We start from the raw sequence: 49,702 nt of genomic DNA on the forward strand, positions 1-49,702 counted from the left end.
AAAACCCCCATCCCTCAACGCCCCGTGGGCTCGCATATTTTAAAAACACACCGGCCGGCCCCGGGATGGCCCGACAGCGCGTGCCCCTGAAACTTCGATTCAACGAGGGAATTTTTCGCCTAAGCGAAAAACCGGATGTCCGGGGCAAGACCTTTGCCTTCTTTGGGTGGGGCGGCCATCCGTAGTTTGCCAAAGAAGGTCGCCCGAGGGGGCGAAACGAGAAGTGCAGACGTACGCCGAAGCGGCGCTGGAACCCCTGGCCAACGTAGCTGACCTGCCACACCAGAGCGAAAGAGAACGCCGGCCCTTTCGGCGGATCGCGGGCATGCCCCTCCTACAGGGAGCTCTTGCGCCGACCACAGCCCCCGAAAACCTGACATTTCAATCAATTTTCCCTCACCGCCCCGGTCGCGCAGCACTAGCTGCTATGCTTTGCAGCTCGAAGAAATGGTGGACCCGCGATGACGGCGATGACTTCCCAGACGAACGAACGCCCGGGCATCTCGCCCGCGCTGGCGGCGTTGCGCGCTGCGACCCATGCGCTGCACGCCGATCTCGACAGCCGCTCCCCCCTCACCGGCCCGCTGACCCACGCCGCCTACCTCGAGCATGCCGCCCGCGTGCTGGGCTGGATGCGTCCGCTGGAGCAGGCCCTCTGGCCGCTCTGGCCCGATGCCGGGGATGCCGCCCTGCGCTGCGGCAAGAGCCTGTGGCTCCAAGCCGACCTGCAGGCCGGCGCGCACGCCATCCAGCGCTTGGCCGACTGCCCTGTCGCGCCGCACCCCCAATGCCTCGCCGAAGCCTTCGGCATCGCCTACGTCGCCGAAGGCGCAACCCTGGGCGGACGCGTGCTCTACAAGCGCCTCAAGGCCACTCTCGCCCCGCTGCCGCTGCGCTGGCTGCAGGGGTACGGCGAGCACACCGGCGAACGCTGGGGCACCTTCCAGCGCCTGCTGGCCGAACACGTCACTACGGCCGAGGACATCGCCCTTGCCCAGGGCGCCGCAGTACGCGCCTTCACCTCGTTCCGCGACTGGGTGCTGGTCGCCGCGCCGAGCCACGCGGACCACGCATGAGCGAGCAGCCGGTCACCCTCGCCAACTGCGAGGACGAACCCATCCATGTGCCGGGCGCGATCCAGCCGCACGGCGCGTTGATCGCCCTCGACGATCAGGGTTGCGTGCTCGGCTGCAGCGATAACCTGGGCACCCTGCTCGGCATCCGCGCCACGCTGGGCGAGCCCCTGGACGAAGCGGACGTCGGCCCCGGCGTGCTGTCGATGCTTGCCGAAGGCCTGCGCGAGGAAGGCCCCTGGGTGAACAGCGTGGAAGCACGGATCAACCGGCGCTTCTTCGATGTGATCGGCCACAGCCACGCCGGTGTGCGCTACCTGGAGTTCGAACGGCGCGCAGCCGGCACCGCCTCCTTCACCAGCTTCGCCCTCAATGCCCAGCGCCTGGTCAGCCAGCTGCAGCTGCGCAATGACGTGGAAAGCCTGCTGGTGAGCGTTACCGAGGAAGTGCGGCGGATGACCGGTTACGACCGCGTCATGGCCTACCGCTTCAAGGAAGACGACTCCGGCGAGGTGGTTGCCGAGTCCCGCCGCGAGGACCTGGAAAGCTACCTGGGCCAGCGCTATCCGGCTTCGGACATTCCCGCCCAGGCGCGCCGTCTCTACCTGCAGAACCCGGTGCGGCTGATCGGCGACGTGGCCTACCAGCCGGTGGCAGTGCGTCCGACACTCAACCCGCAGAGCCGCCAGCCGTTCGACCTGAGCTTCAGCACGCTGCGCAGTGTTTCGCCGATCCACTGCGAGTACCTCTCCAACATGGGCGTGCATGCGTCGATGAGCATCTCCATCGTGGTCGGGGGACGCCTGTGGGGGCTGTTCTCCTGTCACCACATGAGCCCGAAGCTGGTGCCCTACCCGATCCGCATGTCCTTCCAGGTGTTTTCCCAGGTGTGCAGCGCCCTGGTCGAACGCCTGGAACAGAGCCGCATGAGCGAACTGCTGCGCCAGGCCTCGGAGCGCCAGCAGGCGCTGCTGCGCCGCGCCCGCGATGCCGACGACCTGCTCAGCGCCCTGACCCGCCCTGGCGCCAGCGTCGCCGACCTGCTGCCCTGCGATGGCGCGGTGGTGATGCTGGGCGGGCGCGCCAGCAGCATCGGCGGCGACTTCGAGGACCTTGCCGTATCGATCATTGCGCAGCTGCAGCGCGACGAGGAGCTCGACCTGTTCCACAGCGACCGCCGCCTGGAGCTGAGCGACGACCGCAACGACCCGCGCTACTGCGGCGTCATGGCCATCCGCTTTCACCGCCAGGAGTCAGGCTGGATCGTCTGGCTGCGCATGGAACAGGTGCACCGCATCCGCTGGGGCGGCAAGCCGGAGAAGATCCTCAGCACCGGCCCTTCCGGCCCGCGCCTGACGCCGCGCGGCTCGTTCGAGGCCTGGGAGGAAGTGGTGCGCGGGCGCTCCATGCCATGGACCGGCATCGACCTCAGCATCGCGGAGAAGCTGCGCACCGAGCTGGTGGAGCTGTGCCTGAACCGCGCCGGCGAGATCGACCGCATGCGCCAGCGCCTGATCGCCGTGCTCGGCCACGATCTGCGCAACCCGCTGCAGTCGATCTCCATGGCCGCGGCCATGCTCTCCTCCAGCGACGTGCGCAACGCCGAGCTGCGCCAGCACATCACCTATTCCAGCAGCCGGATGGAACGGCTGATCAGCCAGATCCTGGAGATGAGCCGCTTGCAGAGCGGCGCGGGAATGACGGTGAAACCGGTGGACGCCGACCTCTCGCGGCTGGTCCACGATATCGTCCAGGAAACCGACGTGGCCTATCCGGGCCTGGCCATCGAAACCGCCATCGAGAACGGCGTGCAGGCGCACGTCGATCCGGACCGCTACCTGCAGGTGGTCGCCAACCTGCTGAGCAACGCGCGGCACCATGGCCGCCCCGGCCGCCCGGTGCTGGTGGAGCTGTGCCGCCAGGGCGAAATGGCGCGGCTGAGCATCCTCAACGAGGCGGAGACGCTGGACGAGGCGCGCCTGGCCAACCTGTTCGTCCCGTTCAAGCAGGAATCCGGCAGCCACGGCCGCAACAAGAGCGGGCTGGGCATCGGCCTCTACGTCTCGCAGGCCATCGTCCATGCCCATGGCGGTCGGATCGCGGTCGAACAGGCCGACGGCATCATCACCTTCAGCGTGCTGGTGCCGCTCAACCCCTGACTGCGGCTTTCCTTTCGTAGGAGCGAGCTTGCTAGCGAACCCCACCCGACACCGCGGCGAGGGTGGTTCGCGAGCAAGCTCGCTCCTACAAGGCATGATGCAAAACGGCGCCCCCGGGCGCCGTCTTCACCTCGGCAACAGCATCAGCGCAGCTGACTGTCCTTGCTGCCGCGACGGTTGTAGCCGGCGTAGTTCGCCTGCTCCTTGTCATGTTCGGTCTGGCACTTCACGCACAGGCGCACCCCGGGGATGGCCTTGCGCCGTGCCTCGGGGATCGGCGCATCGCACTCCTCGCAATGGGTCAGGCTCTCGCCCTTGGGCAACTGGTTGCGCGCCCGCGCGATGGCGTCCTCGATGGTGCTGTCGATCTGCTCCTGTACCGCTCCGTCGTTTGCCCAGCCACTGGCCATGGCGACCTCCCGTGCAAGCTTGGTGTGTCTTCACATATGCAGGGCCATGGCGGCGATTGCAAGGGCGATGGCGCGGGAAGCGACGAGTGCGTCGCCGGCAAAACCAGATGCGTCTTATGGCCTGGGCCGAAAGCCTTGCGAAGAATCGCCGGATTGCCGTCTGCCAGGAAACTTCCATGCGTTATGCCACCGCCCTGATCGCCAGCCTGTTGTTCGCCGGGCTGCTGCCGCGCGCCGCCAATGCCGACACCATCGATGCCAGCCTGCGAGATATGGAGCGCTACCTGCTGCTCTACAGCGCCACCGGCGACGAACGCTTCCTCTCGCGGCTCGATACCCTGGGCCAGGGCTTCGAGGAGCAGTTGACGCAGCAGAAGAACGCCGGCGCGCTGCAGGATCTCTGGCGGCTCTATCGCCAGACGCTGCAACAGGTACGGGACGCTTACAGCCTCAAAGGCGTGGACCTGCGCCAGGCCGTGGCGCGGACACAGGAAGTGGCGGGGCTGTTCGACAGCTTCATTCTCGCGCGCGAACCGGCGCCGCAAGGGCTGGCGGATGAACTGCGCGAACTGGCACTGCTGGAGGCCCGGCAAGCCAATCGCCGGCTGCTGGGACGGGACCTGGAGGACGCGGCGGAGCGGATCGGAGCACTGCAGGTGAAGATCGGCGAACGCCTGGCGGCGCTACCCGCCGGTGCCAGCCGGGACTCCCTGCTCTCGCGCTGGAGCTACCTGCGCAAGGCGGAGAAACCCGAAGGCACTCTGCTCCATCCCTTCAACGCCCAGGTCGAATACCTGCTGGCGCATCTGCCGACCGGTTGAGCGGCCCCAGACAGAACAAAACAGTACAGAACGAAACAGGACAGGCGGTCCTACTCCTTGACTTCCATGTATTCGCGCGCCCAGATCTGGTACTCCTCGGGCAGCGTGTATTTCTTCGCCAGCTCGGATGCGGTCAGGTCGGAGGCGTGCACGCCGCGCTGCTCGCGCAGGCAGTCGTAGGTGGCCTTGATCGCGGCGAAGTAGGCGGCATGGCCGTCGACCACGATGCGCACACCCAGCTCGGCCAGGCGCGCGTCATCGCGCAGCTCGGGGTTGCCGTAGGAAACCAGCATCAGCGGCACGGACAGGTGGCGGGAGATGGCTTCCAGGTGATCGAAGTCGCGGATGCCGACCATGCAGATGCCGTCGGCGCCGGCAGCCTGGTACGCCAGGGTGCGGCGGATCACGTCGTCCACTTCCAGCACTTCGGCATTGGTGCGGGCGATGATCGCCATTTCCGAGTCGATGCGCGCTTCCAGCGCCGCGCGGATCTTGCCGACGCCCTCCTCGACCGGGATCAGGTCGGTGGACTTGCGGCCGAACTGCGCCGGCAGCAGGGTGTCCTCGATGGTCAGCGCGGCCACACCGGCGCGTTCCAGCTCGACGATGGTGCGCATGGTGTTCAGCGCGTTGCCGTAGCCGTGGTCGGCATCGGCGATCACCGGCAGGCGGGCGACACGACCGATACGGGTGGCCTGTTCGGTGAATTCGCTCAGGGTGATCAGCGCGAAGTCAGGCGCCGCCAGAACTTGTAGTGAAGCTACAGAACCGCCCAGGATGCCCACCTCGAAACCCAGGTCGCCGGCGATGCGCGCCGACATGGGGTCGAACACCGAAGCGGTGTGATAGCAGGCTGAAGAATTCAGTAAGGCGCGGAATTCCTTGCGCAATTCGTGGAAGGAGGCTCTGTGCATGGTGGGATCCAACTGCGGGTACGGGGTGGGAGAACGGAAATCAGATAGTGGAGAACTCTTGTAGGAAAACTACAGGAACACAATGTAGCAAAACTACAAGCTACTCCCCAAGCCCTCTTTGCCACCATAGTCTTCCGACGGATACCCTGATTTTCCAAAAGCGCTCGCGTACACTGCGCGGCCGTTTTTTCTCCGGACACCCGCATCATGTTTCCGACCACTGCGGCCCGCGCCCTGGGCATCGACTTCGGCACCTCCAACTCCACCGTCGGCTGGTGGCGTCCGGACAGCGAACCGCTGATCGCCCTGGAAGACGACAAGATCACCCTGCCCTCGGTGATCTTCTTCAACGTCGAGGAACGCCGTCCGGTGTACGGCCGCCTGGCCCTGCACGAATACCTGGAAGGCTACGAAGGCCGCCTGATGCGTTCGCTGAAGAGCCTGCTGGGTTCCTCGCTGCTGAAAAGCGAGACCACCGTGCTGGGCAGCGCCATGCCGTTCAAGGACCTGCTCGGGCTGTTCATCGGCGAGCTGAAGAAGCGCGCCGAAGCCGTCGCCGGGCGTGACTTCGAATCCGTGGTGCTGGGCCGTCCGGTGTTCTTCGTCGACGACGACCCCAAGGCCGACCAGGAAGCCCAGGACACCCTCGTCACAGTCGCACAGAAGCTCGGCTTCAAGGACGTCTCCTTCCAGTACGAACCCCTCGCCGCGGCCTTCGACTACGAGCGCAGCATCGAACGCGAAGAGCTGGTGCTGATCGTCGACATCGGCGGCGGCACCTCCGACTTCTCGCTGGTGCGCCTGTCGCCGGAACGCCGCGAAGTGGCCGACCGCCAGAGCGACATCCTCGCCACCGGCGGCGTGCACATCGGCGGCACCGACTTCGACAAGCAGCTGAGCATCCAGGGCGTGATGCCGCTGTTCGGCTACGGCAGCAGGATGAAGAGCGACGCCTTCATGCCGACCAGCTACCACCTCAACCTCGCCACCTGGCACACCATCAACGCGGTATACGCGCAGAAGTCCCAGCTGGCGCTGCAGAACATGCGCTACGACATAGTCGACGCTACCGGCATCGACCGCCTGTTCAAGCTGATCGAGCAGCGCGCCGGGCACTGGCTGGCGATGCAGGTGGAAGCCAGCAAGATCGAGCTGTCCGACACCCAGCGCCGCGACATCGACCTTGCGCGCATCGAGCCGGGCCTGGTCGCCGAGCTGAGCCGCGAGCTGTTCGAAAGCGCCATCGGCCCGCTGCTGGAGCGCGTGCGCGGCAGTATCACCGAGCTGCTCAATTCCGCCGACGTGGACCCGGCGCGGGTCGACACCGTGTTCTTCACCGGCGGCTCCTCCGGCGTCCCGGCGCTGCGCCAGAGCGTGGCGGCGATGCTGCCCAACGCCCGTCACGTCGACGGCGACCGTTTCGGCGGGATCGGCAACGGCCTGGCCATCGAGGCGATGAAGCGCTACGGCTGAGCGGCCGCTCACTGACGGAAGTGCCGCCATGCGCTAGTGTGGCGGTATTGCCCCTCGCGCCCGGAGTCCGCCATGCGCCCCGTCCAACTGACCAGCCTGCTGCTCCTGTCTGCCGCGCTCAGCGCCTGCGGCCTGGGCGAGACCGCCGCCACCGCGGCCACCACCGCCAACCTGCAGGCCCAGCAGGCGCAACAGGCCCAGCAGCAGATGCAACAGCTCAAGCAGCAGATCGATGCGGCCAACGTGCAGAACCAGCAGCGCCTGGACGACGCCCTCAAGGACGCGCAATGACATCCGCCAAACAATTTCTTGAACGCAGCGCGAAGGTCCAGGTTCCAAGATGAGCGAGTGAGTTGCTCAACCAAGGAGAACACCATGTACAAGCGATCACTGCTGGCGCTGTTGGTACTGGCCTCGGTGGCGGGCTGCGCTTCCACCAAGGTGCAGAACCCGGTCAACTACATCACCTATCGCGACGAGCCGCTGGTGCGGAACGTCGAGAAGGGGATGAGCCAGGAAGAAGTCCTGAAGATCGGCGGCACGCCGTCTTCGACCCAGAAGCGGCTGATGAAGCCGGGCAGTTGCAACAGCTACATCCTCAGCAAGGACGGGCAGCAACAGCCCTTCTACGTGAGTTTCGATGGCAGCGGCCGGGTGGATGGCTCGGGCTTCCTGACCTGCTCCGAGCTGGACCGCCACGAGCGCGACTACCAGCCGTGACAGCCTCCGGCCGGTGATACCAGGCCCTCGCCCGTCGGCGGGGGCTTTTTCATGGACCGCGGCCCTTCCCGCCACACCGGAATATTCCCGCCGCGCAGTGGCCGGCTATCATCCGAGCAGCCACCTCAGGAGCCGACCATGAAATACCGCATCATCGAACTGCCCGCTTTCCAGGTCGTGGGCATGGACTATCGCGGCAGTGCACCGGGCGACAGCATCGGCCAGCTGTGGCAGCGCTTCCTCCCGCGCGAGCAGGAAATCGTCGCCAGCGCGACGGACAGGACCGCCTATGGCGTCTGTACCCAGCTGCCGGGCGGCGAGTTCCACTACATCGCCGGCCTGCCGGTCGACCCCGGTGCCGCGGTGCCCGAGGGCATGACGAGCTTCGAGGTGCCTGCGCAGAAGTACGCGGTGTTCACCCACATTGGGCCGGTCAACACCATCGCCGACAGCTTCCAGGCCATCTATTCCAGCCTGCTGGCCCGCCACGGCCTGGAGCCGAAGAAAGGCGTGGACCTGGAGCGCTACACCGAGCGCTTCCTCGGCCCGCAGGACCCGGACTCCGAGACCGACCTCTACGTGCCGATCTATTAGGCCGACGCGCCCGACGATCGCGTTCGCAGTCCGTTCCTGCGCGAAGCACGGCATTACCGGAAGGCGTAGGAGCGGACCTTGTCCGCGAAATGCTTCGCGGCGGATTCCCTGTGTTTCGGAGAGCATTCGGGTCAGGCGCCCGCTTCGAGAAGCTTCATCCCTGAACGCGTTGGTGTGGCGCCAAGACTTCGCGGACAAGGTCCGCTCCTACGGGGATGCTCCCGGCGTTGCACAGGTCCGTAGGGCGCATAACGCGCCAGCGTTATCCGCCGCGAGGCAATCGGCGGATAACCCGTTCCGGGTTATTCGCCCTACGGGCTGAACCGCCGGTAGGGCTTTTTTGTAGGAGCGAGCTTGCTCGCGAACCGATTTCCCGGCAGTCACAGTGCCGAGATGTTCGCGAGCAAGGGCTAGGCGCCCCCCTCTGCCCTACAGGCTTCACTTGCGCTTCGCCGGAGCCGGCGCTTTTGCAGGCTGCTTCATCTGCTCCAGCAAGGCGGCGCACTGGTTGTCGTCCTGCTTGCTCGGCGCGATCAGCGCCAGCAGCGCGGCGGCCGGCGCAACCGCCACGCCGAGGGCGACCATCCCCGCACCGCGCGCCGCCAGCGGCACCACGTGCACCCCGGCTTTCGGATTCTTGAAGGTGCCCTGCACATAGAGCGGCGAGCGCAGCGAGAAGATGCGCACGCCCTTGCTCTGCGGAGTGATGTCCAGGTCGAGCTGCTCGTTGGCGAAATTCGCCGTGCCATCCACCGTGATGATCGCGTTCTCGGTGTCGAAGGCGAACACCCGCGGCTTGGCCAGACCATTGGTGATGCCCACGTCGGCCGCGGCGCAATTGATCTTCACCTCGTCATCGCCGAACAGCTTGTTCACCACGTAGTTGCCGACGTTCAGCCCGGCGATCTCCATCAGGCTGCGGCTGATGCGGCCATCGTTGATCAGCAGCTTCATCTCGCCGTTGGCGCCCGCGAGGATGGTTGCCACCGAATTGCCGGTGCCGGTGAGGACCGCATCGCCGTTCAGCTCGCCGAAGCTGGACTGCATCGGCGCGAAGCTGGGGAACAGCTCCTTGAGCTTGAAGCTGCGCGCCTGCAGCTGGACCTTGCTCTGCAGCGGCGTCTTGCCGCCGTCCAGGCGGATGTGCGAATCCAGCGTGCCGCCGGCCACGCCGAAGCGCAGCGGCTCCAGGGTCAGCAGGCCGTCGTTGAGCACCAGGTGGGTAAAGAGGTCGCTGATCGGCAGCTTGTCGCTGTGCACGATGCGCTTGCCGGTGAACTCCACGTCGGCATCCATGGCGCGCCAGCGCTCGGTGCGGAACTCCTCCACCGGCAGCACCTTGTCCGCCGGCTGGCGGGTGCTCTGGCCGCGCGCCTGTTTTTCCTTGTTGGAATCGGCGCCGATCAGCGGGCCGAGGTCGGCCATGCGCAGCTGCTCGGAGCGCAGCTTGCCGGAGAGCTTGGGCCGCGGCTGGCGATTGACGAACAGCAGGTCGCCATGCAGGTCGCTGTCGCCGACCTTGCCGTTGAAGTTCTCGTAGTGGAACTGCGCCCCGGCCGGGTCATGCAGCTCGGCCTTCAGGCGGCCATCGGTCTCGTAGGCCGGCGTATCGGGCAGGGTCACGCCGGTGAGCGGGAAGAGATTGGCCATGCTGGTGCCGGCCAGCTTCAGGCGCAGGTCCAGGGCGCCGAGGTTCAGCGGGTCGATCAGCGTGCCGACGATGCTCGCACGGGTGCTGCCGGCAGACACGTCCGCCTGTACCGGGAAAGGCTTGGCCGCATCCTGCAGGGCAAGCATGCCGCCGACCTTGCCCGAGCCATTGAGCGGCAGGCCCTTGTACTGGCCCTTGAGCTTCCAGCCAAACACGTAGTCCTGGGTCCCGGCCTTGTCACCGCCAGCGAGCGCCTTGCCCGCCAGCTGGCCGAAGGGCACCGGCTTGCCCAGCGGGTCAACCAGCAGCTCGAGGCGGGTCTTCAGGCTCTGGTCATCGAGGGTGACGCTGCCCTTGTCGAAGCCGATCTCGCCGATGTCCAGCGTCCACGAGGACTTCTCGGGCATGGCGTTCGGGTCCTCCTCCTTCTTCGGCAACTCGAAGGTCCAGGTCGCACGCCCATCCGCGAGCCGCAGAAGATCGGCGCTGGGGCGGGTGAGGACGATCTGCGGAATGCGCACGGTCTGCCAAAGCAGCGGCAGAGGGGCAAGTCGGAATTCAACTTTCTCCAGGCTGGCGAACCGATTCTGGCTCGAGCGCGTCTTGCCCGCCGCCCAGTCGGGATTGCTCAGGGTGATATCGGCGGCGCTGAAGTGCGGCCACGGCACATAGGCGCGCCAGCCGCCCTCCGCAGGTTCCGTGCGCCAGAACACCTGCAGGTCGCCGTTGATGGCGAAGGGGCGACCCAGCTCGGTGGACACTTTCTCATTGATGGTCGGCTTCAGCCGGTTCCAGTCGAAGGTGGCGATGAACACCACCAGCGCAGCGATCACCGCGACGAAACCGAGGAAGACCCAAAGGCAGATTCTTTTCCCGCGCGTCATATCCGAAAACTCCCTGCTTGCCGCGTCGGTGGCAGCAGCGGTACCCCCGCACCGCTGCCGATAATCGTCGGCCGCCTGAGCATGCCGGGCCGGCATTCTCCCTTGGCCTGTCGTCTTGGACCAGCATAGCCAGCCGATGGCTCCCGTTAACTGCGCGGCAATCGCGCGCCGGCAGCCGGCCTGGCAGAAAAATCAAACTTTCCGGCGGCATCCGGACTCACACCCTTGTGACCCGAATCGTGCCGCGCGCCAACGCAGCGCCGGCCCGTCACAAGCCCCGCCGTAAGGAGACAACTGATGAACCAGGCACAACTGAGCGACGTCCAGACACTGCGCGAACGCGCGCGCCGCAACATCGAAGAAGGCGCCGTGACCGAGGGCTATCATGCCGACCGGGAGACCGTGCTGCGGCTGCTCAACGAGGCGCTGGCCACCGAACTGGTGTGCTACCTGCGCTACAAGCGCCATTACTTCATGGCCACCGGCCTGAAGGCCAGCGTGGCCGCCGCCGAGTTTCTCGAGCACGCGGGCCAGGAGCTGCAGCACGCCGACCAGCTGGCCGAGCGCATCATGCAGCTGGGCGGTGAGCCGGACTTCAACCCCAACGGGCTGACCCAGCGCTCCCATGCCGAATACGTGGCCGGCGCCAACCTGCGCGAAATGGTGACCGAGAACCTGGTCGCCGAGCGCATCGCCATCGACAGCTACCGCGAGATCATCGTCTACCTGGGCGACGCCGATCCGACCACGCGCCGCTTGTTCGAGGAGATCCTCGCCCAGGAGGAAGAGCACGCCGACGACATGGCGGACATCCTGCAAGATCTCCAGTAACCCTCTCCATTGCCCCTCATCGAAGCCCGGCTCCGGCCGGGCTTCGTGCTGTCTGCGCCGACGCCAGGAGCAACTGTCTTAACTGGCCCTTCCCTCTCCCTGACCCTGACGGCGCGCCCCGCTCCAAAGGGAAAGGGGACTGGATCGGTGCCGGTTGAAACTGCAGCGTCAGGCGGCTCGGATGGCTCCCTCTCCCTTCAGGGAGAGGGCGGGGGAGAGGGAATCCCCCTGCGCGATACTCAGCCAGGAGCGGATTTTATCCACGCTTTCCACCGGAGCGGATGTATCGCGGACGGAGTCCGCTCCTACGATCCCTGGGGCGCCGGCGCATGCCCATCAGGTTCAAGGCCCCTAGCGGCTGCCACCCCTCATCCCAGAGCCTTTCCTCGCGCTCCGGCTCGATAAACATCTATTAATACGATATTACCAATCACGCCGATAGCGCCCATCGAAGGCGTTGATACAAGTCATCTTTAAAAAATAACTACATGATTTTAAAGTATATTTACAACAATCATCGGCATCGATAGCGACTATCTTCCGGCATCGTTTTCCAATCGATAATCCAGAACAGATACTGAGTCCGTGTCCAACGAACTCCCCACTCTTTCTGGAGCCGCATCATGAAACGCACCCTCGTACTTGGCTTTGCCCTTTCCGTACTTGCTGCCAATGCCGCTTTCGCCGGCTCCCAGCAGGAATCCCCTGTGATCAACGCCAGCCAGGTCCAGGTGCTGGCCCAGGACGGCGCCGAACGCACCCTGGATCAACAGCACAAGCAACTGGACGCCGCCAAGGCCCGTGTCGCTGAAAACGGTTCCAGCCAGTCGGTGGATCGCCTGATTCAGAAAATGAATGTCGCCGAGAATGGCTCCAGCCAGACCGTCGACCGCCTGCACCAACAACTGGGCGTCGCCGAAAACGGCTCGAGCAAATCCGTCGACCGCCTGCACAGCGAGATGAGCGTTGCCGAAAACGGTTCAAGCCAGTCGGTCGACCGCCTGCACAAGGCCATGAACGTCGCCGAAAATGGCTCCAGCCAGACCGTCGACCGCCTGCACCAGCAACTGGGTGTGGCTGAAAACGGTTCGAGCAAATCCATTGACCGCCTGCACAGCGAGATGAGCGTTGCGGAAAACGGTTCGAGCCAGTCGGTCGACCGCCTGCACCAGGCAATGAACGTCGCCGAGAATGGCTCCAGCCAGACCGTCGACCGCCTGCACAGCGAAATGAGCGTGGCTGAAAACGGCTCCGCGCACACCGTCGACCAACTGCACAGCAACATGGTCGCCGAATCGGGTGGCGATACCGTCTTCGATGCCCACCTGAAGGCGTAACGCTCCCGGCAGTACACCGCAAGGTGAGAGAAAAGCCCGGCCCCGCCGGGCTTTCTTATCGCTGGAAACCCGCGAAACCCCGCCGTCGATAACAGGCCAGCCGTGATTTGTAACGGCGTCTTGCCTGAAACCTCCTGAAAAACGCCGAAAAACACCGCCCTAGAGCGGTTTTTGTCGTTCCATCATTGACGGCGATAGTAGAAATTAGCCGGCTAAATAATCGACATCACTGATGCTCTGTATTACCCGGCATCGTTTTTAAATCGATTTATCCGAAGGGAAAATAGCCCCGTAGCCAGAACTTATCGCCCCCCTTTCGGAGCCACTGAACATGAAAACCAAGATCGCCCTCAGCCTTGCATTCACTTCCCTGATGACCGCCAGCGCCGTCTTCGCCGCGCCGGCCATCCTCAACAACGGCCCGCGCAGCACCGAGCAGCTTCAGCAACAGAGCGCCGAAGCCCGCGTTGCCGCCAACGGCGCCGAGCGCACCATCGATCGCCTGCACAAGCAGATGGGTGAAGGCCGCGTGGCCGACAACGGCTCGGAACGCACCATCGACCGCCTGCACAAGCAGATGGACGAAGCCCGCGTCGCCGACAATGGCTCCGAGCGCACCATCGACCGTCTGCACAAGCAGATGGATGGCGCCCGTGTGGCCGACAACGGTTCCGAGCGCACCATCGACCGCCTGCACAAACAGATGGATGACGTCCGTGTAGCCGAGAACGGTTCCGAGCACACCATCGACAAGCTGCACGGCAACATGGTCGCCGAATCCGGTGGCGACAGCGTGTTCGATGCCCACCTCAAGCGTGTTTCCTGATCCAGCGAAATACGCCGAACAGGCGAAAGAAAAGCCCGGCATCTGCCGGGCTTTCTCATTTGCGCCATCGCAAAGTTCGATCAGCTCTTCGCTTCACCGGCATCCGGCTCGCCATCGGAGCGCCCAATGCTCGGCGGCGCATCCACCACCAGATCTTCCGGCACTTCCTCGACGCGCGGGTCCAGCGCCGCCGCCATCGGGCTGACGGTGTCGGGCATGGCCACGTGGTGCAGCGGCGCCTCGTCGACGCGGTGCGCGCCGGTCACCCGCTTGGGCTGTACCCAGAAGATCAGGATCAGCGCATAGGCCGACACCAGCATGTAGAACATGCCCGGCCCGAAGTGGCGCATCATCGCGCCGGCGAACAGCGGGCCGATGCAGGCGCCGACACCATAGGTGGTCAGCAGCATGGCCGACAGCGCCACGCGGCGGGACTGTTCGACATGGTCGTTGCCCAGGGCCACGGCCAGCGGATAGAGGGTGAAGAGCAGCATGCCGGTGACGAACCCGTTCACCAGCAGCAAGGTGTACGGCAACTCGATCAGCCCCCACATCGGCACCGCCGCCAGGCACAGCAGCAAGGCGTTGGCACGGATCAGCCAGCTGCGGTTGACGCGGTCGGACAGCCAGCCCAGCGGCCATTGCGCGCAGAAGCCGGCCACGATGCACATGCCGACGAAGAAGCTCGACTGCGCGGTGTCCAGGCCGTTGCGCGCCGCGTACACCGGCGCAAGGCCGTAGAAGGCGCCGACCATCAGGCCGGCGACGAAGATGGTGCCCAGCGACTGCGGCACGCGCTTCCAGAAGAAGCCGATCTCCAGCGGCGCCGCCACCAGCTTGGCCGGGTGCACGCGGCGGGTCAGCGCCAGCGGGATCAGGCAGGACGAGAAGCAGATCGCAACCAGCAGCAGCGGCTTGTAATCCAGCGCCGGGCTCAGCGCCAGCAGGCCCTGGCCAACCACCAGGCCGGCGTCCACCGCCACCATGTAGCCGGCGAACACCTTGCCGCGCTGGTGCCCTTCGGCCTGCTCGTTGAGCCAGCTCTCGATCACCATGTACTGGTTCATCATCACCGCGCCCATCACGAAGCGCAGGACGATCCACACCTCCAGCTGGGAGACCAGCGCATGGATCAGCACGATCACCGTGGCCATGCCGGCGCAGGCGACGTAGGAGCGTATGTGGCCGAAACCGGCGATCAGCTTGTGGCCGAACTTGCCGCCACAGACCAGGCCGAAATAGTAGGCCGCCATCAGGCCGCCGACCCAGAGGTCGCTGACGCCTTCCTGGGTCAGGCGCAGGCCCATGTAGGTGGTGAACAGGCCGGAACCGGCGAGCATCAGCAGCGTGGCGGTGTAGAGCGCGGGAAACGTGACGAGCGGGCTGAACATGGCGAGTCCGGCAGGCAGAAGGGAATGGGAGTTTGGCGGCGCAAATCGGCCGTCCGGACATCGGACAGCGACGGTGAGGCAAAGATCACATGCCTTCACCGCTTCGCATTATGGTCGGCGGCCGGCGCGGCGGCTATCGGCCGCGCGCCCGCCGGGACCGGCCGGTCGGCAAGCCGGATGCCGGCATCGGGGAAGCGGATTGCGATCGTTGCGACATCATGACCGTCCATCCGAAAGCAACTTGTTGAAATTTATTGGAAATACTCAGGTCGTAGGGTGCACGCAGTTTTCAGGAGAACCCCACGTGAACCACGCAACCCGCAGCCTGCGAAAGACCCTCGACGCCGTCGCCGCCAACAACGAAGCCACGGCCCTGGAGGTCATGCGGGCAGTCGAACAGGTCCAGGACGACCTGCTCCGGCAGAAGCTGCTCAAGGCCATCCACCATCTCAACCAGGACGCCGCCGAGTTGCGCGCCCTGCGTGAAGAGATCGCCTCGCCGTTGACCCGCCGCGCCTGATCCGCGTCAGGCGATTGCCGGCTGTGTCGGTCGGCGATGGACCCAGATGCGCTTGAGCACGGTGGCGAACTGCGCCGACAGGCGGCCGCTGTTGTAGGTCTGGCCGTAGCGCGCAGCAATCGCCTGCACCTCCTTCGACAGCTGCGCATAGCGGCGCGCCGGCAGGTCCGGATAGAGGTGGTGCTCGATCTGGTGGCTGAGGTTGCCGGTGAGGATGTGGAACAGCGGCCCGCCTTCGAGGTTGCTCGATCCGCGCAGCTGGCGCAGGTACCAGTGGCCGCGCGTCTCACCCTGCAGCACCTCGGGCGGGAACACCGCCGCCTTCTCGGTGAAGTGGCCGCAGAAGATCACGGTGAAGGTCCACAGGTTGCGCATCAGGTTGGCGATGACGTTGCCCACCAGCACCGCGCCGAAGGCCCCGGTGAACAGGCCGAGCAGCGGGAACACCGCGTAATCCTTCACCCACTGGCGACCGACCTTGGCGTTGAACTGGCGCAGCAGCGGGCGCAATTCCTCCTTGCTCATCCGCCCCTTCACGTACTTGTCCAGGCGCAGGTGCTGTACCGCCACGGCGTACTGGAACAGCAGCGCCTGGAGGGTCACCCAGACCGGCTGCCAGCGGTAGAACGGCTTCCACCTCTGTTCGGGGAACAGCCGCACCACGCCATAGCCGACGTCGTCGTCCATGCCCAGCACGTTGGTGTAGGTGTGGTGCACGTGGTTATGCGTGTGCCGCCAGAAGTCCGCTGGGCCGACGATGTCCCACTCGTATTGCTGCCCCGAGAATTCCGGGTCGTTCATCCAGTCGTACTGGCCGTGCATGACGTTGTGGCCCAGCTCCATGTTCTCCAGGATCTTGCCCAGCCCGAGGAGGAAGGTGCCCAGCAGCCAGGTGGGCGGGAACCAGCCGGCCATCAGCAGCACGCGGCCGCTCCAGCAGCAGAAGCGCACCGCGGCGCGGATGCGGCGGATGTAACGGGCGTCCTGCTCGCCCAGGTCACGCAGGGTGCGCTGGCGCAGGGCGTCCAGTTCGGCACCGAAGGCCGCCAGTTCGGCGGCGCTGAGCTCGCGATCTTCGCGCATGGAGCCTCCTGGATCAGAGATCGAGCGTCAGGTCGCCCTGGGGCGCGCTGACGCAGATGCGGATGGGCTGGCCCGGCTCACTGAACAGCTCGCCGCTGCGCAGGTCGCGCACACACCCGCTGACCAGCGTGCAGGTACAGCTGGTGCAAACGCCCTGGCGGCAACCGTGGACCGGGCGCAGGCCATGGGATTCGGCCTGCTCCAGCAGACTGCGACGGCTGTCACCGCTTACCTGCAGCGCACTGCGGGCGAAGCGCAGGTTCACGGCTCTTGCCGGTTCGCGGTCGTCCCAGGCTGGCGGGCTGAAGCTTTCCACCTGCAGGCTGCGGCTGCTCGCGCCCAGCGTCTGGCGCACGCTCTCGACGAAGCCGCCGGGACCGCAGGCCAGCACGTGGCGGCCATCCAGGCCGGCCACGTGATCGCGCTGGAAGCGTCCGGCCAGCTCGCCATCCAGCGCCGCATCGCCGCTCAGCGCCCAGCGCAGTTCGAGGTTCGGGTACTGCCGCGCCAGCGCTTCCAGTCCGGCGACGAAGGCTTTCTGGCCACGCTGGCGGACGTAATGCAGCAGCGTGACAGGGCCGCTGTAGCCGCGCGCCAGCGCCTCGCGGAGCAGCCCGAGCAAGGGCGTCAGGCCGCTGCCGGCGGCCAGCAGCAGCACGCCGTGGTCATCGGTCGGCCAGCCCAGGTCGCCGTCGGGCTGACCCAGTTCCAGCACTTGGCCGACGCACAATTGTTGCAGCAGGAATGTGGAGATCCGCCCGCCCGGTTGCAGCTTTACCGCGAACTCCAGGCAGCCGTCCTCGGCGACGCGGGTCAGGCTGTAGCTGCGGCTATGGCGCACGCCGTCGCGCTCGACGAACAATTGCAGGTGCTGGCCGGGGCGCGCGCCGCGCCAGTGCGCGCTGGGGCGCAGGCGCAGTTCGAGCATGTCGTCCGCCACCCACTGCCGCGCCTCGACCCGCGCGAACACCCGCTGCAACGACCAGCCAGGGTTGCACGCGCGCAGCACGGCATCGACATCCGACTCGCGCAGCCACTGCCCACGCACCAGCGCGCGAACCGGCGACAACAGCGGAGCAATGAAACGCAGACCCTCGAACGGAAGCAGGGGCATGGACGACCACCAAACAGTAAACATGTGTTCACTTAAAATCTCACGAGCGGGACTTTTCAGTCAACAGGTGTTCACTGGAAGGTGCAGGAACTTCCCCGGCGCCGACCGGCTTTTGCTAGAGTGCCTGCGCCTTCGCCCTGGATAGCACCGCCGTATGTCCACTCCCCGCGCCGAACAGAAACAACAGACCCGCCTGGCCCTGATGGACGCCGCGCGCAGCCTGATGGACAGCGGCCGCGGTTTCGGCACCCTGAGCCTGCGCGAAGTGGCGAAGACGGCCGGCATAGTCCCGGCGGGTTTCTACCGGCACTTCGTCGACATGGACCAGCTCGGCCTCGCGCTGGTCGCCGACGTCGACGAGACCTTCCGCGAAACCCTGCGCGTGGTGCGCCACAACGAGTTCGAACTGGGCGGGGTGATCGAGGCCTCGGTGCGCATCTTCCTCGATGCCGTCACCGCCAACCGCGCCCAGTTCCTCTTCCTCGCCCGCGAGCAATACGGCGGCTCGCACCCGATCCGCCAGGCCGTGGGCGAGCTGCGCCAGCGCATCACCGATGATCTGGCCGCTGACTTGGCGCTGCTCAACAAGCTGCCGCACCTCAGTACGCAGGACATCGACGTAATCGCCGACCTGGTGGTGAAGACCGTGTTCGCCACCCTGCCCGAACTGATCGACCCGCCCGCCGACAGCCTGCCGACGCACCTCTCGCCGCAGGCCAAGATCACCCAGCAGCTGCGCTTCATCATGATCGGCGCCAAGCACTGGACCGGGATCGGCTCGAGGCCCTGACGAACTCTCCTACGCACTGATCCGAGCACCGGGTATCCCTGTAGGAGCGAGCTTGCTCGCGAACCAGTCCCGCAGCGGCCTCTGTTCGCGAGCAATAACGATGGCGTCCCCCTCGCTCCTACAAAAAAAGCAAGTCTGCCCCGCCTTGGTGCGCACCGTTTTCGTGCGCACCATCCTTGCGCGCCCACGCCAATCCTGATCGCTCGGACAAGCGCTGCAACCCGCACCCGCACTGGCGCACGTGCCGGCTGGCAAGCCCCTTGCTGTAGCACCGCCATTGCTACTGCCGGACGCTGCCATGCTGGTCATCCACCAACGAATCGAACCCCGCGAACAGTGGGACGCCGAGCTGCGCCTGAACTACGAGGCGCGCAGCAAGAGCCGCCTGCGCTGCTTCACCAGCAGCGGCGAAGAGGTCGGCCTGTTCCTCGAACGCGGCCAGTCGCCGCTGGCCGATGGCGAGTGCCTGCTGGCCAAGGATGGCCGCGTGGTGCGCGTCTGCGCTGCGCCGGAAAAGCTGCTGCACGTCACCTGCGCCAACGCCCGCGAGCTGAACCGCGCGGCGTACCACCTGGGCAACCGCCACGTCGCCCTGCAGGTCGGCGAAGGCTGGCTGCGCCTGCTCGATGACTACGTGCTCAAGGCCATGCTCGATCAGCTAGGCGCCACGGTGGAGGCCATCGAAGCCCCCTTCCAGCCCGAGCATGGCGCCTACGGCGGCGGCCATCACCATTCGCATCACGGCGAGGAGCAGTTCAATTACGCGCCGAAACTGCACCAGTTCGGGGTGCGTTTGTGAGTATCGGGCGCTGGATCAACACCCTCTCCCCACCCCTCTCCCGGAGGGAGAGGGGTGGGATCGGCGTACCAGCACAGGCCGTCGCCCATGGCTGAGTCTTCGAGCGTCTGGGCCCTGCTGCGCCTGGCCAGTCCACAGTTGCCCATCGGCGGCTACAGCTATTCCCAGGGCCTGGAAAGCGCCATCGACCAGGGCCTGGTGAAGGACGCCGACGACGCCCGCACCTGGCTTGCCGACCAGTTGCACCTGAACCTCGCCCGCTTCGAAGGCCCGCTGCTGGCGGAGCTGCTGCGCGCTGCGCAGAACGCTGACTGGGGCGCCATGCGCGACGCTGCCGAGCGCCATCGCGCCAGCCGCGAGACCCGCGAGCTGGGCCTGGAGAACCGGCAGATGGGCTTCTCCCTCGGCCAGTTGCTCGAAGCGCTGCCCGAGCTGGACCAACCCGCGCGCCAGTGGCTTTGCGAGCAAGCCGAACCCTCCTTCGCCGCCGCCTGGGCATTGGCCGCGCGGGCCTGGGCGCTCTCTCCCGAGCAGGCCCTTGGCGCCTGGCTGTGGAGCTGGCTGGAAAACCAGCTGGCGGTTCTGATGAAGACCCTGCCGCTGGGCCAGCTGGCCGCGCAGAAGCTCACCTCGCAACTGCTTCCCGACCTCGACACCGCCTGCCGCGTCGCGCTGGAAAACGATCCCCACGGCGGCGCGCCCTTCGGTCTCGCGCTGGCCTGCATGAACCACGAAACCCAATACAGCCGTCTGTTCCGCTCCTAGGAGAACTGCCATGAACTCTCAACCTCTTCGCGTCGGCATCGGCGGCCCGGTGGGCTCCGGCAAGACCGCCCTGACCCTGGCGCTGTGCCGCGCCCTGCGCCAGCGCTACAACATCGCCGTGGTCACCAACGACATCTACACCCAGGAAGACGCGCAGTTCCTGGTACGCAACGAGGCGCTGGAGCCGGAGCGGATCATCGGCGTGGAAACCGGCGGCTGCCCGCACACGGCGATCCGCGAGGACGCCTCGATCAACCTGGAGGCCGTGGACCAGCTCAACCGCCGCTTCCCCGGCCTCGACCTGATCCTGGTGGAGTCCGGCGGCGACAACCTCTCGGCCACTTTCAGCCCCGAGCTGTCGGACCTGACCCTCTACGTGATCGACGTGTCCGCCGGCGACAAGATCCCGCGCAAGGGCGGGCCGGGCATCTGCAAATCCGACCTGCTGGTGATCAACAAGATCGACCTGGCCCCGCTGGTGGGCGCCTCGCTGGAAGTGATGGACCAGGACGCCACGCGCATGCGCGGTGAAAAACCCTTCGTGTTCAGCAACCAGAAGACCGGCCAGGGCCTGGCCGAGATCATCACCTTCATCGAACGCCAGGGCCTGCTCACCGCCGCCTGATGCCTTCTACGCGGCCACGGATGCCGGCCGCCCCACGACGCTTCATCACCAGAACCAGGGAGTCTTCCATGCAACTGCGCAAAGCCCTCTACAGCCTGGCGCTGTTCCTCACCCCGGCCGTGGCCTTCGCCCATCCGGGCCACGGCGACCACGGCCTGATCGCCGGCATCGCCCATCCCGTCACCGGCCTCGACCACCTGCTGGCGATGCTCGCCGTCGGCCTCTGGGCCGCACAACAGCAAGGCGCGGCGCGACTGGCGCTGCCGTGCACCTTCGTCGTCACCATGCTGATCGGCGGTTTGCTGGGCTTCGAGGGGATGCAGATGCCGTTCATGGAAACCGGCATCGCCGCTTCCGTGCTGGCGCTGGGCCTGTGCGTCGCCCTGGCGGTGCGTCCGCCGCTGTTCCTGGCCATGGGCGCGACCGCACTGTTCGCCCTTGCCCACGGCGTGGCCCACGGGCTGGAACTGCCGGAGCTGAGCAGCCCCTGGCTGTATGCCGCCGGCTTCGTTGGCGCGACCGCCGCGCTGCATGCGGCGGGTTACGGCATCGTGCGCCTGCTGCCCCAGGCCGCCGCGCCGCTGGTGCGTTTCGCCGGGCTGGCTTCGGCAGGTGCGGGAGCCTGGTTGCTCGCGGGCTGAACGTAGGAGCGGCGGACTTCGTCAGTTCCACATCGCACAAAATCCGAACCCTGTAGGAGCGAGCTTGCTCGCGAACAACCTCGCAGCGGGACGGATTCGCGAGCAAGCTCGCTCCTACAACACCAAGACCTCCTGCTTGGGGATCAGCCCTTGCGATGCACTGCAAACCCCGCCCAGGACTGGCTTACCGGCATGATCTCCAGGGTATTGATGTTGATGTGCGGCGGCTGGTTCATGATCCAGTGGATGGTCTCGGCGATGTCCGCGGACTGGATAGGCTCGGCGCCGGCGTAGGTCTTGTCGTACTTCGCCTGGTCGCCGCCGAAGCGCACCAGGGAGAATTCGCTCTCGCACATGCCCGGTTCCAGGTTGGTGACGCGCACGCCGGTGCCTTGCAGGTCGCAGCGCAGGTTAAGCGAGAACTGCTCGACGAAGGCCTTGGTCGCGCCGTACACGTGGCCGCCCGGATAGGGCCAGTGGCCGGCCACCGAACCCAGGTTGAGGATGCTCGCGCCCGGGCCATGGGCGATCAGCCGCGGCAGCAGCAGGCGGGTGGCGTACATCAGGCCCTTGATGTTGGTGTCCACCATGGTGTCCCAGTCATCCAGCTCGCAGTTCTGCGCGGGGTCGGCGCCCAGGGCCAGGCCGGCGTTGTTTATCAGGCCGCGTAGCCTGGCGAACTTCTCCGGCAGGCTGTCCACGGCGGCGGTCATCGCCGCGCGGTCGCGCACGTCGAGCACCAGCGGCAGCACGTCGGTCTCCTCGGAAAGCTCCTGGGCCAGCGCATTCAGGCGCTCCTCGCGGCGGCCGGTGATCACCAGCGACCAGCCATCACGGGCGAAACGCCGCGCACAGGCTTCGCCGAAGCCTGAGGTGGCGCCGGTAATGAACAGAGTGGGAGTGGTCATCGCAGAGGTCCTCTAACGGGGCGCCGCCGTCGCCGGTGCGTGCCGGGGAATCGTGCCGCGCGTGTTCTTGTCGGTCGGTCGAGCATAACAGCCCGAACCGGCCGCGTTGCGTTACAGCCGTGCTGGATAAAACCCGCACAGCCGCTTGAAAGCCCCGTGGCTGCAAGCCCTGCGCGAATTGCACCCACCTTTTCCACAGGCTGCTCCACGGATTCTGTGGGCAAGCGGCACAAGGGTTTGCCGCTGGACGATTTTCGAGCGCCCCGCCGCAGGCCCCGTCGCCGCTGCGCTGGAGAAGTTCTTCCCAAGGTTATCCACAAGTCTTTCAACGGCGGGCGGGGACAACTATCGGCACTGCGGAACTTTTCCGTGTAGCCGTACCTGTCCATCCATACAGGGGTTGCAGGCTGATCGAACAGAAATCGACCGCCCTGGGCGGAGCCTGGGGCCATGGGGCCCGACGCGGTTCTCCCAGAGGTTATCCACAGGCCCGCCCACAGATTTCCTGGATTAATTCAGGGCAAGCAGCAGGCGCGCTGCGATCAGGTCTTCCAGTGCATAACCCACGGACTTGAACAGGGTGATCTCGCTGTCGTCCTGGCGTGCGCCGCGACCGCCCAGGAGGTCGGCCAACTGCCAGTCGATGGCGCCCTCATCGATCATGCCTTCGCTGATGGGGATCAGCAGGTCGCCCGCCTCTTCCAATGCACCTTCGCGGGTATCGACCACGATGCGCGCACGACGCACGGCTTCGCTGTCGGTCTCACGCATGCTGGGCAGGAAGGCGCCGACCAGATCAAGGTGGCAGCCCGAGCGCAGCCAGGCGCCCTGGACGATGGGCTCGCGCGAGGTGGTGACGCAGCTGATGCAGTCCGCCGCTGCCACGCCACCGCGCAGATCGGTGCAGGCGTGGACGGGAAAGCCTTCGTCCTGCAGTTGCTTCACCAGCGCATTGACCTTGTCTTCCTGGCGGCCCCAGAGAGCGATGTCCTCGTATTCGCGCACCGAGCAGTGGGCGCGAACCATGTGCGGCGCCAGGGTGCCGCTACCGACCACCAGCAGCCGGCGCGCATCGCGGCGCACCAGGTAATCGGCGGCCAGCGCGGAGGTGCAGGCGGTGCGTCGGGCAGTCATTTCCGAGGCTTCGAGCATGGCCAGCGGGCGCCCGGTTTCGCCATCGAACAGGCAGAACAGCGCGCCCACGGCCGGCAGGTTCTTCGCGCCGTTGTCGGGGAACACGGTGACCAGTTTCACGCCGATATCCTGCCCCGGCCGCCACACCGGCATGGTCAGCAGCGAGGCGTTGCCGGGCAGTTCATGGCAGCTGCGCACCGGGGCTTCGCAGGCTCCGGCGAGGCCGATGCGCAGGGCTTCGATCAGTTGGGGATAACCCAGGCGTTGGGCGACGTCGGCGTTGGTGAGGAATTTAAGGTCGTGCATGGAGACCTCGTACGCAGATTGAAAGCCCCTCTCCCCCGCCCTCTCCCTGAAGGGAGAGGGAGCCGTCCGGCGTTTTCGGCTAGCACGGAAGCTCGCCTGACACTGGACAGTCCCCTCTCCCTTCAGGGAGAGGGTTAGGGAGAGGGCGGGAGGCGAACAGAACAAGCCCCGCTGCGGAGATGTTCGCGAGCAAGGACTAGGCGTCCCCCTAGGTCCTACGAAGAGCACCGGTGTCAGTGCCCGCCCAGGTACGCGTTGCGAACTTCCTGGTTGCCCAGCAGCTCCGCCCCCGTACCACTCAGGCGGATCTCGCCGTTGACCATCACGTAGCCGCGGTCGGAGAGCTTCAGCGCGTGGTTGGCGTTCTGCTCCACCAGGAACAGCGTCATCCCGCTCCTGGCCAGCTCGCGCAGGGTCTGGAAGATCTGCTTGACCACGATGGGCGCAAGACCGAGCGAGGGTTCGTCGAGCAGCAGCAGCTTGGGCCGGCTCATCAGCGCGCGGGCGATGGCGAGCATCTGCTGCTCGCCGCCGGACATGGTCATGGCGCGCTGGTTGCGCCGCTCCTTCAGCCGCGGGAAGAGGTCGAACATGCGCTGCATGTCCTCCTGCGCATGCTCCATGCCGACGGGAATGGTGCCCATCAGCAGGTTCTCCTCCACGCTCATGTCGGGGAACACCCGGCGCCCCTCCGGCGACTGCGCGATGCCGTTGGAGGCCACGTAGTGCGCGGACTTCTGGCGAATGTCCTGGCCCTTGTAGAGAATCGCGCCACTGGCCGCGCGCGGCTGGCCGAAGATCGACATCAGCAGGGTGGACTTGCCCGCGCCGTTGGCGCCGATCAGCGCCACGGTTTCCCCTTCGCCCACGGTCAGCGAGACTTTCTTCAGCGCCTGGATCGGCCCGTAGAACACATCGACCTCACGGAATTCCAACATCGGCGCCGTCATGCCAGCTCCTCTTCGTCCGCGCCGAGATAGGCGGCGATTACCTTGTCGTTGTGGCGGATCTCGTCCGGTGCGCCACGGGCGATGACCACGCCGTGATCGAGCACGATGATGTGGTCGGAGATGTTCATCACCATGCCCATGTCGTGCTCGATCAGCAGCACGGTGATGCCGTGGTGGTCGCGCAGGTAGCGCACGATGCGCGCCAGCGCCTGGGTCTCGGCCGGGTTGAGGCCGGCGGCGGGTTCGTCGAGGCAGATCAGCTCGGGCCGGGTGCACATGGCGCGGGCGATCTCCAGGCGGCGTTGCTGCCCGTAGGACATCTCGCCGGCCAGGCGGTTGGCGCAATCCACCAGGTCCACCACTTCCAGCCAGTAGAAGGCGTGGTCCAGCGCTTCGCTTTCCGCGCGGCGGTAGCCGGGGGTGTTGAGCACGCCGGCGATGAGGTTGCGGTTGACGAACATGTGCTGGGCCACCAGCAGGTTCTCCACCACCGACATCTCGCGGAACAGCCGGATGTTCTGGAAGGTGCGCGCCAGCCCCGCGCGGTTCACCAGGTGGGTGCCGCCGAACATCTTGTAGTAGAGGCGGTTGCCGAACTGCGCCGGATTGACGAAGTCGCCGCCCTGGAACGGCTGGCCGAGCACCTTGATGACGTCGGTGGTGCCGCCCTGGGTGTTGAGGAGGATGTTGCCGCCGGTGGCCTTGTAGAAGCCGGTGAGGCAGTTGAACACCGTGGTCTTGCCGGCGCCGTTGGGGCCGATCAGCGCGGTGATGGAGCCGCGCTCCACGTCGAGGTTGACGTCGTTGAGCGCCTTGATGCCGCCGAAGTGCATCATCAGGTGCTCGACGCTGAGGATCTTGTCACCACTCATGGCGCCACCCCCTTGCGTACGGCGAAGCCCGAGCGGCTGATGCGGATCAGCCCGCGCGGACGCCAGATCATCATCAGCACCATGAGGATGCCGAACAGCAGCACGCGGTAGTCGGCGAAGCTGCGCAGCAGCTCCGGCGCCACGGTGAGGACGAAGGCGGCGATCACCACGCCCACCGTCGAGCCCATGCCGCCCAGCACCACGATGGCGAGGATCAGCGCCGACTCGAAGAAGGTGAAGGACGACGGGTTGACGAAGCCCTGGTAACTGGCGAAGAACACCCCGGCCAGGCCAGCGGTTGAGGCGCCGAGCATGAACGCCGAGAGCTTCACCAGCACGTGGTTCAGGCCCATGGCGCGGCAGGCAATCTCGTCCTCGCGCAGCGCTTCCCAGGCGCGGCCGACCGGCATGCGGGTCAGCCGGTGCTTGATGTAGAGCACCAGCAGCACCACCAGGAAGAGCACCACGTAGATGAACAGGAACTTGAAGTTCTGGTTGTACTCGATGCCGAGGAACTCGTGGATCGGCGTCCCGCCCTCCTTCGCCCGGCGGCCGAACTCGAGGCCGAAGAAGGTCGGCGACGGCACCGGCATGCCGTTCGGGCCGCCGGTGAAGGACAGCCAGTTGTTGAGGATCAGGCGGATGATCTCGCCGAAGCCCAGGGTCACGATGGCCAGGTAGTCACCGTGCATGCGCAGCACAGGGAAGCCCAGCAGCGCACCCGCCAACGCGGCGGTGAGCGCCGCCAGTGGCAGCACCGTCCAGAAGCCCAGGCCCAGGTACTGGTAGCCCAGCGCAAGCCCGTAGGCGCCGATGGCGTAGAAGGCCACGTAGCCGAGGTCCAGCAGGCCGGCGAGGCCGACCACGATGTTCAGGCCCAGGCCCAGCAGCACGTAGATCAGGCCGAGGATGATCACGGTGAGCAGGTACTTGCTGGCGAAGAACGGGAAGATCACCGCGGCGAGGATCACCAGCGGGACTATCCAGCGCAGGCGCGTCTTGTAGCCCGGCGGCAGCACGCTGATGCCCGAGTCGGAGCTTTCGAAGCGGTCCATGATGCGCAGGCCTGCCGGTGTCTGCAGGTACAGGCTGAGCAGCAGGCGGCCGAGCATCACTGCGCCGATCATCCAGGCGAGGCGCACCGGTTCGAGCTTGAAGCTGTAGCCGTCGAGCACCACGCCGACGATGGGGCCGAACACGATCAGGGCGATCAAGCCGGCCAGGATGGTGTCGACGAGGCTCTTCCTGATATCGATGCGCGCGGGTTTCGGCGCGGCTGAGGTCTGGGTTGTGGACATCATGCTTACACCTTCGACACCTGGGGACGCCCCAGGAGCCCTTGCGGCCGGAAGATCAGGATGGTCACCAGCAGGCCGAAGGCGAACACGTCCTTGAAGTCGGTGTTCACCATGCCCGAGAACTGCGCCTCGGCCACGCCGAGGATCAGCCCGCCGAGCATGGCGCCGGGCAGCGAGCCGATGCCGCCGAGCACCGCGGCGGTGAACGCCTTGATGCCGATGATGAAGCCGGCGTAGAAGTCGAAGGTGCCGTAGTTCATGGTGATCAGCACGCCGGCCAGCGCGGCCATGGCAGCGCCGATGATGAACACGTAGGAGATCACCCGGTCGGTGTTGATCCCCAGGATCGAGGCCATCTTGCGGTCCTGCTGGGTGGCGCGGCACATGCGCCCCAGCCTGGTGTACTGGATGACGTAGGTCAGCACCGCCATGCCGACGAAGGCGGCGATGAGGATGAACACCTTGGTGTAGGTCAGCTGCACGAAGCCTTCGCCGATATGGAACTTGAAGGCGCCGTCGAGCAGCGTGGGCACGCCTTGCTGGCGCGGGCCCTGGGCCAGCTGCACGTAGTTCTGCAGGATCAGCGACATGCCGATGGCGGAGATCAGCGGAGCCAGGCGCGTGGAATTGCGCAGCGGCTTGTAGGCGATGCGCTCGATCACCCAGCCATAGACGCCGGTGACGAAGATGGTGAAGACCAGGGTGCCGAGGATCAGCAGCGGGAACGACTCAAGGCCGAAGAAGGCCAGCAGCGCCAGGGCCACGGCCGAGAGGTAGGCGGAGATCATGTAAACCTCGCCGTGGGCGAAGTTGATCATGCCGATGATGCCGTAGACCATCGTGTAGCCGATGGCGATCAGGCCGTAGACCGACCCGAGGGTCAGCCCGTTGATCATTTGCTGGAGGAAGATACCGTCCACGATTGGGTACTCACACAGACAGGGCAGGGAAGGCGGGCGGCAAGCGGGCTGAACGGCTCGTGACCGTCGCCGGGCAGGCGCCGACCTGCGGGGATACCGGCACCGCTCGTGGCGGCGCCGGCCAATCACACGGGGTGCGCAATCGCTGCAGCAAGGCCCGCTGCAGCGACCAGGCGGGCCTGGTCGCTGCAGCCGGGGGCCCTCGACAGGAGCCGGCCCCTTACTTCTGTTTCTCCAACTGGTGGTACTTGCCCTTGTCGTCCCACTGGTAGACGACATAGTCGGAGACCTTCAGGTCGCCCTTCTCGTCCCACTCCTTCTTGCCCATGACGGTGTCGACCGGATGGGTGTGCAGCCACTTGCTGGCCGCCTGGGGATCGTTCTTGCCCGCGCCGTTGAAGGCAGCGGCCAGCGCCTGCAGGGAGGCGTACGCATAGAGGGTGTAGCCCTCGGGCTCGAAGCCGCTGGCGCGGAACTTGTCCACCACGGCCTTGCCTTCGGGAATCAGGCGCGGGTCGGCGCCGAAGGTCATCAGCACGTCCTTGGTGTACTGCGGGCCGCCGGCGGTGGTCACCAGTTCGTCGGTGACGATGCCGTCATCGGAGAAGAACACGGTGGTCAGGCCCTGCTCGCGCATCTGCCGGACCAGCGGGCCGGCTTCGGGGTGCAGGCCGCCGAAGAACACCACTTCCGCGCCGGAGGAACGGATCTTGGTGACCAGGGCGTTGAAGTCCTTCTCGCCGCGGGTCAGGCCCTCGTAGAGCACTTCGGTGACGCCCAGCTTGTTCAGCTGCGCCTTGGTCGCATCGGCCAGGCCCTGGCCGTAGGTGTCCTTGTCGTGGATCACCGCGACCTTCTTGGCCTTGAGCACGTTGACGATGTAGTTGCCCGCCACCACGCCCTGCTGGTCGTCGCGGCCGCACATGCGGAACATGCCGGCGAGCCCGCGTTCGGTGACTTTCGGGTTGGTCGAGCCGGGGGTGATGGTGATCAGCCCGGCCTCGTCGTACACCTCGGAGGCGGGGATGGTGTTGGAGGAGCAGAAGTGGCCCACTACGCCGATGGCCTTGTCCTGGTCGACCAGGCGGTTGGCGACGGCCACGGCCTGCTTCGGCTCACAGGCGTCGTCGGCCTTCACCAGCTTGATCTTTTCCCCGTTGACGCCCCCCGCGGCGTTGATCGCGTCGGCGGCCATATTGGCGCCGCGCCAGTACTGTTCACCGAACGAGGCGTTGGCCCCGGTATGCGGACCCGCGACGCCGATGACGACATCGGCCTGCACTACGGAAGACATGCCCAGTGCGGTGGTTACCGCCAGAGCCAGAAAGCCTTTTCTGAAAATCTTCTGCGACATGGAGTTTTGCTCCTGAGGGTTTTTGTAATGGCGCGTTGTGTTTCTTGTTGGCGATCTCTCGTATAGCGATTCAATGACTAAGCGATTAATCAACAGCAAGCGGCGTGCCATTCGTTTTTGTTATTAACCAAGTCCTACAGCGAAAACAGCTCGAGCTGGCAGACATCAAGTGCTAGACACGTGCAACCCATTGAAAGCAGCAGGTGCAACCAACTGGATAGAAGGGTGCAACCCATCTCCCCGTGGGCTGGCTTTTTCCAGCTACCACAGGCGCAACCCCAACCGTAACCATTGCTGTCACCGAACTGCACATCCGCGGTGCAGACCCGTCGGGGTAACGCACCATAAGAGGCTAGACCAAAGTGCAGCGAGCGTTGGTGGGTCAAACCGGGGCGGCGCCCGCCCCGGCTTGAAGTGCCTCAGATCACCACCCGCAGGCATTGCCCGGCGTGGTAGAGGGAGAAGCCGGCTTCGTACAGACAGCTGCGTAGTCCCACGGCAGAAATTTCCTCCATGGGCCTGAGCGGCATCGGCAAGGCGCTGGCATCGCCATCCAGCAGGAAGTCGGCGAAGGCCTTGCCCACCACCGTGCCGGTAGTGACGCCACGACCGTTGTAGCCGCTCATGGCAACCAGCCCCGGCGCCGGCTCGAACAGGCGCATGAGGTGGTCGGGGGTGAAATCGATGCAGCCGGTCCAGGTGAATTCCCAGTCCACCTTGCCCAGCCTGGGGAAGTAGTGCTGCTGGATGCGGTCGGCCCAGCTCTTGAGGAACCACGCCGGCTTGCCGGTGCCCTTGCCGAGGCTGCCGAGCAGCAGGCGGCCGTCGGCGTCGCGGCGGATGCTGCTGAGCACCTGGCGGGTATCCCAGGAGCCCTGCCCGCCCGGCAGGATGCGTGCAGCCTCGGCGCTCTCCAGCGGACGCGAAGCCACCTGGTAGTAGTAGCCGGGGAAGAAGGTGCGGCGCAGTTGCGTCCACTCGCCTTCGGTGTAGGCGCTGGAGGCGATCACCACCTTGTCGGCGGTTACCACGCCACCGGCGGTGATCACGTTCCACGCGCTGCCCACGCGCACCAGGCCAACCACCGGGGAATGGTGGTACAGCTCGCCGCCCAGGCCAACCACCGCACGGGCCAGGCCGCTGACGTAGGCCATGGGGTTGAGCGTGCCGGCACGGCGATCGAGCAGCGCGCCGGCGATCTTGTCGGTCCCGCAGGCCTGCTCGCAATCGGTGCCGGTGAGCAGTTCCACCGGCGCGCCACGGCGCCCCCATTGCTCGCAGCGGCTGCGCAGGTCCGCCAGGCCGCGGGCGTTGTGTGCCATGTGCAGCGTGCCTTCACGGCGTGCCTGGCAGTCGATGCGGTACTTGTCGATCAGGGAGAACACCAGCGAGGGCGCATTGCCGAGCATCCGGTTGACCCGCTGCCCGATCTCCGCGCCCATGCCTGCCTCGATCTCGTCCGGGGGAATCCACAGGCCGGCGTTGACCAGCCCGACGTTGCGCCCCGAGCCGCCATGCCCGGTGGTGTGGGCCTCCAGCACGCAGACCTGCTGGCCGCGCTCCAGCAGATGCAGCGCGGCGGACAGGCCGGTGAAGCCCGCGCCGATGACACACACGTCGACCTTGCGATCCCCGCGCAGCTCCGGAGCTTCCGGGCGGTCGGGAGTCAGGTGTTCCCACAGACACTCTTGGCGAAGCGACATCCAGCGATCCTTCTACGCGAACCTTTGTGAATGACTCGGTGTTGCAGGCCCACCGTGTGAGCCGGAATTGCTGTAGGAGCGAGCTTGCTCGCGAACCGCATGACGCTGAAGCCCAACCGGACTCCGTTCGCGAGCAAGCTCGCTCCTACAAAGAGCAGCCTGGCAGCCTCAGTCGAAGACTATGCCCTGCGCCAGCGGCAGTTCCCGCGAGTAGTTCACGGTGTTGGTCTGCCGGCGCATGTAGGCCTTCCAGGCGTCGGAGCCGGACTCGCGACCGCCACCGGTTTCCTTCTCGCCGCCGAAGGCGCCGCCGATTTCCGCGCCGCTGGGGCCGATGTTGACGTTGGCGATGCCGCAGTCGCTGCCCACCGCCGAGATGAAGGCTTCCGCCTCGCGCAGGTCGGTGGTGAAGATGCACGACGACAGGCCCTGGGGCACGCCGTTGTTCAGTGCCAGCGCGTCATTGAAGTCCTTGTAGGGCACCACGTAGAGGATCGGCGCGAAGGTCTCGCTGCGCACCACGTCGCTCTGCTCGGGCATCTCGACGATCGCCGGCGAAACGTAATAGGCCTCGGGGAATTTGTCGGCCAGCTGGCGCTCGCCGCCGAACACCACGCCGCCTTCGCCGCGCGCCTGCTCCAGCGCACCCTGCATGGCCAGGAAGCTGCGCTCGTCGATCAGCGGGCCGACCAGGTTGCCTTCCAGCGGATGGCCGATGCGAACCTTGGCGTAGGCGGTCTTCAGGCGGCTGACGAACTCGTCCTTCACCGACTCGTGGGCGATCAGCCGGCGCAGGGTGGTGCAGCGTTGCCCGGCGGTGCCGACGGCGCTGAACAGCACGGCACGCACGGCCATGTCGAGGTCGGCGCTGGGCGCCAGGATCATCGCGTTGTTGCCGCCCAGCTCGAGGATGCTGCGACCGAAACGGGCCGCCACGCGCGGACCGACTTCACGGCCCATGCGGGTGCTGCCGGTGGCGCTGACCAGGGCGACGCGCACGTCGTCCACCAGTGCCTCGCCGGCGCTGCGATCGCCGATCACCACCTGGCTGAGGTAGTCCGGCGCATCGCCGAATTTCTCCAGCGCACGCTCGAACAGCGCCTGGCAGGCCAGCGCGGTGAGCGGGGTCTTCTCCGACGGTTTCCACACCACCGGGTTGCCGCAGACCAGCGCCAGCGCGGTGTTCCACGACCACACCGCGACCGGGAAGTTGAAGGCGCTGATCACCCCGACCACGCCGAGCGGATGCCAGGTCTCGCGCATATGGTGGCCGGGGCGCTCGGAGGCGATGGTCAGGCCGTAGAGCTGGCGCGACAGGCCGACGGCGAAATCGCAGATGTCGATCATCTCCTGCACTTCGCCCAGGCCCTCCTGGGTGATCTTGCCGGCCTCCCAGGACACCAGTTCGCCGAGTACCGTCTTGCTCGCCCGCAGCTCCTCGCCGAACAGGCGCACCAGCTCACCGCGACGCGGCGCCGGCACCTTGCGCCAGGCTTCGAAGGCGTGCGCGGCGCGGCCGATCTTCTGCTCCACCTCGGCGGCGCTTTCCAGGCGCACCGCGCCCAGGCGGCTGCCATCGATGGGAGAGTGGATGACCTGATCGCCGCCGGTGTAGAGGCTGACGTCGACGCCGAGGGATTCGAGCAGTGCGGAAATCATGCGGACTCCTGTGTCATTGCGATAACCCATTGGAATGCCAGCAGTAATAAACGGCTTGCCGAGGCACAACAAACGACGTTTCCTATGCACATCATTCCGTAAATTCATGAACTGCCCACCATGCTGAGCAAACGCCACCTGCCGTCCATGACCGCCCTGCAATGCTTCGAAGCGGTGGCGCGGCACCTGAGTTTCACCCGCGCCTCCGAAGAGCTGAACCTGACCCAGAGCGCCGTCAGCAAACAGGTGGCGCAGCTGGAGGAAATGCTCCAGCACCTGCTGTTCCGCCGCGTGCGTCGCCGCCTGCAACTGACCCCGGCGGGCGACCTGTACCTGGTGGAAGTGCGCAAGATCCTCACGCAGGTGGAGATGTCCACCCACTACCTGCTGTCCTACGGCGGCGAAACCGAGGTCCTGCGCGTGGCCACGCCGCCGACCTTCGGCGCGCGCTGGCTGATCCCGCGACTGAACGGTTGGCGTCATCGCCATCCGAATATCCACTTGGACCTGCGCCAGGAGCTGGAGCCGAGCGACCTGCTGCAATCGCGCTGCGACATCGCGTTCTTCTTCGGCGCCGGCACCCTGCCCGGCGCGGAATGCGTGGCATTGTTCGGCGAGGAGATGGTGCCGGTCTGCTCACCGGCGATCCTGCCGACGCAGCCGCTGAGCGACCCGACCCAGCTGGCGGACCTCGTGCTGTTGCAGAACGCCACGCGCCAGGAAGCCTGGCACGAATGGTTCCTCAGCCTTGGCCGGCACAGCGAGCACAGCTACCACGGACCGCGCTTCGACACCTTCTACATGTGCATCCGCGCCGCGCAAGCCGGCTGCGGCGTGGCGCTGCTGCCGCGCTTCCTGGTGGAAGAGGAGCTCAACGAGGGCAAACTGGTGATCGCCTGGGAACACGGCCTGCAGAGCCGCAGCGGCTACTACCTGGCGTACCCCGAGCATGCGGCGGCGGTGCCCAAGGTCCGGGCGTTCGTGGAGTGGATCGGGGAGCGGCTGGAGCGGTGATTTTCGGGTGGCCGGGAGCACCCTCTCCCCAGCCCTCTCCCTGAAGGGAGAGGGAGTTTTCGTGCCACCGCAGCCATCGGTAGCGCTTAGTACTCTGGTGTTTCCATCTAACTTCGTAAAATCACCTCTTGCGCCAAGTCAGTCCCCTCTCCCTTCAGGGAGAGGGTTAGGGAGAGGGAACGCCCAGCTCCCAACTCCCCCGAAAACACCTAAACCAACAAACTCCGATCAAACACGAACGCCCCATCCCCCTGCGGCGTGAAGCGCAGAACATGCTGCGGCCGGCCCATTGGCGGCTGGTGGCGTTCGCCGGTGTCTTCCACCCAGCCCGCCGCCTTCATCCGCTCCAGCCTTCCGCGCAGGCTGGAATGCTGGATTTCCTCACCGATGGACCACTCGAAGGCCTTCAACGCCTCCGCCACGGTGAAGCGCTCCGGCAGCAGGTGCAGTGGCAGCGCGCTGTAAACCGACTTGCCAGCCAGCCGCTCGCAGGCCTGCTGGACCAGTTGAGTGTGGTCGAACGGCAAGGCGAAGCGCTCGCCACGCACGGCCTCCAGCGGCACGAAATCCAGGTCGTCGGCAGCCAGCTCGGTCTGCGGGGCCACCAGCACCAGATAGAGCACGCTCAGCGACCAGCCGCGCGGGTCGCGCACCGCATTGCCCACGGTCGCCACCTGCTCCATGTAAGCCGGCTGCACCCGCGCCTTCTCGCGCAACGCTCGCAGGGCGGCGTCGTCCAGGCCATGATCGGCGCAGCGGCCATTGATCAGCACGCCGGGCAGCGCCCACTGCCCCTCGAACGGCGCCTGGGCGCGGCGGATCAGCAGCAATTCCAGCCCACGCTCGGGGTTCAGGCGCAGCGCCACGATATCCACGGAGGCCAGCACTTCAGCGGTACTCATCGATGCTCCTTACAGGCTTCCTCGCCGGAGGAAGCCCTGCGACTTATTTCACCATGTACAGAAAGCATCTTCCACCTCGCGAAATTTTCTATCTTTCTGCTTGACGACTTATTTCACGTCATGAATTATGTAGCCACGACAGGCCACCAACGGTCAAGCGGAGGCTTCCATGAACCTGATCGCCAGCTTCGATGTAGACGCCCAGAAGAGCTTCACCCCGCTCTGCCCCAATGAACTGCCGGTACCCGGTGGTGACGCCATCGGCGGTGCCCTCAACCTGATGGCCGAGCGCGCCAGCCTGCGCCTGGGCAGCAAGGACGCCCACAGCCCCACCGCCCCCTGGGTGGTGAACGAGCCGGCACAGATGCTGCAGCCGCTGTCCCTGCCCAACGCCGACCTCACCTGGGTCAGCCACTGCGTGCCGGGCACGCCGGGTTTCGAGCTGCTGGACGAATTGCCCAGGCCGATGGACTACGACTTCTTCATCTGGAAGGGCGTGGAGCCGGACCTGCACCCCTACGGCGCCTGCTACCACGATCTGGCTGAACGGCGCAGCACGGGCGTGATCGAATATTTGCGGCAGAACTCGGTCAGCCACGTGCTGGTCGGCGGCCTGGCGCTGGACTACTGCGTGAAGACCACCGCGCTGCAATTGCGCCGCGCCGGTTTCCAGGTGCTGCTGTACCTGCCGGCCTGCCGCGCCATCGCGCAGGAGACCGCGAACGCAGCCTGCGCCGAGATGCGCAACGCGGGAGTGACTCTCTGCGCGGACGAGTACGAATTGGATACAGCCCTTGCGGGCATCAGGGAGAACTGAACATGGCCGAGAGCGTGTTTGCCGACAGCATCGTGCAGAACCTGCTGGATACCGACTTCTACAAGCTGACGATGATGCAGGCGGTGCTGCACAACTACCCCAACGCCGAGGTGGAGTGGGAGTTCCGCTGCCGCAACGCCGAGGACCTGCGCCCGTACCTGGCGGAAATCCGCTACCAGATCGAGCGCCTGGCCGAGCTGGAAGCCACGCCGGACCAGTTGGCCTTCCTCGAACGCATCCCGTTCATCAAGCCGGACTTCATCCGCTTCCTGAGCCTGTTCCGCTTCAACCTGCGCTACGTGCACACCAGCATCGAGGACGGCCAGCTGGCCATCCGCCTGCGCGGGCCGTGGCTGCACGTGATCCTCTTCGAGGTGCCGCTGCTGGCCATCGTCAGCGAAGTGCGCAACCGCTATCGCTACCGCGAGGTGGTGCTGGAGCAGGTCGGCGAGCAGCTCTACCGCAAGCTCGACTGGCTCGCCGGCAATGCCAGCGAGGAGGAACTCAGGGAATTCCAGGTGGCCGATTTCGGCACCCGCCGGCGCTTCTCCTACCGCACCCAGGAAGAGGTCGTGCACATCCTCAAGCGCGACTTCCCCGGCCGCTTCGTCGGTACCAGCAACGTGCACCTGGCCCGCGAGTTCGACGTGAAACCCATCGGCACCATGGCCCACGAATGGCTGATGGCGCACCAGCAGCTCGGCCCGCGGCTGATCGACAGCCAGATCGCCGCGCTGGACTGCTGGGTTCGCGAGTACCGCGGCCAGCTGGGCATCGCCCTGACCGACTGCATCACCATGGACGCCTTCCTCAGCGACTTCGACCTCTACTTCGCCAAGCTCTTCGATGGCCTGCGCCACGACTCGGGCGATCCGCTGGTCTGGGCCGAGAAGGCCATCGCGCACTACCGCCGCCTGGGAATCGACCCGATGACCAAGACCCTGGTGTTCTCCGACGGCCTCGACATGCCCAAGGCGTTGCAGCTCTTCCGCGCATTGCGTGGCAAGATCAACGTCAGTTTCGGCATCGGTACCAACCTGACCTGCGACATCCCCGGGGTGGAACCGATGAACATCGTGCTCAAGATGACGGCCTGCAACGGCCACCCGGTGGCGAAGATCTCCGACACGCCGGGCAAGACCCAATGCCGCGACGAGAACTTCGTCGCCTACCTGCGCCACGTCTTCAAGGTGGCGTAGCCATCCCATTCCGCCCCCGACAGGAGCCCTTCCGATGAAAGACAGACAGGCCGCCATCGCCAGAGAACTCAACGTGCAGCCGCCCTTCCAGTCCGACGCCGAGCTGCAGGCCGAGATCCAGCGGCGCATCCGCTTCATCCAGGATTGCCTGAAGAATTCCGGCATGAAGACCCTGGTGCTGGGCATCAGCGGCGGCGTCGACTCGCTCACCGCCGGCATGCTCTGCCAGCGCGCCGTGGAAGGCCTGCGCGCCGAGACCGGCAACCAGGACTACCGCTTCCTCGCCGTGCGCCTGCCCTACAACGTGCAGGGCGATGAACAGGACGCCCAGGACTCGGTGGACGTGATCGCCCCGGACGAGCGCCATACCGTCAACATCGGCCCGTCGGTGCAGGCGCTGGCCGCGCAGACGCAAGCTCTGGAAGGCCTGGCTCCGGCCACCCGCGACTTCGCCCTGGGCAACACCAAGGCGCGCATCCGCATGGTCGCCCAGTACACCATCGCCAACGCCCGCGCCGGCCTGGTCGTGGGCACCGATCACGCCGCCGAGGCGGTCATGGGCTTCTTCACCAAGTTCGGCGACGGCGCCTGCGACCTCGCTCCGCTCAGCGGCCTGGTGAAGAACCAGGTACGCAGCATCGCCCGCAGCCTGGGCGCGCCGGAAAACCTGGTGGAGAAAGTGCCGACCGCCGACCTCGAGGACCTCGCCCCGGGCAAGCCGGACGAGCATGCCCACGGCGTGACCTACAAGGAAATCGACGCCTTCCTGCACGGCCAGGATGTCGGCCAGGAAGCCTTCGACATCATCGTCCGCACCTTCGAGAAGACCCGCCACAAGCGCGCGCTGCCCATCGCGCCGTGAGGCCGGCAGCGGCGCGGGAAGTTCCCGCGCCGCTCGGCTCAATGCTGTGGAATGACGTAGCGCCAGATGGCGATGAAGTGCAGCAGGCTGCCGGCAATCACGAACAGGTGCCAGATGCCGTGCCAGTGGCGGAACCGGCTGTCGTAGGCGAAGAAGATGATGCCGATGGTGTAGCAGGCACCGCCGCCCACCAGCCAGGCAAATCCGGCGCCGCCCAGCGCCCGGTATAGCGGCCCGACCGCGATCAGCACGATCCAGCCCATCACCGCGTAGATGATGATCGACAGCACCCGCGCTTCGGAGCGCGGCTTGATTTCCTGCAGCATGCCGATCACCGCCATCGACCAGACGATGCCGAACAGCGTCCAGCCCCAGGGCCCCTTGAGCGTCACCAGGCAGAAGGGCGTGTAGCTTCCCGCGATCAGCAGGTAGATGGACAGGTGGTCGAGCTTGCGCAGGATGACTTTCGCCCGCCCCCGCACGCTGTGGTAGAGCGTGGAAATGCTGTAGAGCATCGTCAAGGTCGTGCCATACACCGCCACGCTGACGATGCGCAGCGGCTCGCCCACCAGGCTGGTCGCCACCAGCAGCCAGATGCCGCCCACCAGCGCCAGCACGGCGCCGATCAGGTGGGTCCAGGCGTTAAAGCGTTCACCGTGGTACATGGGTCCCCCGTTACGATTTCAACCAAGGACACCCTAGCGCCGTTTTTTTAAATGAAAAGCGTCAAAGAAAAAGCCCAACCAGAGGTCGGGCTTCTTGCGGTCATCCAGCTTTCGAGCGAAAGCCGGATCACTTGACGGCCAGGGTGCCCTTCATCATGGCCGAGTGGCCCGGGAAGGAGCAGAAGAAGGCATATTCATCACCGGCCTTCAGCTTGGACACGTCGAAGGTCACCGAGTCCTTCTCGCCGGAGCCGATGATCTTGGTGTGGGCGATGACGCGGGTGTCGCCTTCTTTCACGTAGTTCTTGTCCAGGCCGGCGGCCATGCCATCGGTCACCACGCCCTGCATGTCGGCGGCGGTGGTCAGGACCCAGTTATGGCCCATGACGTTCTTCGGCAGGCTGCCCGGGTGGGACAGGTTCACGGTGAAAGTCTTGCAGCTCTTGTCGACGCTGATGGCGTTGGTGCTGAACTGCATCTGGTCGTTGCCCTGGATGTCCACGGAGCATTCGGCGGCCAGCAGCGGGGCACTGAACAGGCCAAGCAGGGATACAGCGGCGAGTTTACGGAACATGACATGCCTCCTAGGCAGGTTGGGCGGAGAATCCTGAAGGGGAAGACTGCCCGAACGCGATCGGGGTTCCCCTGATCTGCATCAATGGCCATCGGCCACGAACCAAGCTTCGAACTCTCTATCAGGTTGATCAGCAGGATCAACGAGGCAGAACAGCGCACCCCGCCTAGCATAGACGCCATCCCCCGGCCCAACAGGAGTTCGCGCCATGCACCGTCTTGCGCTGTTACAAAGCCCGCTGCTACAGAACCTGCTCGCCTGCTACGCGCTCGCCTCCGCCGGCGGCTGCCAGCACGACTGAAATCGGCTTGGTCGCTGTCCTCGCAGCCGGTAACCTGACGGCCTGCTGAAAGAGGACAGCTCCATGACCTTGCGTTCCATCTGCGTATTCTGCGGCGCCAGCCCCGGCGCCACCCCGATCTACCAGGAAGCCGCCGAAGCCCTCGGCCGCCACCTCGCCGAGAGCGGCATCCAGCTGGTCTACGGCGGTGGCGCCGTGGGCCTGATGGGCATGGTCGCCAATGCCGCGCTGGCCGCGGGCGGCGAAGTCATCGGCATCATCCCGCAGAGCCTGAAGGACGCCGAAGTCGGCCACAGCGGCCTGACGCGCCTGGAAGTGGTGGACGGCATGCACGCGCGCAAGGCACGCATGGCCGAGCTGGGCGACGCCTTCATCGCCCTGCCGGGCGGCCTGGGCACCCTCGAAGAGCTGTTCGAGGTCTGGACCTGGGGCCAGCTGGGCTACCACGCCAAGCCGCTGGGCCTGCTGGAAGTGAACGGCTTCTTCGACCCGCTGCTGACCTTCCTCGATCATCTGGTGCAGGAGCGCTTCGTGCGCCAGCCACATCGCGACATGCTGCAGCGCGCCGCCTCGCCCGCCGAACTGGTCAGCGCCCTGGCCGCCTGGAAACCCCTGGCCGCGCCCAAGTGGGTAGACCGCACGCCAACCTGAAACCGCACTACCAGCAACCCTCCGTGGCCGCGCCACGGAGGCCGCTGTCGGCCAAGGTCAGCACCCCGCAGGCATCTTCCGTCATCGCTCCGAGCGGCTCTGCCTGCAGGACATAACCCGATTCGTCCGGGCCGCTGGCAAAAGCCAGGCGGTAGTAGGCCTTTCCGGCCTCCCGTGGCGACCGGTCGAACGGCAGCGCTGCGCCGATATAGGTGCCGCGGCTGGTGTGGAAGCGCTCCAGAGATTGCGCCAGTTCCACCAGGGATCTTTGCGCGTCCACCCGGCGCACCCGCTGGATGTGCTCCCGATAAGCCGGTAGCGCCACGCCCACCAGGATGCCGATCAGCGCCAGGCAAACCAGCAGCTCAACCAGCGTGAAGCCACCTGCCCGCGTGGTCATCGATTTCATCAGCGCGACTCCCACCAGGCCTTGCGCCCGACGTCGCGCGGCAGACCGACCTCCTGGCCCAGCGGGCGGCCCTCTCGATCCACGCCAAGTATTCGCAGCTTACCGTCCGCGCCAGGCTGGAGCAGCGCCCCGCTGGAAGGCTGGCCGGCAGCCTCGCCGGGCAGGTCGCTGCCCGGCAGACCACCCGCCAGTCGTTCCCCACTAGCGATATCCAGCACGACCGAAGCGTGGACCAGCGGATCGCTGCAAGGGTCGTCTCCCGGTGCGATCAGGTTGAACAGCGCGAGCTTGCCTTCTCGGACCTGGGGCTGCTCCGCCACGCGCACGCCGTTTGCCGGCAGGTCGAAGTACCAGCCGCGAGCGCCGTCCTTGCTGGAAACGGGCTGAAGATCGGCCCGCCCGACCAGGGCTCTCCCGTCATCAAGGACCCCGTAAAGGCTTTCAGTCCTCGCTGAAGGCTCGTCGTCACCCACGCGGTAGAGGCGCCCGGTCCCGACCAAAACTCGTACCGCTCCGTCAGGGGCCAGAGCGGCAGACACCGGCGCGCTGATTGGCTGCGGACTGCCATCCGGCGCCCGCGCGCGGAACAGCGGCTTGCCGGCCAGCGACGGTGGAATCGCCGAGTCGCCGCCCTCCGAGCCTGCCAGGTCCACGCGCCAGAGATTGCCGAGGCTGTCGCCCGCATAGAGGCGGTTGGCGGTCATGTCGCCCCTGCTGCTGATCGCCGTCACCGGCCCCAGGTCGCCAGCCTCCGGCAGATGGATGCGCTTGAGCACCCGGGCATCCGCCGCATCGAGCAGCCAGATGTCTCCTCCCCGCCTTTCCGCGTCCGTGGCGCCGGAGGAAACCAGCACCACGAACTTCCCCGAGTCCAGGGCCACGAGGCTTGGCCGACCCAGCGTGTAGCCGAGATCGGGATGGCTGAACTCCCAGAGCACGCTGCTCGACTGGACACGCTCCGGGTCGGTGACGTCCAGCGCGAACAGGCTGTTGCCGCCGGCTCCGGTAGTGGCCACCAGCAGGGTTCGCCATTGCCCACCGATCCAGGCATTGCCTACCTTGGGCGAGCCATCGACGTAGTAGCGATGGACATAGTCCGGTTCGGCCAGCTCGCGAAGGTGCCCCAGCACCGCCGCCGGCACGTAGGCAAACAGCTCGCGCCCATCGCGAGCATCGAAGCCGTGCAGCATGCCGTCGTTGGCCCCCACCGCCACCAACGGCGCACGCCGCTGGTAGAGCTCGCTGGCAAGGAAGTCCCGATAGCTGCTGCCCTGCGACCTTGGCAGCTCGCCGTAGGGTTGCGCGTCGTGCCAGGAATAGGCTGGCCGCGAACCCACGATATCGCCCAGCCGGCTGGCTCGCAGGCGGAACGGCGACGCACTGTCGGGCGTTAGCCGCTCCTGCAGGCGCGAACCGCGCAGGTAGTCCACCAGCAACTCGCCCTGCTCGCTGCCCAGCCTGCGGCGCTGTTCATCGCTCATGGCGCCCCAGGCAAAGGGCATGCCTTCGCGGGCGATGAGTGATCCATCCACCTCAGCGGTGGACGGCCGCACGGTAAAGATATTGCGCCCTGCCACTTTCGCCTCGCTCAGCTCGTCCAGCTGCCGGGCAGCCGACCACAAGGGCTGGCTCTGACCTTCGTGCCATAGCTGCAGGTCACCACTCCAGCGCCGCCCCTCCAGCCGGGTACTGAACCACTCGCCGGCTCGCGGGCCCGCGCTGAAGTTGCCGATGCTCCTCGCCTCATCATCGGCCGCGTGGGCGAGTACCGTTTTCAGCTCGTCCCGCAGCTTGTCGGGGTCGGTGAGCCAGAGCAGGTTGGCCGGCCGGCCATCGACGCCTTTCCACCAACTTTCCGGTAGCGGTGACGTGCGCGCCGAGGAGAAATTGCGGGGGACCGCAAAGCCGCCGTACTGGGTCGCCAGCCACAGGGCACCGCCCGGCCCCGCGGCCTCGCGGGCGGAAGCCAGCCAGAAGGTGGATGCGGATTGCCGGCCGGGCAGGTCCGGGCGCAGGTCTCCTACATGGGCGTCGTACGCGAGCCCCGCCAGCGCCAATGCGGCAGCGGAGCCCGCGCCACCCTGCATGGCCGCCACCGCTTGCGTTGCGTGGGCCAGCTCCGGGTCGCCGAGACGCAGCAGACCCGCGCCAGCTTCGCCCTGCCCCGCTTCGCCAATCCCGAGCAGGGCGTTGCGCTGGCATGCATAGGTGAGCGGATCCGCATGACCTCCCTGATGGCGCAAGTAGCGCGTGGCGGCATGCAACAGCTCGCCGACATCGTCGAACGGCTGCGATCCGGCTTCGTCGAAACGGTTGAGAGAGGCGATCGCCCCCGCCTGCAGGACAGTGAATACACCGGTCTGCGCCGACCACTCCTTCAGCGGGTTATCCCGCCCATCATCCAGCCACGGGCCGATGAATTTCTGCGGCGTGCGCAGCGCCGCCCCTCCGCCCAGCCCGGCGCGAGCGAAGACGCTGAAGCGCAGCCGCCCGGCGTACTGCTGCAACAATCCTTCGGGCTTATGGCTTGGGCCGTAGCGCTGGCAGTTGCGTTCCAGCTGACCTGCCGCACAGACCTGCACTCGCACCGCGAGCCGATAGGTCGCCTCTGGCAACAGCGTCTCACCGGGCAAGAACTCCTGCGGCTCACCGGGAAACTCCGGGCTGCGACTCAGCAACAGGCTGCGGGCTTGCCCCTCCACGCGCAGATGCAGTGCCATGCCAGCGAATGGCGCAGCCCCCGCAACGCTATCGGGCGGTAGACGTCGATCCGGAAAGACACCGTCGCGCTGCGTACTCAGCCCCTTCTGCAGTACCGTCAGTTCGGCGCTGTCGATGAAGCGGTCGCCACCGCTCAGCACGGCGCGATAGACATCGATGGCCTGCGTGGTCGCCCAATTGAGGAAGTTGCCGCTCCAGGCTTGGCGGCAGGCATGACCCAGGGCTGGGCCAAGGGGCTGGAAATAGCGCTCCGCCTCGCTTTCGCCAGCGCGGTAGACGTAGCATTTCTCCGGGTCGAAGTAACCGAAGTAACGCTCGCCAGCGGCATAGACAGGATTCGGATTGGCAGGCGCCGCCGTCGCCGCATGGGCCGAGGAAGGCAGCAGAAACAGATTGCCCGGCGCACCGCTGGCGATCTGCAGCGGAACCTGGCTGACCGGCGCAGCCGACAGCGCTCCGGCCAACGCGGCTCCCAGTATCAGGAAACAGATTCTCGCCAGTCTCATTGCCACCTCCCTGCCCGCTAGCGAACGAAATAGATACTGTTCAGCCGAACGCGGGAAACCGGTTCTCCCGAGGGCTGGCGACGAACGCCAAAACCTGTGGCGCGCACCTCGACGGCCACGCCATTAGCCGCCCCGCCCTTGCCGACTTCCAACCCTTCGCTGGCCAGCCAGCGCAGGAAACGCAGTTGGTAGACCGGCTTCGCCGCGCTCTCCGAAAAGCCGCTCACCGAGCCGTCGCTGAGGTAGGCAGCAGCCTCGGGGCGGTTCTGCCGATGAATATCCAGCGCGGCCTGTTCGCCCGCACGCAGCGCTGCCTCCGCCGCCTGGAAAGCCATCTGCCGGTCACGCAGGTTGCCGGCCATGCGCTCCTCCAGTTGCACCATGCGCATCCCTGCCAGGCCGATCAGCGTGAGCAGCAACAGCATGACCAGCGAGACCAGCAGCACCGCCCCGCATTCGGATCGATGGCGCATCGACGAACGCCGGCTCATGGCAGCGAGTTGCGCAGCGCGATGGTGCTGCCCATCACCAGTCGCAACCGGCGATCCGCATCCGGCGCCAGGGTGCGGCCATCGAACACCAAGGACTTCGGCGCCTCGTCGGCCTGGCCGGTCTGACTCTGCAGCAGCAGGCTGACGCGCACGGTACGCACCCGGCGCCACTCCTCGGCGGTCATTTCGTGGGCGGCCTTGTAGATCGCCACCGCCTCGCTATCCGCCCCCGCTACGCCATAGCGCAGGCTCATGCCAGCGACGCCGTTGACCAGCTCGCTCGTCTGCGCCACGCCCGTGGTATCGCTGTTGTCGGTGACGAACAGCCCCGGCGTCCCATCGACGCCACGGCCGATCCAGTAGACGGCGTAGCGGTATGGATAGGCGCGAGTCGCCGGTGCCAGGAAGTGCTCCAGCGATCGATCCGCCAGCAGGCTCGCCGCGTTGCCGGCATTGCGCAGCAGCAGACAGGACTGCTGATCGCTGAGCAGATAGAAGGCTCCGGCGACGGCCCCGGCTGAGACGAGATTCACGCGATTGCCGGCAATCGACCCGGTGGCGAGAATCGGCTCGGCGGCGTAGCGCAGGAGCACCCCATCGGTGTTGGCAAGACGCCCTGAAGGCATCCAGGCTGCCGACAACGCGCCGCTGCCATAGCCCTCGATAGCGGCCCTCTCCAGGGCATACTGCGCCGCATCGACTCCAGAGGCGTTGACCAACCCGGCAGGGCAGGCGCCGGTGAAACCTGCATTGCGCAGGCCCTGCGCCAGGACCTCCAGCGCGAAGCGACCGTTCTCCTGCAGCTCGGCCAGGGCGACGCTGCTCTGGTAGCTGCGCTTGCTGCTGAGCACGACCTGGATCACGCCCGCCAGAAGCAGCAGGCCCAGCGCCATGGCGATCAGCAATTCGACCAGAGACAGCCCGCGCTGGCGCATGTCAGAACCCCGCCCGGTAGACGAAGGTTTCGGCGCCGCTCGCCGCCCCCGGACGTTCGCCGGCCCGCCGGTCACTCCAGCGCACAGCGACTATCGCGCTGTACAGCTCCCCGCTGCGGATCACCTGCACCGAGCCGCTACCCGTTCCGCCGAGCGTCTCGCAGACATCGGCCTGCCATTGGCCGAGATCGAGTTGAGCCCGCGTCGCACCGCCGGCCTTCGGACATCCGTCGGCCTTCGCAGCGAAGCCCGTGTCGTAAGCGCCCGCTCTGGCCGCCTCGGGATTCGCGCGCAGCAGGTCGGCCATCTCGCCGGCCAGCCAGGACGCCTGGGAACGTTGCAGCGCGCTGTAGCCCGCACTGATGCCGGCACTCTGCAGCCCCGTCAGACCGAGCATGCCGATGCCCAGAACGAGCACCGAGACCAGCACTTCCACCAGGGTAAAACCTTCGCTGCGCCTGCCGCCGTCCATGCCCGTCGCCTCGCCGCTGAGGAATGAGCCTCAAGGGTGCAAGGCGCAACGCGGCGCGGTCAGCCAGACATTGGCTGGGAGATCGAAGGGAAAAGTCCGCACGCCGAGAGTGATAGACGGAGGTGGTTAGGAAAAGCCTGAGCCGTGGGATCGTCCTTCCGAGTGGAATACCGCTTGCCGCGCGAATCAAACGCTCGCAGCGTTAGCTGCGAGCGCTCAGCGGGCGCAGCGATTACGGCCGCCGTTCGAGCCGACGCTCCAGTTGGGCGAGGAAGCCGATCTCATAAGCCATGCGGTCGAGCATGGACCTCTGCAGCGTGCGGCCCCGCGCGAAGTTGCTCCAGAGCGTTTCCCCGCCTGGGGCGAACAGCCATTCGCGAGCCACCAGCGCGCCATAGCTCATGACGAGATGGGATTCCTCCGGCCAGCCCGGCGGGGTTTCGAATCTAAGGGGGTGGTCGCTGCCCGGTAGAGGATGGAACGGGCTTGAGGCGGGATCGAGGGTGTTGTCGTCTGAAGACATGGGCAAATCTCCAATGCATTGAGAGAGCTGCCGACATCGCTGTCAATCGAAGGGAGGCAGACCACGCGGGGTTGACAGACCGGGCATTGGAACCGGCAGACCCCACGAGGAGGTCTCCCCGCGCGATCTGCCATAGCGTCTTCAACCAAAACTCGGGTCGAAGCAGGGCCTGCAAAAAACGTCCGCCGTTTTTCGCATGCACCTGTCGGCGCAATCGCGCCAATGCTTCGGGCTGTCAAACCCGATCACGGATATAGCCGTGACGGGCGCAGCATAGGGGCTGCCTTCCGAGCGGGCAAGAACAGGTGCTCGCGCGGAAAGGCTATCGGCTAGATCTGACGTAAATGAAGTGCAGCGGCTGTCAGCTCTATCTATTCCGTAGGGCAGAAAACAAACCTCGTACTTCCATCGACCAATCGCACGAGTTCCCCGGACCGGTCCGACTGACAAGGCGACAGCCTAACTGGTGGGATGACCATTCCTCTGGAATGGACGTCCGCCATGCTCATCGATGCCGCCCACCGCTTCTTCGATCACAGCCGCCACACATTCAGCGTCAGAGACGTCGATGCGCCGCTCGATGTCCTGGCCTTCAGCGGCGACGAAGGGCTCAGCCAGCCCTTCCTCTACCGCATCGAATTCACCAGCACCCACCGCGACCTCCCAGCCGACGCCTTCCTCTGCAAGGACGCCTGCTTCAGCCTGCGCGCGCCGCCCGAACAGTTGGGCATCCCTGGCTACACGCCGCCGATCGCGCCGCCCCTGCGCACGCTGTACGGCACGATCAGCCGCTTTTCCCTGCTATCCATGTCACGGGACGAATCCCGCTACGAGGTGGTTTTCGTCCCCCGTCTGCAGCTGCTGGGCCTCGCCCGCCAGTACCGCCTTTACCAGAACCAGAGCGTGCCGGAGATCGTCGAGCAGGTGCTGCGCCGCAACGAGTTCGCCGGCCAGGATTTCCTCTTCCAGCTGACCCGCGAATATCCGCCGCGCGAACAGGTGATGCAGTACGGCGAGGACGATCTGGCCTTCATCCAGCGCCTGACGGCCGAAGTGGGCATCTGGTACCGCTTCTCGATGAACCCGGAGCTGCGCATCGAGACGGTGGAGTTCCACGACGACCAGCGTCACTACCTGCCCGCGCCACCCTTGCCGCTGCGCCCGCTTTCCGCGCTGGAGTCCAGCGGCCGGGACGCCGTATGGAACTTGCAGAGCGGCCATGGGCTGGTCGTGCAACGAGTCAGCAACCGCGCCTACGACTACCGCGACGCCGGTGCCCAACTGGACGCCAGCGTCGACCAGCTCAATTCGCCGAAAACCACCTACGGCGAGGCCTACCACTACGGCGAGCCACACCAGAAACTCGGCGACGTCTACGCCCAGGACGAAGACCTGGAAAGCGAGAGCGGCTACTTCTACGCGCGCCTCGCCCATGAACGCTATCTCAACGCGCGCACGCGCCTGACCGGCTGCACCAGTAGCCCCGCGCTGCTTCCCGGACAGATACTGAAGCTCGACGGCGTAGACAAACACTTCGCGCCGGGTGCGGTGATCGTTCGCGTGCACAGCTGTGCCGCCCGCGACCGCAGCTTCGAGGTGCAGTTCGAGGCCATCCCCTACGACGAACAGGTCTGCTTCCGCCCCGACGTGCCGGCCAAGCCGGTGATCGCTGGCACTCTCCCAGCCCGCGTCACCAGCCCCGAGCCGAACGACCTGTACGGCCACATCGATAAAGACGGCCGCTATAAATGTCACTTCCTATTCGACCGCGATACCTGGCCCGCAGGGCGTGAGTCGATGTGGCTAAGGCTGGCGCGCCCCTATGCCGGCGATACCTACGGCCTGCACCTGCCTTTGATACAAGGCACCGAAGTCCGCGTCGAATTCGAGAACGGCGACCCGGACCGACCGTACATCGCCTATGCCTTCCACGACTCGCGGCATCCCGATCACGTCACGCTGAAAAACTACAAGCGCAACGTCCTGCGCACGCCGGCCAACAACAAGCTGCACCTGGATGACTCGCGTGGGAAAGAGCACATCAAGCTGTCCACCGAACACAGTGGCAAGAGCCAGCTCAACCTCGGGCATTTGGTGGATGCCCAGCGCGAACAGCGCGGCGAAGGCTTCGAACTGCGCACCGATGGTTGGGGCGCAGTGAGGGCCGGCAAGGGCGTGTTCATCAGCGCTGATGCACAGCCCGGCGCGCAAGGTCAGGTACTGGCCATGCAGGAAGCTATCGCCCGCCTGGAGCAGGCCGGCGACGAGATGCAGAAGCTCTCCAGCGATGCCGAAATGTCCCAGGCCGACGCAGCCAACTATCTTGCGCAAATCGCCTTCATGCGCGAGGAGGTGGCCCAGCTCGAAAGCGCCGTCGCCCTGCTCAGCGCCCCGCAAGGCATCGCACTCACCAGCGGCCAGCACCTGCAACTGGCCGCCCAGCAGAGCCTGATGCTCAACGCCGGCGCTGAGGCGGACATCAGCGTGGCCAAAAGGCTGTTCGCCGGCATCGGCGCAGGCATGAGCCTGTTCGTCCGCAAGCTCGGCATGAAGCTCTTCGCCAACCACGGCGCGGTCAGTATCCAGGCGCAGAACGACCGCATGGAGCTGCTTTCCCGCAAGGGCGTGGATGTCGTCAGCACCGAGAACGAAATCCATATCACCGCCAGGAAGCGCATCGTCCTCAACGCCGGCGGCAGCTACCTCACGATGGACAACTGCGGCATCGAGTACGGCACCCAGGGCGATTACCTGATCAAGTCCGGGCATTTCGCCTATCTCGGGCCAGCCCGCCTGCATCCGGACATCCCCTTCCTGCCGCGCGAATCCACGGGCGAAGCGAAGAAGAAATCCATCTACCCACTGTCGCTCTGACTAGGCAAAGGAAGCCTGCACATGATCATCAGTCCTCCCTTCATCCCCGCCCCGATAGCCGGGGAAACCGACGAAGCCTTCGTCAACCGGGCCATGCCCGGCGGCAACCTGGGCGATGGCGCCTTCCCCTTGAGCTTCGACCTCAACTGGCATGGCGGCCTGCATCTGCGCGCTCCGCAGGAGAACGGAAAGAACCTGCCTGTACGCGCGATTGCCGACGGGACGCTCGCATACTTCCGCGCCCCAGCGAAGAAAACCAACGATCCCAACAACGCGCTCAACTATGGGGATGGCTGGACAGACAACGGCTGCATCGTGCTGCGTCACGAAACCGAAATCGGCGAAGGCGCACGCAGCCAGGTGGTGTTCTATTCGATCTACATGCACCTGTCGAAAATCAACATCGCCAACCCGCAGCTCAAGCAGCGCATCTACCGCAAGGACAGCATCGGCGAGGTCGGGGAAATCTACGGCAGCGCCGGCAAGATCCACTTCGAAATCATCGCCAGCGACAGCCAGGTCGAGCATCTGACCGGCCGCAGTACGAGAGAGCTTGACTACCGCACCCACGACGGCCGCACCGACAGTTGCTGGGGCGACATGTACTTCTACATCCCCAACACCCTGGACGGCTTCGCCGCTCCGCCGACCAACTTCGCCCAAGCCGCTCATTCCGGCACGCCGGCATATCGCTGCCCTTCCCTGCCCGATGGCTGGTACACCCCCGATGGCAGACTTTCCACCCTGGCATTCTTGACCAACGAGATCGACGGCTATCACCCGGAAACAGTCAAGCAACTGCGCGAGGGCCTCATCGTCCGCATGCACTACGACAGAGGCCAGTGCCAGTTGACCACCTACCACGTGACCGGCGAACTCATCGGCAGCCAGAGCGAAGACGCGGACTTCGAATACAACCTCTACACCACCGCCACCCGCCGCTACCCCGCCTGCCCCAGCGCCGGTTACGAACTGCTGCGCTTCGGCCGGGTACTGGGGCCGGACGCGCTCCAGCCAGCCAACGCCGCACACTGGCGGAAGATCAGTCTGCCGCCCCGTACCGAAGCTGGCGAAGCGGAACGCAGCGCCTGGTTCAACCTCAACGCCTCCGGTGTAACCCGCTTCAGCGATGCAGACTTCCCGCATTGGATGGGCTGGCGTTTGATCGATGACGACAAGGACTCCGACAGTCACTGCCAGTCGGCCTACATTCGCGAACTGCTGCAACCCGGCACCTCCCTCACCGGCCCCCGGCCCCGCC

At 65.9% G+C, this 49,702-nt stretch carries 46 protein-coding genes and 1 pseudogene; 23 read left to right on the forward strand and 24 right to left on the reverse strand.

Translation table 11 applies throughout. From position 1 onward, the window contains the following. Positions 1–470: 470 nt before the first annotated feature. Complete coding sequence (locus tag ACCC94_RS05875; RefSeq protein ID WP_413348446.1) at positions 471–1,076, forward strand: biliverdin-producing heme oxygenase; 606 nt, start codon at positions 471–473, stop codon at positions 1,074–1,076. Continuing rightward, positions 1,073–3,232 carry a GAF domain-containing protein gene (locus ACCC94_RS05880; protein WP_413348447.1) on the forward strand — a complete coding sequence of 720 codons (2,160 nt, stop codon included), beginning with the start codon at positions 1,073–1,075 and terminating at the stop codon, positions 3,230–3,232. The genes ACCC94_RS05875 and ACCC94_RS05880 overlap by 4 nt, the downstream gene beginning before the upstream one ends. Positions 3,233–3,375: 143 nt before the next feature. Here the strand turns inward: ACCC94_RS05880 and ACCC94_RS05885 are convergent, their stop codons facing one another. Further along, positions 3,376–3,642, reverse strand: coding sequence for a DksA/TraR family C4-type zinc finger protein (locus ACCC94_RS05885; RefSeq protein ID WP_017518214.1), 267 nt, complete (start codon positions 3,640–3,642; stop codon positions 3,376–3,378). Between the two features lie 176 nt (positions 3,643–3,818). Between ACCC94_RS05885 and ACCC94_RS05890 the strand changes: the two genes are divergently transcribed. Next, on the forward strand, positions 3,819–4,463 hold the full coding sequence (locus ACCC94_RS05890) for a hypothetical protein (protein WP_413348448.1): 645 nt from the start codon (positions 3,819–3,821) through the stop codon (positions 4,461–4,463). Between the two features lie 50 nt (positions 4,464–4,513). Here the strand turns inward: ACCC94_RS05890 and ACCC94_RS05895 are convergent, their stop codons facing one another. Then, positions 4,514–5,377: an isocitrate lyase/PEP mutase family protein gene (locus ACCC94_RS05895; RefSeq protein WP_413348449.1), complete on the reverse strand. Its 864-nt coding sequence runs from the start codon at positions 5,375–5,377 to the stop codon at positions 4,514–4,516. A gap of 207 nt (positions 5,378–5,584) precedes the next feature. On the opposite strand from ACCC94_RS05895, the gene ACCC94_RS05900 reads away from it, so the two are divergent. The 4 genes from ACCC94_RS05900 (at position 5,585) to ACCC94_RS05915 (ending at position 8,164) form a co-directional block, all read left to right on the forward strand. Further along, positions 5,585–6,850 carry an Hsp70 family protein gene (locus ACCC94_RS05900; protein WP_413348450.1) on the forward strand — a complete coding sequence of 422 codons (1,266 nt, stop codon included), beginning with the start codon at positions 5,585–5,587 and terminating at the stop codon, positions 6,848–6,850. A 72-nt stretch (positions 6,851–6,922) separates the two neighbouring features. Further along, entirely contained in the window at positions 6,923–7,141 is a 219-nt protein-coding gene (locus ACCC94_RS05905) for a hypothetical protein (RefSeq protein ID WP_413348451.1), read from the forward strand. An 84-nt stretch (positions 7,142–7,225) separates the two neighbouring features. Further along, the gene (osmE, locus tag ACCC94_RS05910) at positions 7,226–7,570 is read left to right on the forward strand and encodes an osmotically-inducible lipoprotein OsmE (RefSeq protein WP_413348452.1); all 345 of its coding nucleotides are present in this window, start codon (positions 7,226–7,228) and stop codon (positions 7,568–7,570) included. 138 nt (positions 7,571–7,708) lie between these two features. Next, positions 7,709–8,164, forward strand: coding sequence for a GyrI-like domain-containing protein (locus tag ACCC94_RS05915; RefSeq protein WP_413348453.1), 456 nt, complete (start codon positions 7,709–7,711; stop codon positions 8,162–8,164). Positions 8,165–8,602: 438 nt separating this feature from the next. On the opposite strand, the gene ACCC94_RS05920 is transcribed toward ACCC94_RS05915, so the two are convergent. Beyond that, a complete protein-coding gene (locus ACCC94_RS05920; RefSeq protein ID WP_413348454.1) occupies positions 8,603–10,699 on the reverse strand; it encodes an AsmA family protein in 2,097 nt (698 codons plus the stop codon). A 297-nt stretch (positions 10,700–10,996) separates the two neighbouring features. On the opposite strand from ACCC94_RS05920, the gene ACCC94_RS05925 reads away from it, so the two are divergent. The 3 genes and pseudogenes from ACCC94_RS05925 to ACCC94_RS05935 form a co-directional block, all read left to right on the forward strand. Beyond that, a complete protein-coding gene (locus ACCC94_RS05925; RefSeq protein WP_413348455.1) occupies positions 10,997–11,530 on the forward strand; it encodes a ferritin-like domain-containing protein in 534 nt (177 codons plus the stop codon). A gap of 623 nt (positions 11,531–12,153) precedes the next feature. Then, on the forward strand, positions 12,154–12,867 hold the full coding sequence (locus ACCC94_RS05930; RefSeq protein WP_413348456.1) for a hypothetical protein: 714 nt from the start codon (positions 12,154–12,156) through the stop codon (positions 12,865–12,867). 331 nt (positions 12,868–13,198) lie between these two features. Further along, positions 13,199–13,591, forward strand: a pseudogene (locus ACCC94_RS05935) (phage infection protein); the annotation flags it as partial. Positions 13,592–13,773: 182 nt separating this feature from the next. Here the strand turns inward: ACCC94_RS05935 and ACCC94_RS05940 are convergent. Continuing rightward, entirely contained in the window at positions 13,774–15,084 is a 1,311-nt protein-coding gene (locus ACCC94_RS05940; RefSeq protein ID WP_413348457.1) for an MFS transporter, read from the reverse strand. A 304-nt stretch (positions 15,085–15,388) separates the two neighbouring features. Between ACCC94_RS05940 and ACCC94_RS05945 the strand changes: the two genes are divergently transcribed. Then, positions 15,389–15,604 carry a hypothetical protein gene (locus ACCC94_RS05945; protein WP_413348458.1) on the forward strand — a complete coding sequence of 72 codons (216 nt, stop codon included), beginning with the start codon at positions 15,389–15,391 and terminating at the stop codon, positions 15,602–15,604. A gap of 6 nt (positions 15,605–15,610) precedes the next feature. Here the strand turns inward: ACCC94_RS05945 and ACCC94_RS05950 are convergent, their stop codons facing one another. Together ACCC94_RS05950 and ACCC94_RS05955 are read right to left on the reverse strand one after the other, a co-directional pair. Beyond that, positions 15,611–16,687, reverse strand: coding sequence for a fatty acid desaturase family protein (locus tag ACCC94_RS05950; protein ID WP_413348459.1), 1,077 nt, complete (start codon positions 16,685–16,687; stop codon positions 15,611–15,613). A gap of 13 nt (positions 16,688–16,700) precedes the next feature. Beyond that, positions 16,701–17,801, reverse strand: coding sequence for a ferredoxin reductase (locus ACCC94_RS05955; RefSeq protein ID WP_413348460.1), 1,101 nt, complete (start codon positions 17,799–17,801; stop codon positions 16,701–16,703). A gap of 154 nt (positions 17,802–17,955) precedes the next feature. Between ACCC94_RS05955 and ACCC94_RS05960 the strand changes: the two genes are divergently transcribed. The 5 genes from ACCC94_RS05960 (at position 17,956) to ACCC94_RS05980 (ending at position 21,421) form a co-directional block, all read left to right on the forward strand. Then, a complete protein-coding gene (locus ACCC94_RS05960) occupies positions 17,956–18,591 on the forward strand; it encodes a TetR family transcriptional regulator (protein WP_413348461.1) in 636 nt (211 codons plus the stop codon). A 298-nt stretch (positions 18,592–18,889) separates the two neighbouring features. Continuing rightward, positions 18,890–19,390, forward strand: coding sequence for an urease accessory protein UreE (ureE, locus tag ACCC94_RS05965; RefSeq protein ID WP_413348462.1), 501 nt, complete (start codon positions 18,890–18,892; stop codon positions 19,388–19,390). 87 nt (positions 19,391–19,477) lie between these two features. Then, the gene (locus tag ACCC94_RS05970; protein WP_413348463.1) at positions 19,478–20,155 is read left to right on the forward strand and encodes an urease accessory protein UreF; all 678 of its coding nucleotides are present in this window, start codon (positions 19,478–19,480) and stop codon (positions 20,153–20,155) included. A 10-nt stretch (positions 20,156–20,165) separates the two neighbouring features. After that, positions 20,166–20,780, forward strand: a complete 615-nt coding sequence (gene ureG / locus ACCC94_RS05975) for an urease accessory protein UreG (protein WP_413348464.1) — start codon at positions 20,166–20,168, stop codon at positions 20,778–20,780. Between the two features lie 68 nt (positions 20,781–20,848). Then, positions 20,849–21,421 carry a HupE/UreJ family protein gene (locus ACCC94_RS05980; RefSeq protein WP_413348465.1) on the forward strand — a complete coding sequence of 191 codons (573 nt, stop codon included), beginning with the start codon at positions 20,849–20,851 and terminating at the stop codon, positions 21,419–21,421. A gap of 143 nt (positions 21,422–21,564) precedes the next feature. On the opposite strand, the gene ACCC94_RS05985 is transcribed toward ACCC94_RS05980, so the two are convergent. The 9 genes from ACCC94_RS05985 to ACCC94_RS06025 form a co-directional block, all read right to left on the reverse strand. Continuing rightward, positions 21,565–22,329 (reverse strand): SDR family oxidoreductase, encoded by a 765-nt coding sequence (locus ACCC94_RS05985; protein ID WP_413348466.1) that lies wholly within the window; start codon positions 22,327–22,329, stop codon positions 21,565–21,567. A gap of 510 nt (positions 22,330–22,839) precedes the next feature. Continuing rightward, positions 22,840–23,769, reverse strand: coding sequence for an ornithine cyclodeaminase family protein (locus ACCC94_RS05990; RefSeq protein ID WP_413348467.1), 930 nt, complete (start codon positions 23,767–23,769; stop codon positions 22,840–22,842). Positions 23,770–24,002: 233 nt separating this feature from the next. Then, on the reverse strand, positions 24,003–24,719 hold the full coding sequence (locus ACCC94_RS05995; protein WP_413348468.1) for an ABC transporter ATP-binding protein: 717 nt from the start codon (positions 24,717–24,719) through the stop codon (positions 24,003–24,005). Continuing rightward, positions 24,716–25,591: an ABC transporter ATP-binding protein gene (locus ACCC94_RS06000; RefSeq protein ID WP_413348469.1), complete on the reverse strand. Its 876-nt coding sequence runs from the start codon at positions 25,589–25,591 to the stop codon at positions 24,716–24,718. The genes ACCC94_RS05995 and ACCC94_RS06000 overlap by 4 nt, the downstream gene beginning before the upstream one ends. Next, positions 25,588–26,892, reverse strand: coding sequence for a high-affinity branched-chain amino acid ABC transporter permease LivM (gene livM / locus ACCC94_RS06005; protein WP_413348470.1), 1,305 nt, complete (start codon positions 26,890–26,892; stop codon positions 25,588–25,590). The genes ACCC94_RS06000 and livM overlap by 4 nt, the downstream gene beginning before the upstream one ends. Positions 26,893–26,894: 2 nt before the next feature. After that, positions 26,895–27,809 carry an ABC transporter permease subunit gene (locus ACCC94_RS06010; protein WP_026078950.1) on the reverse strand — a complete coding sequence of 305 codons (915 nt, stop codon included), beginning with the start codon at positions 27,807–27,809 and terminating at the stop codon, positions 26,895–26,897. A gap of 220 nt (positions 27,810–28,029) precedes the next feature. After that, on the reverse strand, positions 28,030–29,163 hold the full coding sequence (locus ACCC94_RS06015) for a branched-chain amino acid ABC transporter substrate-binding protein (protein WP_413348471.1): 1,134 nt from the start codon (positions 29,161–29,163) through the stop codon (positions 28,030–28,032). A 419-nt stretch (positions 29,164–29,582) separates the two neighbouring features. Beyond that, positions 29,583–30,866 (reverse strand): NAD(P)/FAD-dependent oxidoreductase, encoded by a 1,284-nt coding sequence (locus tag ACCC94_RS06020; RefSeq protein WP_413348472.1) that lies wholly within the window; start codon positions 30,864–30,866, stop codon positions 29,583–29,585. Between the two features lie 168 nt (positions 30,867–31,034). Next, on the reverse strand, positions 31,035–32,525 hold the full coding sequence (locus tag ACCC94_RS06025) for an aldehyde dehydrogenase family protein (RefSeq protein WP_413348473.1): 1,491 nt from the start codon (positions 32,523–32,525) through the stop codon (positions 31,035–31,037). 120 nt (positions 32,526–32,645) lie between these two features. Here ACCC94_RS06025 and ACCC94_RS06030 point away from each other — a divergent pair, with 120 nt between their 5' ends. After that, positions 32,646–33,539, forward strand: coding sequence for a LysR family transcriptional regulator (locus tag ACCC94_RS06030; RefSeq protein WP_413348474.1), 894 nt, complete (start codon positions 32,646–32,648; stop codon positions 33,537–33,539). A gap of 209 nt (positions 33,540–33,748) precedes the next feature. Here ACCC94_RS06030 and ACCC94_RS06035 read toward each other — a convergent pair whose 3' ends face one another. Then, the gene (locus ACCC94_RS06035) at positions 33,749–34,441 is read right to left on the reverse strand and encodes an NUDIX hydrolase (protein WP_413348475.1); all 693 of its coding nucleotides are present in this window, start codon (positions 34,439–34,441) and stop codon (positions 33,749–33,751) included. Positions 34,442–34,610: 169 nt separating this feature from the next. Between ACCC94_RS06035 and ACCC94_RS06040 the strand changes: the two genes are divergently transcribed. From ACCC94_RS06040 to nadE, 3 genes are read left to right on the forward strand one after another with little or no spacing between them, the layout of a single operon-like run. Then, the gene (locus tag ACCC94_RS06040) at positions 34,611–35,258 is read left to right on the forward strand and encodes a nicotinamidase (RefSeq protein WP_413348476.1); all 648 of its coding nucleotides are present in this window, start codon (positions 34,611–34,613) and stop codon (positions 35,256–35,258) included. 2 nt (positions 35,259–35,260) lie between these two features. Beyond that, positions 35,261–36,457: a nicotinate phosphoribosyltransferase gene (gene pncB, locus ACCC94_RS06045; RefSeq protein ID WP_413348477.1), complete on the forward strand. Its 1,197-nt coding sequence runs from the start codon at positions 35,261–35,263 to the stop codon at positions 36,455–36,457. A 34-nt stretch (positions 36,458–36,491) separates the two neighbouring features. Next, positions 36,492–37,319, forward strand: a complete 828-nt coding sequence (nadE, locus tag ACCC94_RS06050; RefSeq protein WP_413348478.1) for an ammonia-dependent NAD(+) synthetase — start codon at positions 36,492–36,494, stop codon at positions 37,317–37,319. A 38-nt stretch (positions 37,320–37,357) separates the two neighbouring features. On the opposite strand, the gene trhA is transcribed toward nadE, so the two are convergent. Next, the gene (gene trhA, locus ACCC94_RS06055) at positions 37,358–37,984 is read right to left on the reverse strand and encodes a PAQR family membrane homeostasis protein TrhA (RefSeq protein WP_192434151.1); all 627 of its coding nucleotides are present in this window, start codon (positions 37,982–37,984) and stop codon (positions 37,358–37,360) included. Positions 37,985–38,111: 127 nt separating this feature from the next. Further along, positions 38,112–38,558, reverse strand: a complete 447-nt coding sequence (gene azu, locus ACCC94_RS06060; protein ID WP_045216277.1) for an azurin — start codon at positions 38,556–38,558, stop codon at positions 38,112–38,114. A gap of 364 nt (positions 38,559–38,922) precedes the next feature. Here azu and ACCC94_RS06065 point away from each other — a divergent pair, with 364 nt between their 5' ends. Further along, positions 38,923–39,510 (forward strand): TIGR00730 family Rossman fold protein, encoded by a 588-nt coding sequence (locus tag ACCC94_RS06065; RefSeq protein WP_413348479.1) that lies wholly within the window; start codon positions 38,923–38,925, stop codon positions 39,508–39,510. A gap of 7 nt (positions 39,511–39,517) precedes the next feature. On the opposite strand, the gene ACCC94_RS06070 is transcribed toward ACCC94_RS06065, so the two are convergent. From ACCC94_RS06070 to ACCC94_RS06095, 6 genes are all read right to left on the reverse strand, one after another. Further along, positions 39,518–39,919 carry a type IV pilin protein gene (locus ACCC94_RS06070; protein ID WP_413348480.1) on the reverse strand — a complete coding sequence of 134 codons (402 nt, stop codon included), beginning with the start codon at positions 39,917–39,919 and terminating at the stop codon, positions 39,518–39,520. Then, the gene (locus ACCC94_RS06075) at positions 39,919–43,146 is read right to left on the reverse strand and encodes a pilus assembly protein (RefSeq protein WP_413348481.1); all 3,228 of its coding nucleotides are present in this window, start codon (positions 43,144–43,146) and stop codon (positions 39,919–39,921) included. Before ACCC94_RS06075 ends, ACCC94_RS06070 begins: the two co-directional genes overlap by 1 nt. Positions 43,147–43,163: 17 nt before the next feature. Beyond that, positions 43,164–43,619, reverse strand: a complete 456-nt coding sequence (locus ACCC94_RS06080) for a PilX N-terminal domain-containing pilus assembly protein (RefSeq protein ID WP_413348482.1) — start codon at positions 43,617–43,619, stop codon at positions 43,164–43,166. Positions 43,620–43,633: 14 nt separating this feature from the next. Then, a complete protein-coding gene (locus ACCC94_RS06085; protein ID WP_413348483.1) occupies positions 43,634–44,572 on the reverse strand; it encodes a PilW family protein in 939 nt (312 codons plus the stop codon). Between the two features lies 1 nt (position 44,573). Further along, on the reverse strand, positions 44,574–45,044 hold the full coding sequence (gene pilV, locus ACCC94_RS06090; protein WP_413348484.1) for a type IV pilus modification protein PilV: 471 nt from the start codon (positions 45,042–45,044) through the stop codon (positions 44,574–44,576). Between the two features lie 232 nt (positions 45,045–45,276). After that, the gene (locus tag ACCC94_RS06095; RefSeq protein WP_413348485.1) at positions 45,277–45,567 is read right to left on the reverse strand and encodes a LasR-specific antiactivator QslA; all 291 of its coding nucleotides are present in this window, start codon (positions 45,565–45,567) and stop codon (positions 45,277–45,279) included. 501 nt (positions 45,568–46,068) lie between these two features. Here ACCC94_RS06095 and ACCC94_RS06100 point away from each other — a divergent pair. Together ACCC94_RS06100 and ACCC94_RS06105 are read left to right on the forward strand one after the other, a co-directional pair. Continuing rightward, positions 46,069–48,441, forward strand: coding sequence for a type VI secretion system Vgr family protein (locus ACCC94_RS06100; protein WP_413348486.1), 2,373 nt, complete (start codon positions 46,069–46,071; stop codon positions 48,439–48,441). 21 nt (positions 48,442–48,462) lie between these two features. Further along, the coding region (locus ACCC94_RS06105) for a M23 family metallopeptidase (protein ID WP_413348487.1) at positions 48,463–49,702 on the forward strand (1,240 nt) is incomplete at its 3' end.

The sequence above is a fragment of the Pseudomonas sp. Pseusp97 genome (assembly GCF_047304025.1).
GTDB lineage: Bacteria > Pseudomonadota > Gammaproteobacteria > Pseudomonadales > Pseudomonadaceae > Pseudomonas.

Bases quoted from the DNA above. Each gene is read 5' to 3' on its own strand.
- ACCC94_RS05875 (WP_413348446.1), top strand. From the start codon at position 471: ATGACTTCCCAGACGAACGAACGCCCGGGCATCTCGCCCGCGCTGGCG.
- ACCC94_RS05880 (WP_413348447.1), top strand. From the start codon at position 1,073: ATGAGCGAGCAGCCGGTCACCCTCGCCAACTGCGAGGACGAACCCATC.
- ACCC94_RS05885 (WP_017518214.1), bottom strand. From the start codon at position 3,642: ATGGCCAGTGGCTGGGCAAACGACGGAGCGGTACAGGAGCAGATCGAC.
- ACCC94_RS05890 (WP_413348448.1), top strand. From the start codon at position 3,819: ATGCGTTATGCCACCGCCCTGATCGCCAGCCTGTTGTTCGCCGGGCTG.
- ACCC94_RS05895 (WP_413348449.1), bottom strand. From the start codon at position 5,377: ATGCACAGAGCCTCCTTCCACGAATTGCGCAAGGAATTCCGCGCCTTA.
- ACCC94_RS05900 (WP_413348450.1), top strand. From the start codon at position 5,585: ATGTTTCCGACCACTGCGGCCCGCGCCCTGGGCATCGACTTCGGCACC.
- ACCC94_RS05905 (WP_413348451.1), top strand. From the start codon at position 6,923: ATGCGCCCCGTCCAACTGACCAGCCTGCTGCTCCTGTCTGCCGCGCTC.
- osmE (WP_413348452.1), top strand. From the start codon at position 7,226: ATGTACAAGCGATCACTGCTGGCGCTGTTGGTACTGGCCTCGGTGGCG.
- ACCC94_RS05915 (WP_413348453.1), top strand. From the start codon at position 7,709: ATGAAATACCGCATCATCGAACTGCCCGCTTTCCAGGTCGTGGGCATG.
- ACCC94_RS05920 (WP_413348454.1), bottom strand. From the start codon at position 10,699: ATGACGCGCGGGAAAAGAATCTGCCTTTGGGTCTTCCTCGGTTTCGTC.
- ACCC94_RS05925 (WP_413348455.1), top strand. From the start codon at position 10,997: ATGAACCAGGCACAACTGAGCGACGTCCAGACACTGCGCGAACGCGCG.
- ACCC94_RS05930 (WP_413348456.1), top strand. From the start codon at position 12,154: ATGAAACGCACCCTCGTACTTGGCTTTGCCCTTTCCGTACTTGCTGCC.
- ACCC94_RS05940 (WP_413348457.1), bottom strand. From the start codon at position 15,084: ATGTTCAGCCCGCTCGTCACGTTTCCCGCGCTCTACACCGCCACGCTG.
- ACCC94_RS05950 (WP_413348459.1), bottom strand. From the start codon at position 16,687: ATGCGCGAAGATCGCGAGCTCAGCGCCGCCGAACTGGCGGCCTTCGGT.
- ACCC94_RS05955 (WP_413348460.1), bottom strand. From the start codon at position 17,801: ATGCCCCTGCTTCCGTTCGAGGGTCTGCGTTTCATTGCTCCGCTGTTG.
- ACCC94_RS05960 (WP_413348461.1), top strand. From the start codon at position 17,956: ATGTCCACTCCCCGCGCCGAACAGAAACAACAGACCCGCCTGGCCCTG.
- ureE (WP_413348462.1), top strand. From the start codon at position 18,890: ATGCTGGTCATCCACCAACGAATCGAACCCCGCGAACAGTGGGACGCC.
- ACCC94_RS05970 (WP_413348463.1), top strand. From the start codon at position 19,478: ATGGCTGAGTCTTCGAGCGTCTGGGCCCTGCTGCGCCTGGCCAGTCCA.
- ureG (WP_413348464.1), top strand. From the start codon at position 20,166: ATGAACTCTCAACCTCTTCGCGTCGGCATCGGCGGCCCGGTGGGCTCC.
- ACCC94_RS05980 (WP_413348465.1), top strand. From the start codon at position 20,849: ATGCAACTGCGCAAAGCCCTCTACAGCCTGGCGCTGTTCCTCACCCCG.
- ACCC94_RS05985 (WP_413348466.1), bottom strand. From the start codon at position 22,329: ATGACCACTCCCACTCTGTTCATTACCGGCGCCACCTCAGGCTTCGGC.
- ACCC94_RS05990 (WP_413348467.1), bottom strand. From the start codon at position 23,769: ATGCACGACCTTAAATTCCTCACCAACGCCGACGTCGCCCAACGCCTG.
- ACCC94_RS05995 (WP_413348468.1), bottom strand. From the start codon at position 24,719: ATGACGGCGCCGATGTTGGAATTCCGTGAGGTCGATGTGTTCTACGGG.
- ACCC94_RS06000 (WP_413348469.1), bottom strand. From the start codon at position 25,591: ATGAGTGGTGACAAGATCCTCAGCGTCGAGCACCTGATGATGCACTTC.
- livM (WP_413348470.1), bottom strand. From the start codon at position 26,892: ATGATGTCCACAACCCAGACCTCAGCCGCGCCGAAACCCGCGCGCATC.
- ACCC94_RS06015 (WP_413348471.1), bottom strand. From the start codon at position 29,163: ATGTCGCAGAAGATTTTCAGAAAAGGCTTTCTGGCTCTGGCGGTAACC.
- ACCC94_RS06020 (WP_413348472.1), bottom strand. From the start codon at position 30,866: ATGTCGCTTCGCCAAGAGTGTCTGTGGGAACACCTGACTCCCGACCGC.
- ACCC94_RS06025 (WP_413348473.1), bottom strand. From the start codon at position 32,525: ATGATTTCCGCACTGCTCGAATCCCTCGGCGTCGACGTCAGCCTCTAC.
- ACCC94_RS06030 (WP_413348474.1), top strand. From the start codon at position 32,646: ATGCTGAGCAAACGCCACCTGCCGTCCATGACCGCCCTGCAATGCTTC.
- ACCC94_RS06035 (WP_413348475.1), bottom strand. From the start codon at position 34,441: ATGAGTACCGCTGAAGTGCTGGCCTCCGTGGATATCGTGGCGCTGCGC.
- ACCC94_RS06040 (WP_413348476.1), top strand. From the start codon at position 34,611: ATGAACCTGATCGCCAGCTTCGATGTAGACGCCCAGAAGAGCTTCACC.
- pncB (WP_413348477.1), top strand. From the start codon at position 35,261: ATGGCCGAGAGCGTGTTTGCCGACAGCATCGTGCAGAACCTGCTGGAT.
- nadE (WP_413348478.1), top strand. From the start codon at position 36,492: ATGAAAGACAGACAGGCCGCCATCGCCAGAGAACTCAACGTGCAGCCG.
- trhA (WP_192434151.1), bottom strand. From the start codon at position 37,984: ATGTACCACGGTGAACGCTTTAACGCCTGGACCCACCTGATCGGCGCC.
- azu (WP_045216277.1), bottom strand. From the start codon at position 38,558: ATGTTCCGTAAACTCGCCGCTGTATCCCTGCTTGGCCTGTTCAGTGCC.
- ACCC94_RS06065 (WP_413348479.1), top strand. From the start codon at position 38,923: ATGACCTTGCGTTCCATCTGCGTATTCTGCGGCGCCAGCCCCGGCGCC.
- ACCC94_RS06070 (WP_413348480.1), bottom strand. From the start codon at position 39,919: ATGAAATCGATGACCACGCGGGCAGGTGGCTTCACGCTGGTTGAGCTG.
- ACCC94_RS06075 (WP_413348481.1), bottom strand. From the start codon at position 43,146: ATGAGACTGGCGAGAATCTGTTTCCTGATACTGGGAGCCGCGTTGGCC.
- ACCC94_RS06080 (WP_413348482.1), bottom strand. From the start codon at position 43,619: ATGCGCCATCGATCCGAATGCGGGGCGGTGCTGCTGGTCTCGCTGGTC.
- ACCC94_RS06085 (WP_413348483.1), bottom strand. From the start codon at position 44,572: ATGCGCCAGCGCGGGCTGTCTCTGGTCGAATTGCTGATCGCCATGGCG.
- pilV (WP_413348484.1), bottom strand. From the start codon at position 45,044: ATGGACGGCGGCAGGCGCAGCGAAGGTTTTACCCTGGTGGAAGTGCTG.
- ACCC94_RS06095 (WP_413348485.1), bottom strand. From the start codon at position 45,567: ATGTCTTCAGACGACAACACCCTCGATCCCGCCTCAAGCCCGTTCCAT.
- ACCC94_RS06100 (WP_413348486.1), top strand. From the start codon at position 46,069: ATGCTCATCGATGCCGCCCACCGCTTCTTCGATCACAGCCGCCACACA.